This is a genomic window from Sinorhizobium fredii USDA 205, from assembly GCF_001461695.1.
GTDB classification, from domain to species: Bacteria; Pseudomonadota; Alphaproteobacteria; order Rhizobiales; family Rhizobiaceae; genus Sinorhizobium; species Sinorhizobium fredii.
The window spans coordinates 1-57671 of the sequence record NZ_AUTC01000138.1 but is presented as its reverse complement, the minus strand read 5'-3'; the positions used below and the strand labels follow the sequence as shown (position 1 = coordinate 57671).

The window sequence follows — 57671 nt, the reverse complement described above, 5'->3', positions numbered from 1 at the left end:
AGTCTTCGAGCGCGCCACGCGGCGCTATGGCAAGCCGGAATTCGGCCTGCCCGAGACGATCGTCGACGGGCAGACGGTGCCGGTCCGCGAGAAGGTCGTCTGGCGGGCGCCGTTCTGCAACGTCGTCCATTTCGAACGGTCGCTGCCGAAGGGGCGGGCGGCGGATTCGAAAGTGCTGCTCGTCGCACCGATGTCCGGCCACTATGCGACGCTGCTGCGCGGTACCGTCGAGGCGCTGCTGCCGCACTCCGACATCTACATTACCGACTGGCTGGACGCCCGCATGGTGCCGCTCAGCGAAGGTACCTTCGACCTCGACGACTATATCGACTACGTCATCCAGATCCTGCATCACCTGGGGCCCGATACCCATGTCATCGGCGTCTGCCAGCCGGCCGTGCCGGTTCTCGCCGCAGTCGCGCTGATGGAGGCGGACAACGACCCGCTCTCGCCGGCGACCATGACGCTGATGGGCGGTCCGATCGACACGCGCATCAACCCGACCGGCGTCAATCAGTTGGCCGAGCAGCGGCCGGTCGAATGGTTCCGCGACAATGTCATCATGCCGGTGCCGTGGCCGCAGCCGGGCTTCATGCGCATGGTTTATCCGGGCTTCCTGCAGCTTTCCGGCTTCATGTCGATGAATCTCGACCGCCATCTGGTCGCCCACAAGGAATTCTTCGCCCATCTCGTCAAGAATGACGGCGATGCCGCCGACAAGCACCGCGACTTCTACGACGAATATCTCGCGGTCATGGACCTGACGGCCGAATTCTACCTGCAGACGGTGCAGGTGGTGTTCATGCAACACGCCTTGCCGAAGGGCGAGATGGTGCATCGCGGCAAGCGCGTCGATCCGACGGCGATCCGCAGAACGGCACTGCTGACGGTCGAAGGCGAAAACGACGACATTTCCGGCGTCGGCCAGACCAAGGCGGCGCAGACGATCTGCACCAACATCCCGGAACACATGCGCCAGCACTACATGCAGCCGGATGTTGGACATTACGGTGTCTTCAACGGCTCTCGCTTCCGCGGTGAGATCGCGCCGCGCATCGTCGCCTTCCAGCGCCAGCATTCGCGCCACTCGAAGCCGGTGACGCAGCTGATCAAGGGCGGCAAATCGGCCTGAGAGCCGCCCCACGCGGCCGATGCGCCTCTGCGGCAGCGATTTGCTGCCGCAGAGTCAAGGGCTTGACCGATTCCCATGCGGTGCATCTTGCAGACATCCGTGGCCTTTCCCACATCGTTTTCATCGGGCCGCAACGGGCGGCCCGCTGACTGCGAGGAATACTGAAGATGAACCAATCTGCATTGATCCGTCCGGACTGGACACCTGCGACCATTGCATTGATGGTGCTCGGTTTCATTGTGTTCTGGCCGCTCGGCCTGGCGATGCTCGCTTACATCCTCTTCGGCGACAAGCTGAGGACCTTCAAGAAGGACGCCAACGACAGCGTGGACCGCATGTGCGCCGGCTTCCGCCGCAACAACCGGGCCCATTGGGCTCACCACCGGACCGGCAACGTCGCCTTCGACGACTGGCGTGAGGCGGAACTTGCCCGCCTCGACGAGGAGCGTCGCAAGCTCGACGAAATGCGCGAGGAATTCGACTCCTATGTCCGCGAGCTGCGGCGTGCCAAGGACCAGGAGGAATTCGACCGCTTCATGCGCGAGCGCAAGAATCGCCCAGGTCCGGCACCCGAGCCCGAGACGAACTGATCCGACGAAATCGACCTCCGGCGTTTCACATGAAACGCCGGACATGTCGTGTGGCTGCTGCCAGCGACCCGCGAATCGGCTAGAAAGGCCTCATGTTTCCTTCGTTCAAGCGGCGCCGCGGCAGTGAAACGCATGTCGATGTCACCCGCGACATCGAGGTGGCCGGCAAGCGTCTTCCATTGACCATCCGGCAGAACGCGCGCGCGACGCGAATGACGCTGCGCATAGAGCCCGGCGGGCGGGCCTTGAAGCTCACCGTTCCGGAGGGCCTGCCGGAGCGCGAGGTCAGCGCCTTCCTTACCCGGCATCAGGGCTGGCTGATGACCAAGCTCGCGCGCTTCTCCGGCGAGAGCGAGCTCGAGCATGGCGGAACGATCTTCATCCGCGGCGTCGCCCATCGCATCGAGAGAACCGGCCGGATCCGCGGCCTGACCGAGTCCGTGGTCGTCGATGACGAGGCGGTGCTGAGGGTCGGCGGCGCGGAGGAGCATTTGCGCCGGCGGATCGTCGATTTCCTGAAAAAGGAGGCGCGCTTCGAACTGGAGCGTCTTGTCGCCGTCTATGCCGGCCGGATCGGCCGCCGGGTGCGCTCGCTCAGCCTCAAGGACACCCGCAGTCGCTGGGGTTCCTGTTCCGCCGAGGGGGATTTGAGCTTTTCCTGGCGGATCGCCATGGCGCCGCCGAAGGTGATTGCCTATCTCGCCGCCCATGAGGTGGCCCATCTTGAGGAGATGAACCACGGCCCCGATTTCTGGGCGCTGTGTGAGAGGCTCTGCCCGGACACCAATGAGGCGAGACGCTGGCTGAAGCGCAACGGCACCATGCTGCACGCCATCGATTTCAGTTAGTCGGGGGAAAGCCCCGCCGCTGAAGAGCCGGACTGGAATTGGCCCTCGCCCCGGGAGAGACGGATTGGTGACGGGCGCATGCCCTTCGCCCCGCTGGCAGTGAGAAGGTCGCGGCAGCGGGATCGGGCGCAAACAACGCCTCGAATGTGGTAGAATACGCCGGCTGAGATGGTGACCGCCCCGCGGACTCTCCCACCTCACAATGAGCGCTACCAAGCAACGGTTTTGCTCGACTCGCGCGGCATTTCGTGCAAGGTCGCTTCCCATGAAAATGGACGTGAAAATATGCGGGCTGAAGACCGCGGAGGCCGTGGAGCACGCCGTGGCACGCGGCGCTTCGCATGCCGGATTCATCTTCTTCCCCAAGAGCCCGCGCAACATCGAGCCTGACGACGCCGGTCGCCTCGCCGAGCGCATTCGCGGCCGGGCGAAGATCGTCGCCGTCACCGTCGACGCGGATAATGACGATCTCGACGAGATCGTTTCCGCCCTGAAGCCCGACATCCTGCAGCTTCATGGCAGCGAGGATCCGGAGCGGGTGCTGACCGTCAAGGCGATCTACGGTCTGCCGGTCATGAAGGCATTGTCGATCCGCGAAGCGTCCGATCTCGACCGGATCGACTCCTATCTAGGCATCGTCGATCGTTTCCTTTTCGATGCCAAGCCGCCTGCCGGGTCCGAACTGCCCGGCGGCAACGGCGTCTCTTTCGACTGGAGACTGCTCGACGCGCTTGACGGAAGCGTCGATTACATGCTTTCCGGTGGACTGAATGCAGAAAATATCGGCGAGGCTCTTGCGCTGACCGGCGCGCGCGCCGTCGATACATCCTCCGGGGTCGAGAGCGCCCCGGGTGTCAAGGATTTAAAGCTCATGGATGCGTTTTTCGACGCGGTCCGCCGCGCCGAAGCAGCACTGCCACGATCAGGGAGCAAGACGTGAATCAGCCGCTAAAGCCGAACTCCTTCAGGGCCGGACCGGACGAGGACGGCCGTTTCGGTATTTTCGGCGGCCGTTTCGTCGCCGAGACCCTGATGCCGCTGATCCTCGATCTCCAGGACGAATGGAACAAGGCAAAGAATGATCCGGTCTTCAAGGCCGAGCTCGAAAATCTCGGTGCCCATTACATCGGCCGGCCGAGCCCGCTCTATTTCGCCGAGCGCCTGACGGCCGAGCTCGGCGGCGCGAAGATCTATTTCAAGCGCGAGGAGCTGAACCATACCGGCTCGCACAAGATCAACAATTGCATCGGCCAGATCCTGCTCGCCAAGCGCATGGGCAAGACCCGCATCATCGCCGAGACCGGTGCCGGCCAGCACGGCGTGGCTTCGGCAACCGTCGCCGCCCGCTTCGGGCTTCCCTGCGTGGTCTACATGGGCGCCACCGACGTCGAGCGCCAGGCGCCGAACGTCTTCCGCATGAAGCTTCTGGGCGCCGAGGTGAAGCCGGTGACGGCCGGTCACGGCACGCTGAAGGACGCCATGAACGAGGCGCTGCGCGACTGGGTGACGAATGTCGACAACACCTATTATCTGATCGGCACGGCCGCCGGCCCGCATCCCTATCCGGAGATGGTCCGTGACTTCCAGGCGGTCATCGGCCAGGAGGCCAAGGAACAGCTTCTCGCGGCCGAAGGCCGCTTGCCCGACCTCGTCGTTGCGGCGGTCGGCGGCGGCTCCAACGCGATCGGCATCTTCCATCCCTTCCTGGACGACGACGGCGTCAGGATCGTCGGTGTCGAAGCGGGTGGCAAGGGGCTCGATGGGGACGAGCACTGTGCCTCGATCACCGCCGGCTCGCCGGGCGTGCTGCACGGCAACCGCACCTACCTGCTCCAGGATGGCGACGGCCAGATCAAGGAAGGCCATTCCATCTCGGCCGGTCTCGATTATCCGGGTATCGGTCCGGAACATGCCTGGCTCAACGATATCGGCCGGGTCGAATATGTGCCGATCATGGACCATGAGGCGCTCGAAGCCTTCCAGACCCTGACGCGGCTTGAAGGCATCATCCCGGCGCTGGAGCCGTCGCATGCGCTGGCCGAGGTCATCAAGCGGGCGCCGAAAATGGGCAAGGACGAGATCATCCTGATGAATCTCTCCGGTCGCGGCGACAAGGACATCTTCACCGTCGGCAAAATTCTGGGAATGGGGCAGTAACGAGTATGACCGCACGCATGGAGCAAAGGTTCGCCGACGTTGCGGCAGAGGGCCGTCCGGTGCTTGTCACCTATTTCATGGGCGGCGATCCCGATTTTGACACGTCGTTTTCGATCATGCGGGCGCTGCCGAAGGCGGGCGCCGACGTGATCGAGCTCGGCGTGCCCTTTTCCGATCCGATGGCCGACGGTCCGGCGATCCAGCTTGCCGGCCAGCGCGCGCTGAGGGCCGGGCAGACGCTCGCCAAGACGCTCGAGCTCGCCCGCCGCTTCCGGGCCGAGGACCAGCGCACCCCGATCGTGCTGATGGGCTATTACAACCCGATCTATATCTACGGCGTCGAGCGGTTCTTGGACGATGCTGTCGAGGCGGGCGTCGACGGGTTGATCGTCGTCGATCTGCCGCCGGAAATGGATGACGAGCTGTGCATCCCGGCGCTCAAGAAGGGCATCAGCTTCATCCGTCTGGCAACGCCGACGACGGACGACCGCCGTCTGCCCAAGGTTCTCGAGAACACCTCCGGATTCGTCTATTACGTCTCGATGACCGGCATCACCGGCTCCGCTCTGCCGGATCCGTTGCTGATCGCCGGCGCGGTGGCGCGGATCAAGTCGCATACGAAACTGCCTGTCTGTGTCGGTTTCGGGGTCAAGACCGCCGAACATGCGCGGGCGATCGGCGCCTCGGCCGACGGTGTCGTGGTGGGGACGGCGATCGTCAACCAGATCGCCTCGAGCCTGACGGAAGAGGGCCGCGTCACCGAGGCGACGGTCCCCGGCGTCGAGGCGCTGGTTCGGGGCCTTTCGGCCGGGGTGCGGGCGGCACGTCTTGCGGCAGCCGAATAATCGCCCATATTGACGCGCAAAAGCCGAAGGACAGCCTCAGGAGTCTACTAAGTGAACTGGATCACAAACTACGTTCGGCCGAAGATCAATTCGATGCTCGGCCGCAGGGAAGTTCCGGAGAACCTCTGGATCAAGTGCCCTGAAACCGGCGAGATGGTGTTCCATCGCGATCTCGAAGAGAACAAGTGGGTCATCCCGCAGTCCGGTCATCACATGAAGATGCCGGCCAAGGCCCGTTTGAAGGATCTCTTCGACGGCGGAATCTATGAAATGCTGCCGCAGCCGAAGGTGGCGCAGGATCCGTTGAAGTTCCGCGATTCGAAGAAATATCTCGACCGCCTGCGCGACAGCCGCGCCAAGACCGAGCTCGAGGATACGATCGTCGCGGGCCTCGGCCTCGTCCAGGGCGTCAAGCTGGTCGCCGTCGTGCACGAGTTCAACTTCATCGGCGGCTCGCTCGGCATGGCGGCCGGTGAAGCGATCATCCGAGCCTTCGAGAAGGCGATTGCCGAAAAGTGCCCGCTGGTGATGTTCCCGGCCTCCGGTGGGGCCCGCATGCAGGAAGGCATCCTTTCGCTGATGCAGCTTCCGCGCACCACCGTCGCGGTAAACCTGCTGAAGGAAGCGGGGCTCCCCTATATCGTCGTCCTGACCAACCCCACCACCGGCGGCGTGACCGCGTCCTATGCGATGCTGGGCGACATCCACCTGGCCGAACCTGGTGCGGAGATCGGCTTTGCCGGCAAACGGGTGATCGAGCAGACCCTCCGCGAAAAGCTGCCTGACGGCTTCCAGACCTCCGAATATCTCCTGGAGCACGGCATGGTCGACATGGTCGTCAAACGCCACGACCTCCCGGCGACACTGGCGCGCGTGCTGAAGATCCTGATGAAGAAGCCTGCCGAGGCCGCAAGGCGCGACAGCGGTTCCCAGGTTTCGGCCTTGCCGCTCGCAGCGCGGGCCTAATGCGCGTCGCACAGCAGTGCGTAGCGGTTTTGCGGCAAAGACATGCGTAAGCTAGAGCGCTGGACGCTTTAGCTGGCAGCGCCCGACCCAATCCAATCCTGTATTCAGGCGTTGCGCGTCCATTTGGGCGCACAAACGTCGCTTAAGTGTTTTGATTTGCTTCGATTCCGATTTAAGGAATCATGCGCGGATCATCTTTTTCGAGGCAGGCACATGGCGGCGGCACAGCTCAGCGAGGCGGCGCAGGAGATCGACAAGCTTCTTGCCCTGCATCCCAAGGGGTTCGACCTGTCGCTCGACAGGATCACGCGGCTGCTGGCAGCGCTCGGAAACCCTGAGAACCGCCTGCCGCCGATCATCCATGTCGCCGGTACCAACGGAAAGGGCTCCGTCACCGCGTTTTCGCGGGCGATCCTCGAGGCGGCCGGTCTCAGCGTCCATGTGCACACATCGCCGCATCTGGTGAACTGGCACGAGCGTTATCGGCTCGGTGCCAAGGGCGGCAAGGGTGCGCTTGTCAGCGACCCGGTTCTCGCCGAGGCGGTACGGCGAGTCGCGGAAGCCAATGCCGGCCAGAAGATCACCGTCTTCGAAATCCTGACGGCGGTCACCTTCGTCCTGTTCGCCGAACATCCGGCCGATGTCGTGATCCTCGAGGTCGGCCTCGGCGGCCGATTCGATGCGACGAACGTCATCGCCCGGCCGGCGGTCTCGGTGATCATGCCGATCTCGCTCGACCACCAGGCCTATCTCGGCGACCGGGTGGAACTCATCGCCGCCGAAAAGGCCGGAATCATGAAGCGCGGCTGCCCGGTGGTGATCGGCCATCAGGAGGAAGACGGCGTGCGCGACGTGCTCGTCGATACCGCCGAACGGCTGGGCTGCCCGATGTCCGTCTACGGCCAGGATTTCATGGCCCATGAAGAATTCGGCAGGCTGATCTTCCAGGATGAGAACGGGCTTGCCGACCTGCCGTTGCCGCGCCTGCCGGGCCGCCACCAATATGCCAATGCCGCGGCGGCGATCCGCGCCGTCCGGGCGGCGGGGTTCGACGTTCCGGAGGCGGCGATCGAGAAGGGCTTGGCCGGTGTCGAATGGCCGGGGCGGCTGCAGCGTCTTGCCGGCGGCAAGCTTTCGCACTATGGGCCGCCGGCCGCCGAAATCTGGATCGACGGCGGCCACAATCCCGGTGCCGGCCAGGTCATAGCCGAAGCGATGGCCACCTTCGAGGAGCGCGATCCGCGGCCGCTCTTCCTGATCATCGGCATGATCAACACCAAGGACCCGGTCGGCTACTTCAAGGCCTTCCTCGATCTCGCCGAACAGGTCTTCACCGTGCCGATCCACGGCTCGGATGCGGGGCTTGATCCGGTTGCGCTGGCCGCCGATGCCGCCGCTGCCGGTCTCGAGGCGAATGCCACCTCCTCCGTCGCGGAAGCGCTCGGCCTTATCGCCGAACTGACCGAAGAGGACCCCGGGCCGCCACGCATCCTGATCGGCGGTTCGCTTTATCTGGTCGGCGATGTGCTTGCCGACAACGGCACGCCGCCGCGGTGAGGCGGAAAAGACTGCTTCTCTGCTGGCATCCGCCCCTCATCCGGCTGCCGCCACCTTCTCCCCGCAGGCGGGGAGAAGGGACAAGTGGCGACGTCGCAGTCCCCTCTCCCCGCGCGCGGGGAGAGGGTTAGGGTGAGGGGCAAGCCTTACCCTGGCGGATTTCTACCGGCCAAAAAAAGAGCCCGGGCAAAGCCGGGCTCTTTCAGGTTTTGCTTACGCCGCGCTTCAAGCCGACGCGTTGGAAATCCACGAGCTCAGCGCGGTCTTCGGCGCAGCGCCGACCTTGATATCGGCAACTTCGCCGGCCTTGAACAGGGCGAGCGTCGGGATCGAGCGGACGCCGTATTGGGCGGCCAGTTCAGGGTTTTCATCGATGTTGAGCTTGGCGACCTTGACCTTGCCGGCAAGCTCGGTGGCGATCTCTTCGAGGCTTGGCGCAATCATTTTACACGGGCCGCACCATTCGGCCCAGAAGTCGACGACGACCGGCTCGGCGGAATTCAGGACTTCTTTCTGAAAATTGGACGCATCGACTTTTACAGTTGCCATCGGCTGCTCCTTCGGAATGGCATTGTCCAGATATTGTGCCTCATGTGAGGCCTCGCCACTGGATTTTCAATATCGTGTATCTCACTTTGTCGCGAGCTCTTCAAGGCTCCGATCCAGCATCGTGTCGGGAAGCACCCGCACTGCCGGACCCTCGATGAAGATCAGCACTGAGCGGAACTGCTTGCCCGGATAAAGCGGCTTCAGCAGCTCGCGATAGATGGCGAGCTGCCTGCGGTAGACGGATGGAACGTCGGCGACCGAGGTTGGCACGTCGCGATTGGTCTTGTAATCGGCGATCGTCACCGTGTCGCCGGCAATCGCCAGGCGGTCGAGCCGGCCGGATACGGCGAACTCCTGGCTGCCGAGCTTGAGCGTTCCCATGACGGACACTTCGGCACGGCTCTGTTCGCCAAAAAGCGACTGCAAGTCCGGATGATCGAGCACGTCCATCACGGCCCCGGTGAGCGTCCGCCGCTCCGCGTCCGGCCAACTCGGCACAGCGCGCGCCAGATAGCGTTTCGCCGCGTCGCGGCGCACGGCACCGTCGATCGTCGGAAGCACCTGCAGCAGCCGATGCAGGATGGCGCCGCGCAGCATCGAGAATTTGGGCGTGGCCTGCGCCGCAAACAGCGCCGAGCCGACGATCGCCCCTTGATCCGGATCGTCGATGGCGACGCTCGTTCCCGAAGGGGCGAGCGGCCGCGGTAGGCGGCGCTGCGCCGGCAAGGGCGCGAAAAGCGCCCTCGGCAGGTCGGATGCCATCGCTTCCGGCTTGCTTCCCGCCTCGCCACTCCCCGGGATGGTCACCGGCACAGGCGCTTCACGCCACGCATGGCCCGTCCATTCCTCGCCGCCGGCGCGGAACACCATCGGCGTTGCCCTGCCTTTCGGGTCGTGCGACAGCGTCCCCTGAACCATGGCATGCCATGTGTCGAGGTTTTGCCGCTGGCCGCGATAGCCGCAGACGATCAACCGGTCCGCCGCGCGCGTCATGCCGACATAGAGGAGGCGGCGATATTCTTCCTCCGCCAATCGCTTCAGGCGCTCGTTGTCTTCGGAGATCAGCGAATTCGACGCCGAACCGGGCGCGCGCCAGACGGGCACGCTGACGATCGACCCGTCGGCCTGTTGCTTTTCCAGGAAGCGCAGGTCCGAGACCTGCTGGCGGACGAACGCCTCGCCGCCGCCGTCGACCAGGAGGACGACCGGCGCCTCGAGGCCCTTGGCGGCGTGCACCGTCATGACGCGCACCTCGTCGCGTTCCTTGTCCTGCTCGCGCTTGACCGTCGGCGCTTCGATTTCGAGCGTCGAGATGAAGGCCTGCAGCCCGGGCAGGCCGCTCCGCTCTTGGTCGAGCGCGAAGGTGAGGAATTCGTCGAGAATGTCGCTGACCTCACTGCCAAGCCGCGCCAGGAAGGCTCGGCGGCCGCCGTTGGCCCCGAGCACGCGGGCATAGAAGTCGTGCGGCAGCAGGTCGCGGGCGAGTTCGCCATAGCCGGCGAGAATCCGCACGACCCGGTGATATCGGCTTGCTTCCTCCGCGCCGAGCTGCTGCAGCCGCTGCCACAGGCTTTCGCCCGCGGCCCGGCGCGCCGCCAGTTCGAAGACGTCGTCCTCGCCGAGATTGACGAGCGGGCTCTTCAGCAGCGCGGCGAGCGACAGGTCGTCCTCGGGCAGGAGCACGAAGCGGCCGAGCGCCAGGAGGTCCTGAACGGCGATGTGGTTGGTCAGCACCAGCCGGTCGGCGCCGGCGACCGGAATATTGCCGCGGCGCTTCAACGCGCGCGTCAGGGCGTTGACGAAGGCATCGCGCTTGCGCACCAGCACGATCACGTCGCCGGGCCGCATCGGCCGACGGACGCCTTTGTCGATCACCGTCTCCCTGCCGATCCACGTCTCGAGCACAGCTGCGATGCGCCGGGCGAGAATGTTGACCGGGGCGCGCTCCGGCGTCGCGTCGAAGGGCGCCGTCCACTCCTCTTCGGACGTGGTCGGCTCGGGCGCGATGACGTCCCACATGTAGACCGCTCCGGGATGTCCGATTCGGTTCGAGGCGTGCACGACCGCCTCGTTCCGGGCGCTCAAGCCTTTGGCATTGCCCGGATTGGCAAAGACCGTATCGACGGCGGAAAGCACGTCGACGGTCGAACGGAAGGAGAGCTGCAGGCGGATGGGGCTGAAGTATCGGTTGCCGGCGCGCACCCGCCGCTCGGTCAGCACGCTCTCGCGCGAAAAGCGCTCGGGCCGCGCGCCCTGGAAGGAATAGATCGACTGTTTCTCGTCGCCGACCGCAAAGATCGTCCGGTCGTCGCCACGCGCCGTTTCGCCGGCAAAGAAGTCGGCAGCGAGCGCCTGGATGATCGTCCATTGCGCCGGGCTCGTGTCCTGCGCCTCGTCGACGAGAATATGGTCGATGCCCTGGTCGAGCTTGTAGTGGACCCAGGCGCCGACGTCGCTGCGGGAAAGCAGCGCCGCCGTGCGGTTGATCAGGTCCTCGAAATCGAGCTGGCTGCGTCGCTTCTTGAGCTCTTCATAGTCCCTGTTGAGTCGTTCCGCGAGGATCAGCGCCGCCCGCGTCGCCTCGTACATCCGCACAATGCTCAGCCGATCGGCAGTGGAGACGATATGCCTGCGGGCCTCGTCGATCAGCGGTGTCAGCTGCGGCGCCTGCGCCAGCATCACCTTGTTGAAAAACGCAGACTCGGCCTTCGGCTTGCCGCCGCCGTTGAAGAAGACGCTCGAGAGCTTGGCAAACCGTTCTTCCGCACCGGGCGTGTCGCGGACCGCCTTCAGGCCTTCCGCAATTTCGCACGGCTTCACACCGCCGTGGCTGAGCGCCAGCCCGATATAGTGTTCGAGCGCCGCGCCATTGAGGCCGGCCAGCGGCCAGGCCCCGGCCATGACACTGTCGGCCGATTCTCCGGCTGCAAGACCAAGTGCCGCACGCAATTGCGGCTCCCGCCCGCCTTGTCCGGAGGCGTGGTCGAGAAAGGCCTGAATCGATGCCCGGTTCGCGACGATCGCCTGAAGCAGTTTTTCAAGGCCGGTATCGTCGGCGAGGTCGAGCACTGTCGCGAAGGCCTCGGCAAGCTCGGTCTCGCCCTCGGCGGCCGTCGCGCTCAGCAGGGCGCGCCGCGCATCGGCAAGGAGCACCGCCGCGGCACGATCGTCGAGAACCGAAAAATGTCCCGCCACATTGGCCTCGAGCGGGAACTGGTGGAGCAAAGCCTCCGAGAAGGCGTGGATCGTCTGGATCTTCAGCCCGCCGGGCGTTTCTAGCGCCTTTGCAAAGAGTCGTCTGGCTTCCTGGATCTTCGCAAGCGGAGGCCGTTTGCACTCGACCGCCTCGATGCGTTTTTCGAGCGTGGCATCATCGAGCGTCGCCCATTCGGCGAGGCGCTCGAAGATGCGGTTCGACATCTCGGAAGCCGCCGCCTTGGTATAGGTCAGGCAGAGGATGGCGGAAGGCCGGCAGCCGGCGAGCAGAAGGCGGATGACGCGCTGTGTCAGCACATGGGTCTTGCCGGAGCCCGCATTGGCCGAGACCCATGCCGAGCGGGCCGGGTCGGAGGCAAGCGATTGCCGCTCCGTCGTCCAGTCGAGCCACGCCTTGGGCGTCCTCTCCTCCGGCCCGAAGGCGTCATTCCTCATCGTCGTCCTCCCCGTCAGCCGTCGCCCATTCGGCGACGCGCGCCAGGTGGTCATACTCGCCGCCGTAGTCCCGCTCCTTCTGGACGATCAGGCGCGAGGCGAAGCCGTATTTTCCGCTGGTCAGCGCGGCGAGCAGCTTCCTCAGTTCGGCAAACGATTCCTCCGCCAGCTGGTCGGCGGACTTGGTCTCCTTCGACTTGCTGTTCTCGTTGTTGACCGTATCGACGACAAAGCGGCTGCCGGGCTTCAGGCGCACATAATGCAGCGCATGCGGCCGGGCCGGGCCGATCGCGCCGAAGGCGCCCGCCTTGAGCGCCGCCGCTTCGAGCGCCAGCTGCGGGTCGAGCAGGGCCCGTGCTTCCCTGGCCGAGGGGCTGGAGCCGGTCTTGTAGTCGATGATGTCGACGGTGCCGTCCGTGAGCCGGTCGAGGCGGTCGGCAATGCCGGTCAGCCTTATGTCCGCGACGCCGATGTCCATGCCAGCGGGAACTTCGGTGAATGACCTGACAATGCCGTGGCGGCGCTCCTGCTCCCAGGAAAGAAATGTCCTCGCCACCGCCTCGAAGCGCGGCCGCCAGATCGTGTCGATGTGAGCGGGGAGCTTCTCCTCGTCGAAGGCTTCCCGGATCAGCCAAACCATCGCTTCTTCCCCATCGCGGGAGGCGGGGTCGAAACCGCCCTTGACGAAGCGGTCGACGATCCGGTGGTAGAGCAGGCCGCGTTCGGCGGCGCCTGGATCACGGTTGAAGGAATCGATCGGCTCCAGCCGTAATATGCGGCGCGCATAGATGGCATAGGGGTCGCGGCGAAGTCGTGTCACCTCGCTGAACGAGTATTTGCGTGGCTGCAATTCGGCTGGCGGTTTCGGCTGCGGTCGCTCGCTGAGCGGCTGGCGCTCGCCCTCGTCGAGGATGCGCATCCAGTGAAGATAGTCGGCGCCATTCGCCTTGAGCCGCTCGGTCAACGTCTTGCCGCCGAGCGCCTGCAGGCGTTGCAGCCAGCGCGAGGCGACCGTCGGGGCGGAGCCCTGGCGCATGGAGCGGGACAGGATGAGACGGCGCGTTCCGCAAGCCATCTGAAAGTCATGGGCGAGCTGGCCGATGCGCCGCTCCGGCGGTTCGAGGCCGATGCCCGATTTCATCGTCCGCGACAGGAACGGGTCGTTCGAGGTCTGTCCCGGCCAGGTGCCCTCGTTCATGCCGCCGAGCACGACGAGATCGACGCTTTGCAGACGTGATTCCAGCGCCCCGAAAATGAAGACGCGCGGGTGCCGCATCGATCGCGGCTTGACCGCTTCGCTGGCGGCAAGCGCCTCGACGATATCGCACCATTGCCGCCCGTCGGCCTCCATCTGCCCGTCGGTCTCAATGATACCGCGCAGCAGCGTCGCCAATGTTTCGCCGGCTTCCGACCCCCACAACCCGCCGAGGCTGCCACGCTCGTCTATGGCGACGGCTTCCAGCGCCCGACCGGTACGTTCCGCCCAATCGGCCAAGGTCAGGACCATGGAGTGATGGCGGCCGCCTTCCGAGCCGCCGGCAATCGTGCTCGTCAGCGGCTCGACGGCCGTTGAAATGCGCCGGGCGAGTGCCCGCGCGAGGCCGATACCGTCCGGATCGATGCCGCCTCGCCAGGGCCGCGGATGCCGTTCGGTGCTCTGCCTGGCGAGTGCCTTGTCGAGCACGGTTTCGAGGGCGGAGATATCGGAAAGGTCGGTGCCGCCGCGCAGCGCCAGGAGCTCCAGCACATCGGCCGCCCGCCGGGCGTCTTCCGCCGTCTGGCCGAAGCGGGCGAGCGGGTGCTTGAGCAGCGCCACCAGGGCCACCGGATCGTCGGGCCGGAGGGTCGCCTCGATCAACAGCCGCGCAAGCGCGCCTGCCGCGGTGGCCGAAAGCGGCACGCCGGCGGAATCATCGGCTTCGATGCCGAATCGGGCGAGCTCCGCCCCGACGCGACGGGCCAGGCCTCGATCGGGCGTGATCAGCGCCGCCTGGCTGTCTTCGTCGCCTTCGAGCGCCAGCCGGAGCGCGATCGCGATCGCGGTCGCTTCCTCGCGTTCGTTCGCCGCCTCGATCAACGCCACGTCGGCGAAGGCCGCAAGAAGCTTCTCCGGCTCGAAGCCGTCGCGCGCCTCAGTCCAGCCGTCGGTGGCCTCGGCCGGCAGCAGCGCCCGCGACAGCACCGCGCCGCGATAGCCGAGGTCATCGTCGAGCGACCCCAGAACCGGCACGTCGCGACGTTCGATACGCATGCGCTTCAGAAGACGGTGGAAGCCATATTGCGGATGGGTGCGGCTTGCCGGGCCTCTTGCAGCCGGGCCCGAAGCGGGGACCTCTGCGATAAGCTCCCATTCCGCCTCGCTCATCATGAGGTCGAGGCCGGGAAGCACGATCGTGCCGTTCGGCAGCGCCTTCACCGCGGCGATCAGGGCGGCGGTCGCGGGGATCGAGCCGGTCGAGCCGGCGATGATGATCGGCCCGCTCACCTTGCCGGCGGCGATGCGCTGCGTTTCGGCCTTGAGCATCGCGTTGCGATGCCGCGCCGGCGAGGAATGCTTGAGCTCGTTCAACCGCTCCGGCCAATAGGTCCGGGCGATCTTCACGAAGGCCAGCGTCAACTGCCACCAGAGCGCATGTTCGCCGGCGTCGAGCCCGTCGAGCGCGTCCCAGTCGAGCTCCTCCGTCTCGATCGCGTCGATCAGCTCGGCGAGATTGCGCGCCAGCCAGATGGCGTCGGCCGGGCTTGCCGGCGCGATCAGTGGGCTTTCGGCATGGATGTCGAGGACCACCTGCGGCAGGCGATTGCGCCAGGCAAGGATCAGCCTGCCGAGCTCGATCAGCCGTGCGGTGCCGGAGAGCGGCGGCGCCAGATCGAGGATCGCCGGCACCTCGGCATCGAAGAAGCCGCTGTCGTCGTCCGTCTCGCCAAGCGGGCGGATCACCGGCAGGATCGCCGAGCGGCCGCCGAGCAGGTCGACGAATTCCGATCGCAGGACGCGGGCCGCTCGCCGCGTCGGCACGAAGATCGTCACGCCGGCGAGTGCCAGCGGGTCGGCCGGATCGTATTGGAAATCCGGCGTCAGCACGCCGCTCACGAGTTTTTCCGCCAGCGTTTTCAGGAAGGGCAGACCGGCGGGAATCGTGAAGACGTTGGAAGCGTGGCCGGGCAACCTAGCCTCCCGGCTCGAACCGCCGGACCACAGCTTCCGCCTCGTCGATCGCCTCCGGCGTGCCGACGGTCATCCATTGGCCTTGGAGCATCAGGCCGAACAGCCGTTCCCTGGCGATCGCCCGGTCGAAATAGACGTTGAGATTGAATGCGTCACTGGGCGCATCGGCGAAAAGCCGCGAGTCCATGACGATCGCGCCGGCATAGACGACGGGATCTTCCATGCCTTCTTCATAGCGCGTCAGCCGCCCGCTTCTGGACAGCGAAAAATCCTTCTTGCCGTTGTGACCGGTCGTATCCTCCAGGCGCACGCAGAGCAAAGCCATGTCCATGCGCTCGGGATCGAAGAATTCGGCGAGCCTCTGCAGATTGCATGGTTGCCCAGCCTTCTCGCCGACCCAGAAGAGATCGGCATTCATCACCAGGACTGGGCCGTTCTCGAGCAACTTCAGCCCCTTGGCGAGTCCGCCGCCGGAATTCATCAGCGCATCCCGCTCGTCCGAAATCAGGATGCGCGGCGTTTCGCGCCGGCTGAGATGAGCCTCCATCTGGTCGGCGAAGTGATGGACGTTCACCGCCGCCCTGGTCACGCCGGCCGCCGCGAGCAGGTCCAGGACATAATCGATCATCGGCTTGCCGGCGATCCGGACGAGCGGCTTCGGCAGAGTGTTGGTGATCGGCCGCAGGCGGATGCCCAGTCCAGCTGCGAGCACCATGGCATTGGTGATAGGCATGATTTCCCGTCAGTTTGCTGATTCGCTAGCCAGGATTCCAGCCTTAATGCACCATTCGCGCAAGGGTGTCAGCACTTCATGCGTCAATGCATGCTGCAGATAGGCGAAGGTGCGCGGCATGTGCTGCATATAGCCGGGTTTGCCGTCGCGCTCTTTCAGCCGCACCCAGATGCCGGCGAGCTTGCAGTTGCGTTGCGCCGCCATGATGTGCCAGTCGCGCAGGAACGCGGTCTCGTCGAAGCCGCCGTGCAGCCTGCGTTCCGTCCTATAGGCGCCCAATAGCCTGTCGGCCAAGGCGCCGTCGATCGTCACGCGCGCGTCCTGCACCAGCGCGGCGACGTCGTAAGCCGTCGGCCCGATCATCGCGTCCTGGAAATCGATGATGCCGATGCGGTCGAGGCCAAGGCGATCGGGCCGCCAGAGGATGTTGGGCGAATGGAAATCGCGCAGCAGCAGGTTCTTTTCGGCCAAGCCGAGAATGTCGATCAATTCGTCCCAAATCGCGAAGTAGTCGCTCCGCTCCGTGTCGGAAGCAGGCAGCCCGCGCTTCCACGGCAGGTACCAGTCGATCAGGAGGCTCGTCTCGATCTTGATTGCCGTGCGGTCGAAGTCGGGAATGTGATGGACGATCTCGTCGGCGACCGCGATGTCGCGCTCGGGCAGCGCGGCATGAAGACGGCCCAGTAACCGCGCCGCCTCGAGATAGCGTTCTGCAACAGGCCGGCCTTCGGCGTCGAGAATGCCCTCCGATCCGAGGTCCTCGATGAGCAGCAGGCCCTTGTCGAGGTCACGGGCAAAGATTGCAGGTGCCGCCAAGCCGCGTTGGCGCAATAGCTCGGAAATGGCGACGAAGGGGATGACGTCCTCGGCGATATGGGCGAGCTGCTGGTAGTATTTGCCGTCCTGGAGGATCGGGCCGGGCTTGTGCCTGGCTGCATCCATCAGGATTTTCGCCGGCTCACCGTCGTGAATGCTCTCATAAGCCCGCACCGAGGCGTCGCCGCTCAGGTGCCGCCGGCTTGCGTGCGGATAACCGGCATCCGACAGGAAGGCCCGGATGGCAAGCGAACGGGCGATCCGCTCGAAGGCCGCGTCGGGCCCCGTGATCCGGACGCGGCGTCCCTCGCCCTCATGGGTGAAGCTCAGCGTGATACGCTCGGCCGGCAACGCTTCTTCGGCCTTCTCCGGCCATTCGACGAGACAGATGCCTTCCGACAGGGCCTCGTCGAAGCCGAGCTCGTCGAGCTCCGAAGCGTCGGCGAGACGGTAGAGATCGAAATGCGCGACGGGAATCCGAAGCTCGTAGCTCTGCACCAGGGTGAAGGTGGGGCTCGGCACTTCGAGCCCCTCGTCGTCGGCCATCGCCCGGAGGAACGCGCGCGCGAAGGTCGACTTCCCCGCCCCGAGGTCGCCCGAAAGTCCGGCGCAATCGCCTTTTTTCAAGGCCAGCGCCAGGTCTTCGCCGAACTCGATCGTCGCGGCCTCGTCCTTCAGCAGGCGTTCGAGAGACTTCATCGAGAAACTATTCCGCCGCGATGATCTTCGGCATGTCGGCGGAGGGTATGCGGCAGGTGACTTCGGTGCCTTCGCCTTCCTTGCTGCGGATCGAGACGGTGCCGTGATGCAGGCTGACGAAGCTTTCGACGATCGACAGGCCGAGACCGGCGCCGCCGTGCTGGCCGTAGCTCTCGAAGCGGTTGAACACGGTGTTCAGCACGTCCTGCGGAATGCCCGGTCCGGTATCGGTGACGGAGAAGGCGAAGTCGTTGCCTTCGCGCCGGCATTTGAGGTCGATGATGCTGCCGTCCGGTGCGAAATTGGCGGCATTGGTCAAGAGCTTGATGAAGACCTGCTTCAGCCTCTGCTGGTCCGCAGTGATGCGGCCGAGATTGTCAGGCGCATCGATGCGGAGCGACGCGCCGCTCTCGGTCAGCCTGTCGGCCATCTGCTGCGCCACGTCGTCGAGCAGGTCAAGCAGGGTCACCTCGGACATGTCGAGCTCGACGATGCCGGCATCCACCGTGGCGAGATCGAGAATGTCGTTGACGATCGTCAGCAACAGCGACGATGAGGTGGCGATATGGTCGACATATTCCGCCTGGCGCTCGTTGAGCGCGCCGAAAGCCGGCGTCTTCAGGAGGTCGGCGAAGCCGATGATGTTCGTCAGCGGCGAGCGCAACTCGTAGGAGACGTGATGGACGAAATCGTTCTTCAGCGCATCGGCCTTGCGCAGGGCCTCGTTCTTTTCCGTAAGCGCCCGCTCGACCCGCACGCTGTCGGTGATGTTGACGAAGGTCAGCATGGTCTGGGCGTTGGGCAGTGGAATGACGGCATAATCGAGGATCAGCCCGGTGCGCAGCTCCAGGATGCCGCGGCTCGACGGCCGCTCATCGTCGAAGCTGGTGATGATATGAGCGAAACGCTTCCAGCCGTCCGGCTGGTCGTAGGAGGCGAGACACGCCTGCTCGACGGCACGGATATGCGTGCCCGGCTTGGCTTCTGCCTCGCTGATGCCCCAGATCGCCCTGAAGGCCGGATTGGACAGCCGCATGCGGCCGTCCGGCCCGAACACGGCGACGCCCTCGGCAAGATGGTCGATCGTTTCGCCCTGAACCTGGACTAGCGTGTTGTAGCGGGTTTCGAGATCGACTTTCTCGGTCAGGTTTTCGAAGACCCAGGTCGCGCCGCCCTGCGGCCGCGCAGTCGCAAAGACGCGCAAGGTCTGCCCGTTCGGCAGGTGCCAGAGGTCGGACTGCGTGTCGAGGGCCTGGTAGACCGACAGCGCGTTCGCCTTCCACTGTTTCCAGTTCAGCTGTTCCGGCAGCTTGTTCCCGTCCCGCAGCCGATCGAGCACTTCGCCATTGCCTGGCTTGCGCTCGAGGAATCCCATGTCCAGCTCCCAAAGGCGCTGGAAGGCCTGATTGTAGAATTGCAGGCGCTGATTGCCGTCGAAGATCGCCACGGGCGTCGCCAGGTGGTCGAGCGTTTCGGCGTGGCTCTTCAAGGTGCGCGCCAGTTCCTCGCGCACCGCTTCGATGCCGGAAACGTCGATGGCGATGCCCGCCGAGCCGACGTGCGCGCGGGCGTCGACCACGTCGAAGAAGGTCCGGTTGCCCTTGACGACGGTCGAGAGCTTGTCGCGGAAGGGCGTTTCGAAGGTCGAGACGGCGCGGATCTTTTCGCGCGCCGCTGTGGCCAGCAATTCGCGCCCCTCGGAGGCCGCCGCCGCAGGGCCGCGCGCGTCGACCGCCTCGGCATAGGCCTCATTGACCCATTCGAGCTTGCCGTCGGCGCCGCGCTGCCAGACCGGCAGGTCGATCGCATCGAGAAGGGTGCGGAATGTCGAGAGCGAGGCATGCAGCTGGTCGCGTTCGAGCTTCAGCTCGGCGAGCTCAGCCCGCAGATTGTTGAGCGCGATGAAGCGCACGAAGGCCCGTCCGCCGGACACGCGACCCTGCGCCTCCAGCACCTCGTTGCGCTGCGTTTCGAGCACCAGGTCGAAACTTTGGGCCTGGGCGCGCAAGGCCTCGATCGCCTTCTCGAGCTGGCCCGCCGATTGCGGCTTGATCCACCGCCCGAAGGCAAGAAAATCGCGGTCGTCCTGCGGCGCGCCGGTCTCGAGCGGAAGCTGTCCGAGGAATTCCGGGCGCTCGGCCAGCCCGTCCCAGACGACGATCCGCCGGTTCTTGTCGGCAATCAGTGCCTGGAAGCGGGAAATCCGCTGGTTGGCGTCCGAAAGATCGGCGCGAAGCGCACGATTCTCCGCTTCGATATTGCCGCGCTGGCGGATGAGCCAGATCGCCGAAAGCATGGCTGCGGAGATCACGCCGATCAGCACGGAGAAGGTGACGACCTCGGAGGTGCCGAAGATCGATCTGGCGACGGGAGCGGAAGCCTGGGCGGCCGCATCGGTTGCCGCAAGCAGCGTCGTGCCGGCGAGCAGTCGCCGCACCAGCCGGGAAGCCCTGCGGCCGTCGCCGAAAAAGCTGGTTCGTTCTCTTTTCATGGCGCCGTCCCCGTTGATCCGCAAAGTGCTGCCGACCGCGCGTCGCCATGCCCGAAACCCTCGAGGAGGGTTTGCGTCCGTTCCGATTGCATCCCCGGTCTGTCTCCGTCTCATTGCCGCTTTCCGACAAGACATCCCCGCTCGCAACGCTTTAGGCCCCGCACCGCGTCACGAATCAATGACTTAAACCATACTTCTTTGACGATTCGCCGGAAAGTGCGCGTCCCAAAAAAGCGGCCGCGCTCTCTGTCAAGAACGCGGCCACAAGATGTTGTGGATTGCCCGGATAAGGATTAGTACCGGTAGTGTTCAGCCTTGAACGGGCCCTGCGGCTTGACGCCGATATAGCCGGCCTGCTCTTCCGAGAGCTCGGTCAGCTTGGCGCCGAGCTTGGCGAGGTGCAGGCGGGCGACCTTCTCGTCGAGCTGCTTCGGCAGAATGTAGACCTCATTATGGTAGTTGCCGCCCTTGGTGAAGAGCTCGATCTGCGCCAGCACCTGGTTGGAGAACGAGGCCGACATGACGAAGGACGGGTGCCCCGTGGCGTTGCCGAGGTTCAGGAGGCGACCTTCCGAAAGCAGGATCAGCCGGTTACCCTTCGGGAATTCGATCAGGTCGACCTGCGGCTTGACGTTCGTCCACTTGAGGTTCCGGAGCGCGGAGACCTGGATCTCGTTGTCGAAGTGGCCGATATTGCCGACGATCGCCATGTCCTTCATCTCGCGCATATGCTCGATGCGGATGACGTCCTTATTGCCGGTGGTGGTGATGAAGATGTCGGCGCTCGAGACGACGTCCTCGAGCTGCACCACCTCGTAGCCGTCCATGGCGGCCTGCAGCGCGCAGATCGGATCGATTTCGGTGACCTTGACGCGGGCGCCGGCGCCCTGCAGCGAGGCGGCCGAGCCCTTGCCGACGTCGCCATAGCCGCAGACCACGGCGACCTTGCCGGCCATCATCACGTCGGTACCGCGGCGGATGCCATCGACGAGCGATTCCTTGCAGCCGTACTTATTGTCGAACTTCGACTTGGTGACGCTGTCGTTGACGTTGATCGCCGGGAAGGGCAGCAGGCCCTTGGCCTGGAGCTGGTAGAGGCGGTTGACGCCGGTGGTCGTCTCTTCCGTGACGCCCTTGATGGCGTCGCGCTGCTTGGTGAACCAGCCCGGCGAGGCGGCGAGCCGCTTCTTGATCTGGGCGAAGAGGATTTCTTCTTCCTCCGAGCCGGGATTCTTCAGCACGTTCTCGCCGGCTTCGGCGCGGGCGCCGAGCAGGATGTACATGGTGGCATCGCCGCCATCATCGAGGATCATGTTGGAGAAGCCGCCGTCGGCCCACTGGAAGATCTTGTCGGTATAGGTCCAGTATTCCTCGAGGGTCTCGCCCTTGACGGCGAAGACCGGTACGCCGCTTGCAGCGATCGCCGCTGCGGCATGGTCCTGCGTCGAGAAGATGTTGCAGGACGCCCAGCGGACTTCCGCGCCGAGCGCAACAAGCGTCTCGATGAGGACGGCGGTCTGGATGGTCATGTGCAGCGAGCCGGTGATCCGCGCACCCTTCAGCGGCTTCGATGCGCCGAACTCCTCGCGGCAGGCCATCAGGCCCGGCATTTCCGTTTCGGCGATGGCGATTTCCTTGCGACCGAAATCGGCAAGCCCGATGTCGGCGACAATATAGTCCTGAGTTGCGGTCATGGAGTTCTCCAGGCTGGTTCCTTGGGCGCGCCGCGACGTGTTCCGGCGGCATCATATGCCTCCCGCGCGTAAGTCCGCGGGGGAGAGTGGGCCCGGTCTATCAGGAATCGCCGGTGAGGGCAACCATCATATAAAGAGGTCTTTATATGTTTATATCGGCCGAGATTGGGTCCGGCTTGGCTGCCCTCTCCTCCGGCGTGCCGGCCACCTTTTCCCCGCAAGCGGAGCGAAGGGACGGGCGGCGCGCCCTCAAGTCCCTATCCCCGCCTGCGGGGAGAGAGTTAGGGTGGGGCAGGCCTCCGATGCAAAAGTCGGAGGCCATGCACGACGCTCACATCTCTTCGCCGAACTTGTCGCGCACCAGCGCGTCGAGGGCGTTCAGAGCCTCTTCGGCCTGGTTGCCGCTGGCAGTCACGAAGACCGTGCAGCCGGTGCTGGCTGCCAGCATCATCAATCCCATGATCGATGTTCCGCCGACCGTCATTCCGTCCTTGGATACGGTGATCTCGGCGTCGTAGGCCTCGACCGTCTGGACGAATTTCGCCGAGGCCCGCGCGTGCAGGCCGCGCTTGTTGATGATCAGCAGCTCGCGCGTCAGCGCCGTGTCGGAGAGGTGGTCCATTATTTACCACTCAGGACGCGGCTGGCGACATTGATGTATTTGCGGCCCGCCTCGGAAGCCTCGACGAGGGCCTTGTCCATGTCGCTTTCGCCACGGACACCGGCGAGCTTGATCAGCATCGGCAGGTTGACGCCGGCGATCACTTCGACGATGCCGCTGCGCATCACGGAAATGGCGAGATTGGAGGGCGTGCCGCCGAACATGTCGGTCAGGATGATCACGCCGTTGCCTTCGTCGGCACCTTCGACCGCGTCGAGGATATCCTGACGCCGCTGGTCCATGTCGTCCTCGGGGCCGATGCACACCGTCTCGATAGCTCTTTGCGGACCGACGACATGCTCCAAGGCAAGCCGAAACTCATCCGCCAGCTTGCCATGGGTGACAAGCACAAGTCCGATCATGGGTATCTTTGCTCCAACTGCAGTGCAACTCGTCGATGGTCAGATATCGCAATGCAGCAATTTCGTCCACCTGTTGGGGCGGCCATCTTGGCAAGGAAAAGCCGAAGTGCAAGCCAAAAATGCCGAAAAAGCAGCCGGCCTGCCTCTCATTAAGGCTAAAGGCCTAGATTTTCCGGCAGCAATACCGCGAGTGCATCGACCGGTGAGAAGAGAGTTTCAATCGGAAGACGCAGCATCGGCAGGCTTCGCCCGATCTCCAGCTTCAGTTTCTCCTGCTCCGGGGGCAGGCGCGGATCGAATGGCGCGCGCACCGGCATGATCGCCCAGTCGAGGACACAGGCGGACACGGTTTCGATTTCCGCTATGCCGCTGCCGCGGATCTCGATCAGGCCACGGATGGACGGGGGGCAGCGTGCCACGATCCGCCCGTTTTCGAGCGTCAGGTCGACCCGGTCGTCGGCAACCAGCGCCGCGAAGCGTCCGCGGCGCTTGACTTCGGCAATGCAGGCGAGCGCCAGGGCCGATTTTCCCGATCCGGAAGGGCCGGTGACGAGGAAACCGGTCGTGCCGAGCACCATGGCGGTGCCGTGGATATTGCAGCTTGGCGCGCTCACGCGTGCGGCTCGGCAGGAAGCGAAAGGATGAAGCGGGCACCGGTCACCTCGCCGCCCTTGCCGACGATGTTTTCCGCCTTGAGCGTGCCGCCATGCGCCTCGGCGATCTGGCGCGAAATCGACAGACCGAGACCGGAGTTCTGGCCGAAATCCTCGGCCTCCGGCCGGTCCGTGTAGAAGCGCTCGAAGATCCGGTCGATGTCTTCCGCCTGGATGCCGGGTCCGTTGTCCTCGACATAGACGAGGCAGCGCGACCGCGAACGGGCCAGCCGTAGGATGATCCGGCCGTTCGGCTCCGGTACGAAGGAGCGGGCGTTCTCGATGAGATTGGTGATGATCTGCCCGATACGCAGGTCGTAGCCGCTGACGATGAAGTTCGCCTTCGGATTGTCCTTGCGATCGACGACGAAGTCGAGCAGCACGGGTTTCTTCTTGCCGCGAATCTGCCGGGAGATGTCGATCATATCGCCGAGGAGCTTTTCCATGTCGATCTTCTTGGCGTCGCTGCGCGCCAGTTCGGCATCGAGCCGCGAGGCGTCGGAAATGTCGCTGATCAGCCGGTCGAGGCGCCGGACGTCGTGCTGGATAATGTCGAGAAGCCGCTTTTTCGAGTCTTCCGTGCGTGCCAGCGGCAGGGTTTCGACGGCGCTTCTCAGCGAAGTGAGCGGATTCTTGAGCTCGTGGCTGACGTCGGCGGCAAAGTTCTCGATCGCGGCGATGCGGTCGTAAAGCGCCGTGGTCATCTCCCGGAGCGCCACCGAGAGGTTGCCGATCTCGTCCTGGCGCGACGAGAAATCGGGGATTTCCTCACGCTCCTTGGCGCCGCCGCGACGCACGCGGATGGCGGCGGCCGACAGCCTGCGCAAGGGATTGGCGATCGTCGACGACAGGAGCAGCGACAGAATGACGTTGACCAGCGCCGCCACCCCGAAGACGCGGATGATCGCCAGGCGTTCGGCATGGACGATCTTGTCGATGTCGCCCGCCTGGGTGGAGAGCAGCAGCACGCCGAGCACGGCGCGGAAGCGCTGCACCGGCACTGCCACGGATACGATCAGCTCGCCCCTCTCGGTGACGCGCACCACCGCGCCGCGCACCCCGGTCAGCGCGTTCATCACTTCCGGATAGATCGAACCGTTGCCGCCCGGCGGCTCCTTGTAGAGCGGCAGGTCGCCCGGTTGCAGCAGGCGGTTGAACCAGGTACCGATCTTCTCCGAAACGCTTGACGTCTCCGGATCGACGGGCGGGAGGTCGAAACGCAGCACCTGGCCGCCGCTATAGAGATGGCGCGAGTCGAGCAGCAGGTCGGCGTCGGCATCGAACAGGCGGGCGCGCGTCCGGGTCGGCGAGATCAGCCTTCTGAGGACCGGCGCGACCCCTCCTGGATAATCGGGAATTCCAGATCCTCGTCGCTCGGCAGCGGGGTTATGCTTTCGCCGGCCTGTAGTTCGAGCAGTTTTTGCGGGTCGATGGTGATCGAGTTGGTGTCGACCGACGCCGAAGCGGAGATGGCGCCGGCGATGATCTCCCCCTGCGTCAGCAGGCTTTCCACGCGGGCGTCGATCAGGCCTTCGCGGAACTGGTTCAGATACATGATCCCGCCGACCAGCACGACGAGCGCGACGAGGTTGAAGAAGACGATGCGCCGCGTCAGGCTGGAGAAGACGGCGTTGCCGAACAGCCTGCGGATCAGCGTAAAGGGATGCGCCCATCGGCGCCTTCCACGCAGCGCTGATGGCCGCCCGTCCGAATCTTCGATCTCGCCCTGCAAGACTTCTACCAAGTCTTCCGCTCCCACGACGAAATATTCGCCGCCCTTTCGTTTGCGCATCAGCCCCCCGGGACCGGCCTACCGCTCTTGCGCCCAAGCCATCCTTCAGCGTCGCGCCGCCGATTCCGCGATCGGAGCACCGAAGGGTCGGGCTTGAGGTCAAGCATATTGCGGCGCCTTCGCCGAAGCCCGCGTTATCTGGCGGAATCGATCGCCGCTATCATCATAGACCGCTCACCAGTCGCGAGCTGCGATCCCGTTCGGTGGCCGCGTCGGTTTTCAATGGGCCACAATCGGTGCGAAGGCAAGCCCCGCGTGGCCTCAGGCGGACTCGCGGAAGCGGTAGCCGACGCCATAGAGTGTCTCGATCATATCGAAGTCGCCGTCGACCATCTTGAACTTCTTGCGAAGCCGCTTGATGTGGCTGTCGATCGTCCGGTCGTCGACGTAGACCTGTTCGTCATAGGCCGCATCCATCAGCGCGTCGCGGCTCTTCACGACGCCGGGGCGCTGCGCCAGCGAATGCAGGATGAGGAACTCGGTGACGGTGAGGGTGACCGGTTCGCTCTTCCAGGTGCAGGTGTGACGCTCCTGGTCCATGACCAGCTGCCCGCGCTCCAGCGAACGGGACGGCGTGTCGGCGCTCTTGGCAAGGCCAGTGACGCCGGCCGCGGCCGCATCGCGGGCCGGTGCGCGGCGCAGGATCGCCTTGACGCGCTCGACCAGCAGTCGCTGCGAGAACGGCTTCGTGATGAAATCGTCCGCGCCCATCTTCAGGCCGAAGAGCTCGTCGATCTCCTCGTCCTTGGAGGTCAGGAAGATCACCGGCAGATCGGATTTCTGCCGAAGCCGCCGCAGCAATTCCATGCCGTCCATGCGCGGCATCTTGATATCGAAGATCGCAAGGTGCGGCGGGCGCGCCACCAGGCCCTCGAGCGCGGAGGCGCCATCGGTATAGGTTTCGACCTTGTAGCCCTCGGCTTCCAGCGCGATGGATACCGATGTCAGGATGTTACGGTCGTCATCGACAAGCGCGATGGTCTGCATCGTGTTTCAACTCCGTCTTTATGGGTCCGGCGCCGCGATCCGCTCTTCGAAGCGGCGGCAACCGCAAGTCACGGCTGCGTTACTTGAGTATAAAGGTGGAACAAATTGTGGCGAAGCACAAAAAGCACGTAGCGACCGATGCCGGAGAGGTGGGTCTCAGATGCTCATTTGCAAGGCTGGATTCAACCGATTAAAAAATGCATATTTTTCTTTAAATCGATTAATATACTGATATCATTAGCATTTTAGATTTAGCTCTCTTGTGTTCAGCAGACACTGTCAGTATGTTCCAAGGAAATTCAACGCCATTGGCCAGAGACGAAGGAAGCTTGACCATGGAGCAACTCGGCAACCGCAACCCCTCGAACGGATTGGAAACGATCGGTTTTTCCGACCTCTCGGTCGTTCGCTACAACTTCGAGGCAGCGGAGCTTTATGAGGAAGCCCTTCGCCGCGGCGAGGCCCAGTTGACGGCCCATGGCGCACTTTGCGCCCGCACCGGCCAGCACACCGGCCGCTCGCCCAAGGACAAATACGTCGTGCGTGATGCGGCGACCGCCGATCAGATCTGGTGGGACAACAACAGCGCCATCTCCCCGGAAAACTTCGAGCGCCTCCGCCAGGACATGCTGGCGCATGCCAGGGGCATGTCGCTCTATGTGCAAGACCTCGTCGGCGGTGCCGATCAGGAGAATGCCTTGCCGACCCGTGTCGTCACGGAATTTGCCTGGCACTCGCTGTTCATCCGCAATCTGCTGATCCGTCCGCCGCGCGAGGCGCTGGCGACGTTCCTGCCGAAGCTGACGATCATCGACCTGCCGAGCTTCAAGGCCAATCCGGAGCGCCACGGCTGCCGCAGCGAGACGATCATCGCCTGCGACCTGACCAGGGGCCTCGTCCTGATCGGCGGCACGTCCTATGCCGGCGAGATGAAGAAATCGGTCTTCACCGTGCTCAACTACCTGCTGCCGAACAAGGCCGTCATGCCGATGCACTGCTCGGCAAATGTCGGCCCGGCCGGCGACACCGCCATCTTCTTCGGCCTCTCCGGCACCGGCAAGACGACGCTTTCGGCCGACCCGAAGCGCACGCTGATCGGTGACGACGAGCATGGCTGGAGCGACAAGGGCGTCTTCAATTTCGAAGGCGGCTGCTACGCCAAGGCGATCCGCCTGTCGGAAGCGGCCGAGCCGGAGATCTTCGCGACGACGCGGCGCTTCGGCACCGTCATGGAGAACGTCGTCCTCGACGAGCGGCGCGCCCCCGACTTCGACAACGGCTCGCTCACCGAAAACACCCGTATCGCCTATCCGCTCGACTTCATTCCGAATGCCAGCGAGACCGGTACGGCGCCGCAGCCGCGCACCATCATCATGCTGACGGCCGATGCCTTCGGCGTGCTGCCGCCGATCGCCAAGCTGACGCCGGAACAGGCCATGTACCACTTCCTGTCCGGCTACACCGCCAAGGTCGCCGGCACGGAAAAGGGCGTGACGGAACCGGAAGCGACCTTCTCGACCTGCTTCGGCGCCCCGTTCATGCCGCGTCATCCGTCCGAATACGGCAACCTGCTGAAGGACCTGATCGCCAGCAACGGCGTCACCTGCTGGCTCGTCAACACCGGCTGGACCGGCGGCGCCTACGGCACGGGCAGCCGCATGCCGATCAAGGTCACCCGCGCGCTTCTTTCGGCGGCCCTCGACGGTTCGCTGAACAGCGCCGCCTTCCGCACCGACGCGAATTTCGGCTTCGCCGTGCCGGTCTCGGTGCCGGGCGTCGACGACCGCATCCTCGATCCGCGTTCGACCTGGTCGGACGGTCTTGCCTATGATGCTCAGGCACGGCGGCTGGTCGACATGTTCATCGCCAACTTCGCCAAATTCGAGAGCCATGTCGACGGCAGCGTGCGCGATGCCGCTCCGGCCACCAAACTGGCCGCCGAATAGATTACTGCATGTTTCCTTAAATCGTACCCGATTTAAGGATAAAAACATGCAGCAATTCAAAGTGCTACAGCGACCTTTGTGCGTCTGAAAAGACGCACGGCGCTGTAGGCCATGATTCACGTGAAACCCGGTCCTCGTGGCCGGGTTTTCGCGTTTTGCCTCTAGGTCGTTCTCAACCGTACAACTCTGTGCGATAGAGCGATAAGGAGCGACCATGGCAAGCGAACCGCTTTACATCAACGAAAACATCGTCATCGCCGGCTGGGAGCTGACGGAACAGTTCGTGCTGGCCGGCGGTCCGGGCGGCCAGAACGTCAACAAGGTGTCGACGGCCGTCCAGCTTTTCTTCAACATCCAGGCCTCGCCATCGCTGTCGGATCGCATCAAGGCCAATGCTCTGAAGCTTGCCGGCCGGCGGGCCTCGAAGGACGGCGTGCTGATGATCGAGGCGAGCCGCTTCCGCAGCCAGGACCGCAACCGCGAGGACGCCCGCGAGCGGCTGAAGGAGCTGATCCTCAAGGCGGCCGAACCGCCGCCCCCGCCGCGCAAGAAGACGAAGCCGACGCGCGGTTCGATCGAGCGGCGGCTGAAGGAGAAATCCGGCCGCGGCGAGATCAAGAAGCTGCGCGGCCGACCGGCCGGCGATTGAGCGGCGCTCGAATCGTTCGGTTGCGCCCTTGCCTTTTCGCCGATGCGCCCTCTTTTTCCGGAATATGCTGCGCAAGGGAGGCGACAATGGGTCTGTTCAGCTTCATCAAGAACGCCGGCAAGAAGCTCGGTATCGGCGACGACGCTAGCCCGCCGGATGCGGCGACCGTCGAGAAGGAGCTCGCATCGCATGATCTCGGCACCAAGGACGTCAAGGTCGAGGTCGTTGACGACAAGGTGGTCCTCAAGGGTGTCGTCAAGGACCAGTCGATTTTCGAGAAGGCTGTCGTCGCCGTCGGCAATACGCTCGGCATATCGGCGGTCGAAGCCTCGGATTTGAAGGTGGCCGAGGGCGCCGCAGCGCCAGTTCCGGCGAAAGCGCCGGTATTCTACACGGTGAGGAAGGGCGACAATCTCTGGAAGATCGCCGAGGCGCATTACGGCAAGGGCAAGGGCGCCAAACACACGGTGATCTTCGAGGCGAACAAGCCGATGCTGACCCATCCGGACAAGATCTATCCCGGCCAGGTGCTGCGCATTCCGGACCTCGACGCCGGCTGACCAAAGGCGATTTTCGGGTCGCATTCGGCTCCGGCGAACTCTACATGTCTGTCGCGCCCCGTCGCATTGCAGTTCCGTCTGCGCGAAGGGGCCGGTCGATATTGGCCGATAGGGGTCCGGCAATGCAGGTGCTGCCGAAAGGGATAAGGCATATTCCCGGCTTCCTCGACCGCCCACGTCAGGAGGCGCTTGTCGAGGCCATTCGCGATGTGGTCGCCGCGGCGCCGCTCTACGTTCCGGAAATGCCGAAGACCGGCAAACCCATGTCGGTGCGCATGACGAATTGCGGATCGCTCGGCTGGGTCACCGATCGCGCGCGCGGCTATCGCTATCAGCCGGATCATCCCGTCACCCGCCAGCCGTGGCCGCCGATTCCTGAAATCCTCCTGGACATCTGGCAGACCGTCTCGGCAAGCGACAAGCAGCCCGAGGCCTGCCTCGTCAACTTCTATTCCGCCGACGCCCGCATGGGCTTGCATCAGGATCGGGACGAGCGCGACCTGGAAACGGCCGTCGTGTCGATCTCGCTCGGCGATAGCTGCCTGTTCCGCGTCGGCGGACGGACGCGCGGCGGGCAGACCATGTCGTTCAAGCTCGAAAGCGGCGACGTCGTCGTGCTCGGCGGCGAGGGGCGGCTTGCCTTTCATGGCGTCGATCGCATCTATCCGAACACCTCGACGCTCTTGAAGAACGGCGGCCGCGTCAATCTGACCTTGCGGCGGGTCAATCCGTAGGAGCTTTCGTAAAGACCCCTCCCCAACCCTCCCCACAAGGGGGAGGGAGCTTCAGCGCTCACTGCGACCGCCGTTTCCGACCGTCGTATCGGCGCAAAGGCCGACTTTGGAACGCTGGCAGTGCAGCATCGTAAGTCCCTCCCCCTTGTGGGGAGGGGTTGGGGAGGGGTTCTGTTCTGAAGGGTATTTGCGACGCACCTAAGCCAGTCGCTCAGAGCTTCCTCAGCGCCACCGTCTGGGTCAGGTGGCTCGGCCCCTTCTGCAGGATCAGGTCGGCGCGCGGCCGCGTCGGCTGGATGTTCTGGTGCAAGTTTTTCAGGTTGATGTTGTGCCACAGCCCTTCGGCGATCGCCCGCGCCGCGTCCTCGCTGATCGTCGAATAGCGGTGGAAGAAGGATTGCGGATTCTGGAAGGCCGTCTCCCTCAGCCGCATGAAGCGGCTCACATACCAGTTGTGGATGAGGCTTTCCTCGGCGTCGATATAGATCGAGAAGTCGAAGAAATCCGACACCATAGGCACGATCTTGCCGTCGGCCGGCAGGTCGCGCGACTGCAGGACGTTGATCCCCTCGAAGATCAGGATGTCCGGCCGGTCGATGGTCTGGAACTGGTCGGGGATGACGTCATAGGTCAGGTGCGAATAGGTCGGCGCCTTGACGTTCGGTCGGCCGGCCTTGATCGCCGACAGGAAGCGCAGCAGCGCGCCGATGTCGTAGCTCTCCGGGAAGCCCTTGCGATCCATCATGTTGTCGCGTTGCAGGATCGCATTCGGGTAGAGGAAGCCGTCGGTGGTGATGAGATCGACCTTCGGACTCGACGGCCAGCGCGCCAGCAGTTCGGCGAGGATGCGGGCGGTGGTCGACTTTCCGACGGCGACCGAGCCGGCGATGCCGATGACGTAAGGGGTTTTCGTCTCGTCCGACATGCTGAGGAAGTGTTTGCGCTGCTGGAAGAGGATCTGCGACGCCTCCACATGAGCGGAGAGCAGCCGCGACAGCGATAGATAGATGCGGCGCACCTCGCCGAGATCGACCGGGTCGTTGAGCGAGCGCAGCCGCTTGACCTCCTCGGCCGTCAGCGTGAGCGGCGTGTCGGCGCGAAAGCGCGACCATTCCTGGGCGGAGAAGACGTGATAGGGCGAGAATTCGCCTCCCGTGAGATTTCCGGGAATGTCGGCCGGTTCTATGTCTTTCGCGGCGATGCTCATGAAGTCTGCCGGTTTGCCTTCTCCTGCAGGCCGGACTGGCTCGTCCGCCTGGCCAGTTCGCTCATCACATCTTGCAACGGGACGGCGGCGATATTCAATACGACCATAAGATGATAGAGGAGATCCGCGCTCTCATCGATCAGATTCTGGCGGTCGCCACTGACTGCCGCGATCACTGTTTCGACCGCCTCCTCGCCGAGTTTCTTGGCTGCCTTCGGCTGACCGGCACTGACCAGCTTGGCCGTCCAGGACTCGTCCGGCGCCGCCTTGGCGCGGGTCGCGACAATTTTCTCCAGTTCGGTGAGGGTAAACGCGCTCATCACGAAATCCTTCAATCGAGCCGCATGGCGATGCCGCGCTCGGCCATGTAGCGCTTCGCCTCGCCGATGCTGTAGGTGCCGAAGTGGAAGATGGAGGCTGCAAGCACCGCCGTCGCGTGGCCGTCGCGGATGCCTTCCACCATGTGGTCGAGCGTTCCGACGCCGCCGGAGGCGATGACCGGGGCGCGCACCGCATCGGCGATGGCGCGCGTCAGCGCGATGTCGTAGCCGCTCTTGGTGCCGTCGCGATCCATCGAGGTCAGAAGGATTTCGCCGGCGCCGAGGTCGACGACCTTCCTGGCGAACTCGATCGCGTCGATGCCAGTCGGCTGGCGTCCGCCATGGGTGAAGATCTCCCACCGGTCCGCCTCGCCTGTGGCCGAGACCTTCTTCGCGTCGATGGCGACGACGATGCACTGGTTGCCGAACTTGTCGGCGGCCTCGGCAACGAATTCCGGGTTCTTTACCGCCGCCGTGTTGATCGACACCTTGTCGGCGCCGGCCAACAGCAGCTTGCGTATATCCGACACCTGGCGCACACCGCCGCCGACGGTGAGCGGCATGAAGCATTGCTCCGCAGTGCGGGCGACGACGTCGAAGATCGTCTCGCGATTGTCCGACGAGGCGGTGATGTCGAGGAAGCAGAGCTCGTCGGCGCCGGCGGCGTCATAGGCCTTTGCCGCCTCGACCGGATCGCCGGCGTCGATCAGGTCGACGAAATTGACGCCCTTGACGACGCGGCCGTCCTTGACGTCGAGGCAGGGGATTACGCGGGCTTTGAGGGTCATCGATTCATCCCTTTCGCGCGGCGCGGATCAAGGCCAGCGCCTCTTTCGGATCGATCCGCCCGTCATAGAGCGCCCGGCCCGAGATCGCCCCTTCGAGCTTCGCAGCATCCGGCGCGGTCAAGTGGCGGATGTCGTCCATCGACGCAAGCCCGCCCGAGGCGATGACCGGAATGGAGACCGCATTGGCGAGTTCCAGGGTCGACTCCCAGTTGATGCCGGTCAGGATGCCATCGCGATCGATGTCGGTATAGATGATCGCCGAGACGCCGGCGCCCTCGAACTTCTTCGCAAGCTCGATGACGCCGAGCTCGGAGGCTTCCGCCCAGCCTTCGACCGCCACCTTGCCGCCCTTGGCGTCGATGCCGACCGCCACCCGGCCGGGGAACTTGCGGCAGGCCTCGATCACCAGCGTCGGATCGCGCACCGCGACGGTGCCGAGGATAACGCGCTTGAGACCGCGCGAAAGCCAGTTCTCGATATGCTCGAGCGTGCGGATGCCGCCGCCGAGCTGCACCGGGTTGCGGGTCGCCTTGAGGATGGCGTCGACCGCAGCGCCGTTCACCGTCTCACCGGCGAAGGCGCCGTTCAGGTCGACGACATGCAGCCACTCGAAGCCCTGTTCCTCGAAGGCGCGCGCCTGGGCGGCGGGATCGGGATTGTAGACGGTCGCCTGGTCCATGTCGCCGAGCTTGAGGCGGACGCACTGGCCGTCCTTGAGGTCGATTGCGGGAAAGAGAATCATGTGTTCGTCCGATCAGGTCGCGGGAGGCTCACGGCTTCCACCGCAGGAAATTCGAAAGGAGGGCTAGGCCGAGCGTCTGGCTCTTTTCGGGGTGGAACTGCGCGCCGGCCTTGTTGCCGCTTGCGACGAAGGCCGTCACCGGACCGCCATACTCCGTCTCGGCGATCACCTGCTCCGGCTTTGCGGCGGCGAGGTGATAGGAATGCACGAAATAGGCGTGCAGCCCGGACTCTCCGGTCGGAATGCCCTCGAAGAGCGCGTGCGGCCGGTTGAGCCTGAGCGTGTTCCAGCCGATCTGCGGGATCTTCAGCGACGGGTCGTCGGGCATCATTTCCACGACATCGCCCGGAATCCAGCCGAAGCCGTGCGTGGTGGTCTTTTCCAGCCCCCGCGACGACATCAGCTGCATGCCGACGCAGATGCCGAGAAAGGGACGCCCCTCTTTCTCGACGGCCTGCGCGAGCGCCTCTTCCATGCCGGCGACGGCGTCGAGGCCGCGGCGGCAGTCGGCATAGGCGCCGACGCCCGGCAGCACGATGCGGTCGGCCGAAGCCACCCGGTCCGGCTTGTCCGTCAGGTCGATTTCGGCATCGATGCCGGCTTCGAGCGCCGCCCGCTCGAAGGCTTTGGTGGCCGAGCGCAGATTGCCCGAGCCGTAGTCAATGATGGCGACCCGCATCAACGCTCTCCATAGGATTCAAAGAGGCCCAGTCCGGCGGCTTTTTCCGTCCGTCCAGTCTTGGACCATTCGATAGACTGCAACGGAGTTGCGCTTCGATGATGCGCCGTCGCTGTAGCGTTCGAGAAGTAGATCTCCTCCGCCGTCTCGATGTTGCGGGCCGGAAGGATCGTACGTAGCGTCCAGTCCTCGGCCGCGAGCTTCCGGGCGATGAAAAGCGGCCCTTCCAGCGAGACCACGAGGCTGAGCGCCAGTTGCAGGATCAGCGCGGCGGTAAATCCGCCGGGCAGCGTCGACACAAGGATTAACAAAATTTGCAGAACGGCAACGGAGATTCCAAGCAGCCAGGCCCGCTTGGCCATCAGCCAGAGCGCGGGGAAGAAGAAGGATACCCAAGAAAAACCGTCGGCGATGAACCGCGCCCTTTCGTCGTCGGCGGGTGCGCCGGGCGGAGTCATGATCAGATAGGAGGCCATGGTCTTCAGCCAGTCTTGGCCGGCTCAGGCAAGCGTGCCCTTCGTCGAGGGAACGCGTCCAGCCTGGCGCGGATCGATTTCGGTTGCCGTGCGCAGCACGCGGGCGACGGATTTGAAGCAGGTCTCGGCGATATGGTGGTTGTTGGCGCCGTAGATATTCTGCACATGCAGCGTGATGCCGGCGTGCTGGGCGAGCGCCTGGAAGAATTCGCGCACCAGCTCGGTATCGAAGGTGCCGATCTTCGGCGAGGTGAAGGTCACGTTCCAGACGAGGAAGGGCCGGCCGGAGACATCGACGGCGGCGCGCGTCATCGTCTCGTCCATGGCGAGGTCGAGCGAGGCGTAGCGGGTGATGCCGCGGCGATCGCCGAGCGCCTTGGCGATCGCCTGGCCGATGGCAATGCCGGTATCTTCGACGGTGTGATGGTCGTCGACATGCAGGTCGCCCTCCGTCTTGATCTCCATGTCGATCAGCGAATGGCGCGCCAGCTGGTCGAGCATATGATCGAAGAAGCCGACGCCGGTCGCAATCTTCGACGCGCCCGTACCGTCGATATTGACGGCGACGGACACGGCCGTTTCATTCGTTTTTCGCGAAACCTGGCCGGTGCGGCTCAGCGTCACGTCTGCCATCAGGCTCTCCTGTCTGCACGCGATAAACCGGGGGCGGGTGATGGCGACGGAACGCCTTTCGGCCCGCCTCACCCGGTTCCAGAGCCGCTCATATCAGGCGAGGCACGAAATATCCAGAACTGCGAAGGAGATTCGATCGGCCCGCGGCGACAGGCGCGATCCGCCGCAAGAAGGGGGATCGCGGTGATTTGAGCCACGCATTTGCAATCGCGTCGCGCTAACTTACATAGGCCTCAAGCAACCAGGCTTTTTCGGGCCGCAACGCCTCGGATTTCGGGGCCGACGGGTATTTTGATGAGCGAACACAATCCTTACGGACCTTACGGAACGATGCATGCCACCACCATCATCACGGTGCGCAAGGGCGGCAAGGTGGTGATGGCGGGCGACGGCCAGGTGAGCCTCGGCCAGACGGTGATGAAGGGCAATGCGCGCAAGGTCCGGCGCCTCTCCAAGGGCGACGTGATCGCCGGCTTCGCCGGCGCGACCGCGGACGCCTTTACGCTTCTGGAGCGACTCGAGGCGAAGCTCGAGCAATATCCCGACCAGCTGATGCGGGCTGCCGTCGAACTCGCCAAGGACTGGCGCACCAATAAATACCTGCGCAATCTCGAGGCGATGATGCTGGTCGCCGACAAGTCGGTGACGCTGGCGATCACCGGCAATGGCGACGTGCTCGAGCCGGAGCACGGGACGATCGCCATCGGCTCCGGCGGCAACTATGCATTTGCCGCGGCGCGCGCGCTGATGGACAGCGACAAGTCGGCCGAGGAGATCGCCCGGCGCGCCCTGCAGATCGCCGGAGACATCTGCGTCTATACCAACCACAATGTCGTCATGGAGACGCTGGATGCCGAATGACCGGGCAGATGTCAGCTTCGAGCCGGTGGCCGAGCGCCATCTGCCGATGCTGCTTGCCTGGCTTTCGGAGCCGCATGTCCGACAATGGTGGGGCGACCCGGATGTGGAACTCGGGCTGATCCGCGAGGGTTGCGCCACCGGCGAGGTCGACGGGTTCGTCTTTCACTTGGCGGGCGAACCGGCAGGCTACATCCAGTCCTGGATTCCCTCGCAATATGACGAGGAACCCTGGGCAAAGGATTTGTCATCCGACACGCCCGGCGTCGATATCTTCATCGGCCCACCTGAAATGACCGGCAAAGGCGTCGCGGCTCTCGCGCTCAGGGCCTTTGCCGGAAGGCTGTTCGAAAAGGGCGCCGCCCGCATCGTCATCGATCCGGATGCCGGCAACCGTCGGGCAGTCAGAGCCTATGCGAAGGCCGGCTTCGTGCCCTTCGCCGAATGGATAGACGAGTCCGGCCGGACCCTCCTCATGGAGCTGACGCGGACCGAGTTTGAGAGGAATTCATGACCAATTTTTCCCCCAGAGAGATCGTTTCCGAGCTCGACCGCTACATCATCGGCCAGAAAGACGCGAAACGCGCCGTGGCGATCGCGCTGCGCAACCGCTGGCGCCGCCAGCAGCTCAGCGACGAGCTGCGCGACGAGGTCATGCCGAAGAACATCCTGATGATCGGCCCGACCGGTGTCGGCAAGACGGAGATTTCCCGCCGTCTCGCCAAGCTGGCCGGTGCGCCCTTCGTCAAGGTTGAGGCCACGAAGTTCACAGAGGTCGGCTATGTTGGCCGCGATGTCGAACAGATCGTCCGCGACCTCGTCGAGGTCGGCATCACGCTGGTGCGCGAGAAGAAGCGCGCCGACGTCAAGGCGAAGGCCCATCAGAACGCCGAAGAGCGCGTACTCGAAGCGCTGGTCGGCACGACGGCATCGCCGGCAACGCGCGATTCCTTCCGCAAGAAGCTCAGGGCCAATGAGCTCGACGACAAGGAAATCGAGATCGACATCGCCGAAACTGGTGCGCCCGGCGGCTTCGAAATCCCGGGCATGCCGGGCGCCAATATCGGCGTCCTGAACCTGTCGGAAATGTTCGGCAAGGCGCTGGGCGGCAGGACCCGGAAGGTCAAGACGACGGTCAAGGATTCCTACGAGCTCTTGGTCAACGATGAATCCGACAAGCTGCTCGACAACGAGCAGATCCAGCGCGAGGCGGTGGCGGCAGCGGAAAACGACGGCATCGTCTTCCTCGACGAGATCGACAAGATCGCCGCCCGCGACGGGGGCATCGGTGCCGGCGTTTCGCGCGAGGGCGTCCAGCGCGACCTCCTGCCGCTGGTCGAGGGCACGACGGTCGCGACGAAATACGGGCCGGTGAAGACGGATCACATCCTCTTCATCGCCTCCGGCGCTTTCCATGTGTCGAAGCCGTCGGACCTGCTGCCCGAGCTGCAGGGCCGCCTGCCGATCCGGGTCGAGTTGCGTGCCCTCACCAAGGAAGACTTCCGCCGCATCCTGACGGAGACGGAGGCAAGCCTCATCCGCCAGTACAAGGCCCTTCTTGAAACGGAAGGCGTGGCGCTCGACTTCACCGAGGACGCGATCGACGCGCTCGCGGAGGTCGGCGTGCAGCTCAACGCCAATGTCGAGAACATCGGCGCCCGCCGCCTGCAGACGGTGATGGAACGCGTCCTCGACGACATCTCCTTCAACGCGCCCGATCGCGGCGGCGACACGCTGATGATCGACGCGGACTATGTCCGCAAGCATGTCGGTGACCTTGCCGCCAATACCGACCTGTCGCGCTACATTCTGTGACGTTGGCGCTGCAGTCGCCCGCCAAATAGCGTCGATCACCGCATTGTGGGGCGCCTGTCACTCGACAGGCGCCCATATTTTTTCTAGAGCGAACGGTGACCGGTCGAAAACGGGGCATTATTCCGACATGATTCTGCCCTAGGTGGCCGCGCCCGGACGAATCGGGGCCTAGCTTCACAGGAAAATTGAACGTGCGCCTTACCGCCTGCCTGCTTCTTATCGCCACGCTTTGCTTCTCCGCGGCGCAACCGGTCCTGGCCGAGATTCGCGTGGTTCCGAAAGGCAACCGGCACGCCGAGCAGCCGCGCGTTCCCGGTGCTTCCCTTCGCCGCACCAAGGCCGGCCGGACCTCCTTCGACGCGAAGTACGAGAAGGTGCGCGAGCTGCTGGCCAACGACCGCAAACTGGTGGCAAAGATCAAGTCGACCGCCGCCGCTTACGGCATCGCCCCGATCCATATGATCGGTGCCATCGTCGGCGAGCATACCTACAATGTCGACGCCTATGACCGCCTGCAGGCTTACTACGTCAAGGCGGCCGCCTATGCCGGTAACAGCTTCCACTTCGGTTATGACGGCGAGTCCGTCGACGAATTCGTCAAGCGTCAACAATTTGCCGACTGTGCCGGCGAGAAGACGTCCTATGCGCTGTGGAGCTGCCGCGAACGGGTCTGGGAGCGCGAGTTCCGCGGCCGGACGGTTGGCGGGCAAACCTTCCCGAACAACCGCTTCAGCGCCGTCTTCTTCCAGCCCTTCTTTGCCGGCCAGACTTTTGGCCTCGGCCAGATCAACCCGCTGACCGCCTTGATGCTGACGGACATGGTCTCGCGCGTCTCCGGCTATGATCGTCTCGACGAGAACAATGCCGGCGCCGTCTACGAGGCGATCATGGATCCGGACGTGTCGCTTGCCTATATGGCCGCCTCGATCCGCCATTCGATCGATGCCTACCGGTCGATCGCCGGCGTGGACATCTCCCATAATCCCGGCCTGACGGCGACGCTCTACAACGTCGGCAACCCGGATGAGCGCGCCGCGGCACTTGCGGCGAAGAACGCTGGCGGCGAAGTCCAATGGCCGGAAGAAAACTATTATGGCTGGCTGGTCAATGACAAGGTCGCCGAACTCGAGGCCCTGCTTTAGGCGGTGGCAGAGCGTCGGACCACGTCCGTATCTCTCGATCGTGCTTCACGTGAATCATCTTCTTGATTGCACCGTAAAAAACTGAAACGGTAGGCGATCAGGAAAGGCATCGACATGGACACGCGACCGGAGCCGTTCGAGCCGCCCGCGCCCATCCCGCGTACCCACATTCCTTCGCGGCTTGAGATCATCCGCACGGTGCTGCGCAATCCGCTCGAGCTTTGGGGCGAACCCTCCTATACGCTCCCCTGGATCGAGACGAAGTTCATCAATCAACGCACCTTGATCGTCAACGATCCGGGTCTTATCCGCTACATTCTCGTCGAGAATGCATCCAATTACGAAATGTCGAACGTCCGGCGGCTGATCCTCCGCCCGATCCTGCGCGACGGCCTTTTAACGGCGGAAGGCGATGTGTGGAAAAGATCGCGCAAGGCGATGGCGCCGGTCTTCACGCCCCGCCATGCCAAAGGCTTCGCTGGCCAGATGCTGCGCGTCTCGGAGCATTTCAGGGAGCGCTACGCGCGCGCCGCCTCCGAACCTTTCGTCAGCAATGTCGCCGTCGACATGACGGAACTCACCTTCGAGATTTTGGCCGAGACGCTCTTTTCCGGCGAGATCGCCGTCGAGAAGCAGGGCTTCGCCGCCAATGTCGAGGAACTGCTGCACCGGATGGGCCGCGTTGATCCGATGGATCTTCTCGTGGCGCCGCCGTGGGTGCCGCGCCTCACCCGGATCGGTGGCAGGAAGGTGCTTGACCGCTTTCGTGGCGTCGTCGCCGCAACCATGGCTGAGCGCCGGCGCCGCATCGCGGAGGAGCCGGAAAAAGCTCCGAACGATTTCCTGACGCTGCTTCTGCAACTCGAGAGACCCGAGGGGCTTTCGACCTCCGAGATCGAGGACAACATCCTGACCTTCATCGGTGCCGGCCATGAGACGACGGCCCGGGCGCTCGCCTGGACGCTCTACTGCATCGCCAATACGCCGGCCTATCGCGAAAAGATGGAGCAGGAGATCGATTCGGCGCTCACGAGCGGCGCCGAACCGGTCGAGTGGCTCGAGCGGATGCCGCATGTGCTCGCTGCCTTCGAGGAAGCGCTGAGGCTCTATCCTCCGGCGCCTTCGATCAACCGCGCCGCGATCGAGGAGGATGAATGGACATCGCCGGAAGGCGAGCGCGTGCCGATCCGCAAGGGCATTTCGGTGCTGATCATGCCCTGGACGCTGCATCGTCACGCGCTCTACTGGCAGAAGCCGCGCGCCTTCATGCCCGAGCGTTTCCTTCCCGAAAACCGCGACAAGATCAATCGCTTCCAGTATCTCCCCTTCGGAGCCGGCCCGCGCGTCTGCATCGGTGCGACCTTTGCCCTGCAGGAGGCGGTGATCGCCCTTGCTGTCCTGATGCGCCGCTTCCGTTTCGACCTGACCGAGGCGACGCATCCCTGGCCGGTGCAGAGGCTGACGACCCAGCCGAGGGGCGGGCTGCCGATGAAGGTGTCGGCGCGGGCAACTTAGGACCTATACTTCGGTTCCGGCGACACCCCCCTCTGCCCTGCCGGGCATCTCCACCACAAGGGGGGAGATCGGCCAGACGCAAAGTCCCGCCCGACGGCAAGGTCACGGGTGCTGAAATTGCTGAATACTGTAGTCGACGCTCAGCACGTTTGGTCGCACGAGGCATTGCCGCTTGCCGATCTCCCCCCTTGTGGGGGAGATGCCCGGCAGGGCAGAGGGGGGTATCCGCATGTTCCGCTGAAGCTGTCGGACCTGATCCGTCCTCAAAGGTCGTTTTCACGCAATGGTCTTTCCCTAAGATATGTCCTATCAACGGGCAATTCCTCCTCGTTTTCTCCCTATGGACTGAGCAGAAATTGACCTCGCATCTTCTTCTCGGCATCGATACCGGCGGCACCTATACGGACGCCGTCCTTTTCAGCGAAGCAGCGGGTGTCGTCGCCAAGGCGAAGGCGCTGACGACGCGGCACGATCTCTCCGAAGGCATTTCCGGAGCGGTGGAAGCCGTCCTGGAAAAGGCCAACGTTCCGGTCTCGGCCATCAGCCTCGTCTCGCTCTCGACGACGCTCGCCACCAATGCGCTCGTCGAAGGCCAGGGCGGCCGCGCCGGGCTGGTGATGATCGGCTTTGGACCGGAGGATCTGAAGCGCGACGGCCTGCAGGAGGCGCTGGGGTCGGATCCGGTGATCTTTCTGCCGGGCGGCCACAACGTCCATGGCGGCGAGACGCCGCTCGACATGAGCGCACTAGACGCGGCGCTGCCGACGCTTGCCGCGGAGGTGTCGTCCTTCGCCATCGCCGGTTACTTTGCCGTCCGCAACCCGGATCATGAGAAGCGGGTGCGCGACCGCATCCGCGAAATCTCGCACCTGCCGGTTACCTGCAGCCATGAGCTCTCTTCCAAGCTCGGCGGTCCGCGGCGCGCGCTGACGACGCTCCTCAATGCCCGGCTGGTCTCGATGATCGACCGGCTGGTCGGCTCCTGCGAAGATTTCCTGAAGGCCCGCGGCATCGACGTGCCGATGATGGTGGTGCGCGGCGATGGCGCGCTGATCTCCGCTGCCGAGGCACGGCTGCGGCCGATCGAGACGATCCTCTCCGGGCCGGCCGCGAGCCTCGTCGGCGCGCGGTATCTGACCGGGCTCGAAAATGCCGTCGTCTCCGATATCGGCGGGACGACGACGGATGTCGCCGTGCTCGATGCCGGCCGTCCGAGGCTCGATGCAGACGGGGCCGTCGTCGGCGGCTTCCGCACCATGGTCGAGGCGGTTGCCATGCGCACCTATGGTCTCGGCGGCGACTCGGAGGTGAAGATCAACGACCGCGGCCTCAAGGCGAAGATCGATCTCGGTCCGCGCCGCTTCCTGCCCTTGAGCCTTGCGGCGGCGCTGCATGGCGATGCGGTGCTGGCGGTGCTCGACAGGCAGTTGCGTGCCACCCACGCCGGCCGCCATGACGGCCGACTTGCGGTCCGCACCGGCCTGCCCGACCATCTGGCGAGCGGCCTGCAGCCGCAGGAGCAGGCCCTTTACGACAGGATCGGCACGGTGCCGCTGGCGCTCGCCGACCTCATCGTCAGCACGCCGCAGAAGGCGACGCTCGACCGGCTCGTCGCCCGCGGGCTGGTGCATATCTGCGCCCTGACGCCCTCCGACGCGATGCACGTGCTCGGCAAGCAGTCGCAATGGAATGCCGAGGCGGCGCTGCTCGGACTGAAGATCGCCGCCCGGAGCAAGGACGGTTCGGGCCAGCCGATCGCCGGCTCCCCCGAAATGCTGGCGCGGCTGATCGTCGACCGGCTGACGCGGCAATCCTCGGAAGTGATTCTCCAGGCCTGCTTGCATGAGGACGGTGCCGGCGCCATCGACCCGGCCGTCTCGCTTGCCATCGATCGGGCGCTGAAGCGCGAGCCCGGCATCGTCCGCTTTTCGCTCGGTCTCGACCGGCCGCTCGTCGGTCTTGGGGCCTCGGCGCCGGTCTATTACCCGGCGATCGCCGGGATGCTGGCGACGGAAGCGGCCATCCCGGCTGAGGCCGATGTGGCGAATGCCGTCGGCGCCGTCGTCGGCCAGGTGCGCGCCACCGTCACCGTCTTCGTGACGACACCCGAGGAGGGTATCTTCATCGTCAACGGCGCCGGCGCGAGCGAACGCTTCATCGATCAGGACGAGGCGTTTGGCGTCGCCCGCCGCCGCGCCGCGACGATGGCGCTGGAGACGGCGCGCGCCAATGGCGCGGAGGAACCCGCCGCGACGGCCTGGGAGGAGATCGATGCCCCGGAGGTCGAGGGCGGCCGCAGGCTGGTCGAGGCGCGCTTCGTCGCTTCGGCGAGTGGCAGGCCGCGCATCGCGCATAGAGCGGGATGAGGAAAAGTGTGCGCGGGTTTTCCGCCCGCATCCCGCGCCTCAACTCATCTATCTTTTCCAATTTGGAAACAATTCTTCGCATCCTTGCGGAATTGACAAGGAACGAGTTGATGGGAGACTGTCCGCGCGCGTGAGCGGGATGGGTGAAAGCGGAAAACGCTTTCCCGCATGCATCCCGCTCCTATTTATTGGAATCGGGCAAAGAGCATTTCAGGAGCTGCCGAATGGACCGCGTTGAGAAACATGATCTGAAGATCGATGCGGGCCTTCACCGCTTCCTGGTCGATGAGGCGATGCCGGGTACCGGCGTCGACCCGGACCGTTTTTTTGCGGCCCTCTCGCACCTCGTTCACGAACTCGCGCCGAAGAACCGCGCCCTTCTCGCCAGGCGCGACGAGCTCCAGGCTAAGCTCGATGCCTGGTATCGCGAGCATGGCGCCCCGGTCGACCTCGACGCCTACCAGGCTTTCCTGAAGGAAATCGACTATCTCCTGCCGGAAGGACCGGATTTTTCCGTGTCGACCGCCAATGTCGATGCCGAGATCGCCACCATTGCCGGCCCACAGCTGGTCGTGCCGGTGATGAATGCCCGCTATTCGCTGAACGCCGCCAATGCGCGCTGGGGTTCGCTCTATGATGCGCTCTACGGCACCGACGCAATTCCCGATGCGGATGGGGCGACGCGCGGCAGAAGCTACAATCCGGCGCGCGGTGCCAAGGTCATCGCCTGGGCGAGGGACTTTCTCGACGCCAGCGTTCCGCTCGCCGAGGGCCGTTGGAGCGAGGTCGGTGGGCTGGCGATCGCTGGCGGTGCTCTCTCACTGATCTTGACGAGCGGTGCCAGGACGGCACTTCGCAATCCGGCTCAGTTCGTCGGCTATTCCGGCTCGGCCGAGGCGCCTTCGGAAATCGTCCTCAGCCAGAACAACCTTCACGTCGTGATCGTCCTCGATGCAACGACGCCGATCGGTGAGGCCGATGCCGCCGGCATTTCCGACATCATCCTCGAATCGGCGATCACCACGATCATGGACTGCGAGGATTCCGTTGCTGCGGTCGATGCCGAGGACAAGATCGTCGTCTATCGCAACTGGCTGGGGCTGATGAAGGGCGACCTCGAGGAAGAGGTCGCCAAGGGCGGCAGGACGTTCACGCGAAAGCTGAACGCCGACCGCGCCTTCACCGGGCCTGATGGCGAAACGCTGAGCTTGCCCGGCCGCTCGCTGATGCTGGTGCGCAATGTCGGCCACCTGATGACCAACCCGGCGATCCTCGACCGCGACGGGCGCGAGATCCCCGAAGGCCTGTTGGACGCCATGGTGACGGCGCTGATTGCGCTGCACGACATCGGCCCGAGCGGCCGGCGGGCAAATTCGCGCAGCGGCTCGATGTATGTGGTCAAGCCGAAGATGCATGGTCCCGAGGAAGTGGCCTTCGCCTGCGAGATCTTCGCGCGGGTCGAGGCGGCGCTCGGGCTGCCGGCCAATACGATCAAGATGGGCATCATGGACGAGGAACGGCGCACCACCGTCAACCTCAAGGAATGCATCCGCGCCGCCCGTGAGCGGGTCGTCTTCATCAATACGGGCTTCCTCGACCGCACCGGCGACGAGATCCACACCTCGATGGAAGCCGGCCCGATGATCCGCAAGGGCGACATGAAGCAGGCGGCCTGGATCGGCGCCTACGAAAACTGGAACGTCGATATCGGCCTCGAATGCGGACTTTCCGGCCACGCCCAGATCGGCAAGGGCATGTGGGCCATGCCGGACCTGATGGCCGCGATGCTGGAGCAGAAGATCGCCCACCCGAAGGCCGGTGCCAACACCGCTTGGGTTCCCTCGCCGACGGCGGCGACGCTGCATGCGACGCACTACCACCGGGTCAACGTCTCCGAGATACAGGCGGGTCTCAAAAGCCGGCCGCGCGCCAAGCTCGCCGATATTCTCTCGGTGCCCGTCGCGGCCCGGCCGAACTGGACGGAAGAAGAAATCCAGCGCGAACTCGACAACAACGCCCAGGGGATCCTCGGCTATGTCGTGCGCTGGGTCGACCAGGGCGTCGGCTGCTCCAAGGTGCCCGACATCAACAATGTCGGGCTGATGGAAGACCGCGCGACGCTGCGCATCTCTGCGCAGCACATGGCCAACTGGCTGCACCACGGCATAGTCAGCGAGGCGCAGATCGTCGAGACGATGAAGCGGATGGCGGACGTCGTCGACCAACAGAATGCCGATGACCCGAGCTACGCGCCGATGGCCGGCCGTTTTGACGAATCGATCGCCTTCCAGGCGGCGCTCGATCTGGTCCTCAAGGGGCGCGAACAGCCAAACGGCTATACCGAACCGGTGCTGCATCGCCGCCGTTTGGAGTTGAAGGCGAACCAACGGGCGTCGTGAGAATACTGTCTCCGTCCTCGCATGGCTCCTCATCCGCCTGCCGGCACGTTCTCCCCGCTTGCGGGGCGAAGGGCTGTGCCGCGCCGCCCAAGTCCCCTTCCCCGCCTGCGGGGAGAGGGTTAGTCCTCGGGTCAAGCCCCATGGGCGCTAACTTAGTTTCCGATGTGCGGTGGCGCGCCGCCTTCGCGGTGGCTCGCGCAGTCGATGGAGCAGCAGGGCGCGGGAAATCGCCCGGGTTGGCCCGTGCAGGACGGCGATAGCGATATTGGTGATCGCCAGGACGACGAGACGCCAGATCGGCAAAGTGGCTTGCTTCAGGCGGCCAGGGGGAGAGAGTCCGGCGCCTCGGGATCGAGGGCCGGCAGGTCGTCCTCAGCCAGGAGCGCGGCCAGCAAGGCGGTGTTGATCCACAGGCGGGCCAGATCGGGATCCTTGGCGCGCAGGTCTTCCAATCCCACCAGCGACTTCATGCGTTTGAAGGCCAGCTCGATCTGCCAACGCAGGCGATAGGTTGAGGCGAGCCGCTCGGGGGGCCAGTCGTCCGGTGCCAGCGACGTCAACAGCACCAGATAGCCGGCCATCTCGATGCCGGCCTGGCTGGGCGCGTAGCTTGCCTTGGCGGCCAAACGGCGCGCCGCGCGCCTGGCTTTCTCGGCCGCCTCGGGCGGCAGCGGAAAGATCACCACCCGCGCTGCCACTGCGAGCTTGGATTTGCCGTCCTGAACCTGCACCGAGCGATCGAGAACACGCTTTTGGTCCGCTTCGCGGCAGAGCGCCAGGCGGTCCAGCACTTGACCTTCGCTGTCCAGCAGGCGCGGATAGTTCGAAGGGGCGCGAACCAGGAAATCGGCCCCGGCCGCGACCGCCCGGGCCAGATCGGTCGCCCTGGCGTAGGCGCGGTCGGCGATGCGAAGCTCTCCGGGCTTGGCGCCGCGCGACAGCCGCTCGGCTTCATGGCGATCGGTGACCTCCACCGAACAGAGCTGCAGCCGCGAAAGGTCGAACACCGTGTGCACCATAAAGTAGTCCCGCTTCGGCCCGGGCGGCGCGACCACGGTGGCGTCGACCGCCATCATCCGCAGGCCGCCGGGCAACCCGGCAACGGCCTCCGGGCAGCGCTCGGCGAGCAGCAGCGAAACCAAGGAGCCCACCCAATCGGCACTGGCCTTCAGACGCTTGAGCATCGCCACGTCGGACATCGACGCAAGCCCCCGCTGCTCGGCCCAGGCGGCCAAGGTGCGAAGCGAAAACCGGCCAGCACATAGGCGAAACACAATCGTAACAGGTCGACAGCGCCGGCCACCTGCCGTTTACGCAGCAACGCGCCGGCCTCCCGCGCGCTCGCCTCCAACTCTGCCGCCGAGCCCAGTCGTCCGACCAGCTCGCCCCAATCCAACGCTTGCAAAGAATCGCTCATCAGCACGGTGAATCATGCACCGCCATCTCCGTCAAGCCTAAGTTAGCGCCTATGGGGTTAAACCCGAGGAGAGGGGCAGCCGAAGGCGCACCGTGAACGGCAAACGAAAGGGCCGCCGGCTTTCGAGCGGCGGCCCCTTCGTTTAGGCTCGAGCGTCGCTCAACTTTACTGCTGCACGACGACCCGCGCATTCCGACCCGGGCGAACCCGCGAATAAAGATCGATGATATCCTGGTTCATCAGGCGGATGCAGCCGGAGGACGCTGCGGTGCCGATCGAGGACCATTCCGGCGTGCCGTGCAGGCGGAAGAGCGTGTCCCTGCCTTCCTCGTTGAAGAGGTAGAGTGCCCGTGCGCCGAGCGGATTGCTGATGCCGGGGCCCATGCCCTCTTCGACATATTTGGCGACTTCCGGCTTGCGCTCGGCCATTTCCTTCGGCGGGTGCCAGGTCGGCCACTCCTGCTTCCAGGCGACATAGGCCTCGCCTTCCCAGGCGAACCCTGCCTTGCCGACGCCGATGCCGTAGCGCACTGCCTTGCCGCCCGGCAGAACGTAATAGAGGAAGCGATTCGGCGTGTTGACGACGATGGTGCCCGGCCGCTCCTTAGTGTCGTAATCGACGATCTGGCGGTGGAAGCGCTGGTCCAGGCGGTTGATCGGAACGGCCGGCAACGGATAGCCGTGGTCCTCGACGGCGCCATAATTGCCTGTAAAGATCTGATTCGTCGCGACTTTCTGGCCCTCGGGAGCGGAGCCTGCGGTGGACGTCGTTTGCGAGCAGCCGGCGATGAAGACAGTCGCCGCCAGACTGCACAAAATGAGAGCGTTGCGGAAGCGCATGGGGGTCTCGTAAAAGGGAATCAGGAAAATCGGGGGAAGGTGCCCGGCCGTCAGCTTATTTGCGATTGCAGTGCGCTGCGCAAGAGATCGCCGTGCCGCAATTTGGCCGAAATGTGCAAATTCCGTGACGATGGTTTTTTTGCAACAAGGGGATGTGACCGGGACGGGAGTGGGCGATGACGATCCTATCGATCCATGGCGACAATCCGCTCGCCGACGGGCGCCAGTCCGAGCGGGCGTTGAAGGTGCGCCGCGGCGTGCAGCGATTGTTCATGGAATTGCGTCATGCGGTGCTGCCGGAACTGACGCTTGCCAGCGGCCGGCGTGCCGACCTGATCTCGATATCCCCGAAGGGCGAGATCTGGATCGTCGAGATCAAGACGTCGATCGAGGACTTCCGCGTCGACCGCAAGTGGCCGGACTACCGGCTTCATTGCGACCGTCTGTTTTTCGCCACCCATGCGCAGGTACCGCTCGACATCTTCCCGGAGGAATGCGGGCTCATGCTCTCGGATGGCTATGAAGCGCACATGCTGCGCGAGGCGCCGGAGCATCGGCTGGCGCCGGCGACGCGAAAGTCGGTCACGCAGGCCTTTGCCCGTACGGCGGCGCAGCGCCTGATGCTCGCCGAATGGGCGGCGGAGCACAACGGTGAACTCGGCGAATCGATCCGCGATATCGTCGGCGGGAGCCGCGATGCGGCGGCCGAGCCGGATTGATTACTTCGGTGCGCGCTTCGCCAGGATGCGCTGCAGCGTGCGGCGGTGCATGTTGAGCCGCCGCGCCGTCTCCGAGACGTTGCGTTCGCACATTTCGTAGACGCGCTGGATGTGTTCCCAGCGCACGCGATCGGCCGACATCGGGTTTTCCGGCAGTTCGACGCGCTCGCCCTGGCGGCGCACGAGGGCGGCGAAGATCTCGTCGGCATCGGCCGGCTTGGCGAGATAGTCGAGCGCCCCCAGCTTCACCGCATTCACCGCCGTGGCGATGTTGCCATAGCCGGTCAGCACGATCATCCGCGTGTCGCCGCGCCGGCCGCGGATGGCCTCGATGACGTCGAGCCCGCTGCCGTCGCCGAGCCTCAGATCGATGACCGCGTGCTTGGGCGGGTTCGTCTTGGCCTTGGCGATGCCCTCGGCCACGGATTCGGCGATTTCGACCGTGAAGCCGCGGGCCTCCATGGCGCGCGCCAGGCGACGTAGAAAGGGGCCGTCGTCATCGACGATCAAAAGCGTTTTATCCGGTCCGATCAGTTCGGCATCAGCAGGGGTGGCGTGGGCACCCGTCGATTTTTCGGTCATTCTTTCAAATCCGGAGCCCACATTTGGGCAGTTGCGCTGAAATTATGTGGGTTTTCCTATTAAGTCTTCAATAAACTGCCAAAAATCATTTCGCCAGTTTCGTATCCATCAGGGCGCGCGGCCATTCGACGCTGACCCGGGCACCGGGACCATTTTCAAAGCGGAGCCGGGCGCCGGATCGCTCCAGCAGCGTTTTGGCGATGAAAAGTCCGAGCCCCAGCCCGCCGGCGCTGTCTTCCTTTTGCCGCCGCGTAACGTATGGTTCGCCGATTCTCGCGAGGATATCCGGCGAAAAGCCGTCGCCATCGTCCTCGATCGTCACCTTGACGCGTTCCGTGGTGTGTTCGACGGTCACCGTCACGGCCTCCCGCGCATAGTCGACGGCATTTTCGAGGAGATTTCCGAGGCCGTAGAGGATACCCGCATTGCGATTGCCGACGGGCTCGCTACCGCGGTCGCCTTTCTCGACGAGCTTGATCTGGATGCCGAATTCGCGATGTGGCGCCATCACCTCCTCGATCAGCGAGGAAAGCGGCAGGAGCCGCATATGCTCCTCGCTCTCGGAGGATAGCGTCGTCAGTCGCTTCAGGATGTCGCGGCAACGCTCGCTCTGGCTGCGCAGCAGATGGACGTCCTCGCCGAAGCGAGGGTCGTCGCCAAGCTCCCGCTCCATTTCCTTGGCAACGACGGTGATCGTGGCAAGCGGCGTGCCGAGTTCGTGGGCCGCCGCCGCCGCGAGCCCGTCGAGCTGCGACAGGTGCTTTTCGCGCTGGAGCACCAGTTCGGTCGCCGTCAGGGCCTCGGAGAGCTCGCTCGCCTCGAGCGACACACGATAGGTGTAGAAGGCGGCAAAGGCCGTCATCGAGACGATCGCGAACCAGACGCCGGCCGTCAGCACGCGCGGCATCAACAGGACGGTGCCGGGATACCAGGGCAGCGGAAAGGGCGAGAACGCCAGCGCCGTGACGCCGATCACCGCGAACACGGCGAGCACGATGCTGTGCGGCTTCGGCTGCGAGGCGGACGAGATGATGACCGGCACGCAAAGCAGCGGCGCAAACGGATTGGTGAGCCCGCCGGTGATGAAGAGGAGTGCGGTCAGTTGCGCGAGATCGAGACCGAGCAGGGCGAAGGCGGCCGGCGCAGTCAGGCGATGCGTCGGCGGGAAGCGAATGGTGAGAAAGAAATTGAGCAGTGCCAGGCTGGCAATCAGCAGCGAGCAGGAGACGAGCGGCAGGGGGAACTGCAGCCACAGCGCGGTGACGATGACCGCCACGGACTGGCCGCCGACCGCCAGCCAGCGCAGCCGCACCAGTGTCTGCAGCCTCAGGCTGCGATTGCTGTTGAGTTCGTTGTGGTCGAGTGTCATCGTCGCCATGCTGCCAATCTGTTCCCCTATGCGCCCGCCTCAAAAGTCTACTGCATGTTTCCTTAAATCGTAGCCGATTTAAGGACAAAAACATGCAGCAATTCAAAGTGCTACATCGTCCTTTGTGCGTCTGAAAAGACGCACGGCGCTGTAGCGCGTTCCGCGAATGATAAACCAGCTTTATGTGCCGCGCGGCTTGGCCCGCGTCGTCGGCATGGCGTTGGCCGGATCGTCCGGCCAGGGATGCTTGGGATAGCGGCCGCGCATGTCGGCTCTGACATCCTTCCAGGAGCCCGCCCAGAAGCCCGGCAGGTCGCGCGTCGTCTGGATTGGCCGCTGGCCGGGCGAGATCAGTTCGAGCAGCAGCGGCAGCCGTCCGTCGCCGACCGTCGGATGTGTCTTGAGCCCGAAGAGTTCCTGGACGCGAATGGAAAGCAGCGGTTCGTTGCCGTCGTAGTGGATCGGGTGACGCTGCCCGGTCGGCGCTTCGAAATGCGTCGGGGCGAGCTTGGCGAGATCGCGCTGCAGATCGTCCGGCACGAGCGACAGCAGGCCCTCGGTGAGATCGCGGCCCTTGATCCCGTCAATGCCGCCGGCATCGCCCTGAAAAGGAACGAACCATTCCTCGAGGCGGGCGAGGAGCGCCGCATCCGACATGTCCGGCCAGGGCTCGCCGATCGACCGGTGCAGAAAGCCGATGCGGTCGCGCAATTGATCCACGTCCTTCGGAAAAGGCACCGCAGCGAGCCCCAACTGGCGAATGCCGTCGGCGAGCGCCCGCGCGGCCGCCTCGCCGCGCGGCCGGGGCAGCGGCGCCTCTTCGAAGACGATCGCTCCAAGCCGCGTCACCCGGCGGGCTCTCACCTGGCGGCTCGCCCGGTCGAAGAAGCTTTGCTCTTCCGTGACGATCGCCTCAGGCATGTGCGCTTCGACCTCCGCCCTGGTGATCTCCGCCGCCGCCAGCACCCGCTGTGCCCCGGCTCGTCCCGTCAGGTCGGCGATCACCAGCATCCCTGCCGCCGCCAGTCGCTCGGTTTCCGGCACTTCCGCACCACGTCCGTTGGCCATGACGAAGCGGCCGCGGCCACCGCGCTGCAGCGCGATTCGATCGGGAAAGGCGTGCATCAGCAGCACCCCCGGCAGAGCACGCTCGCCCTTGGCCTGTGACGCAGTGAGGTCCGCCGCCATCCGCCTGGCAAGCCCGCGAGCCGCCTCCGCCCGGTCGCTGCGCTCGCTCCGGAAGCGGCGCAGCCGATCCTCGATGTCGAGGCTGCTGCCGCCGAGACCCTGCTCGGTGAGCATCACCGCGATCAGGCAGGCCTCCGCTGCCTGGCCCTCTTCTGCCGCCGACACGGCCATTGCCGCCAGCCTGACAGGCAGCGCCAGGTCGCGGATGATGCGCCCTCTCGGGGTCAACGCGCCATGTGCGTCGAGCGCCCCCAATTCGACGAGCAGGTCGCGCGCCTCGCGCAGCGTCGTTTCCGGCGGCAGGTCGATGAAGCTGAGTGACGATGGGTCGGCGACCCCCCAATGGGCAAGGTCGAGCAAAAGGCCGGAAAGGTCGCTGGCAAGGATCTGCGGCGGCGTGAAGGCGGTAAGCGCCGCCGTCTGGCCGGCGTGCCACAGCCGGATGGCGACGCCCGGCTCGGTTCGCCCGGCGCGGCCGGCGCGCTGGTCGGCCGAAGCCCGCGACACGCGCACGGTCTCGAGCCGGGTGATGCCGGTCGAGGCTTCGAACACCGGCAGCCGCTGCAGCCCGCTGTCGACGATGATGCGCACTCCGTCGATGGTGATCGACGTTTCGGCGATCGAGGTCGCCAGCACGATCTTGCGCGTGCCTTTCGGCGCCGGCCGGATCGCCGCGTCCTGATCCTTCTGGCTGAGATTGCCATAGAGCGGCACGATCATCGTGTTCTGGTCGAAACGCCCGGCGAGGCGCTCAGTCGTCCGGGTAATCTCGGCCTGGCCGGGCAGGAAGGCGAGGATCGAGCCCGCGTCGGACCGATGCGCCTCGATGATCGTCCGAACCACCGCATCCTCGACTCTTTCATCGCTGTTTCTGCTCTCGTATCGGACATCGACCGGATAGCTCCGCCCCTCGCTCTGAAGGACCGGCGCATCGCCGAGCAGGCCTGCGACGCGCTCGACGTCGAGCGTCGCCGACATGACGATGATCTTCAAATCGTCGCGCAGCGCCGATTGGACGTCCAGCGCCAGCGCCAGGCCGAAATCGGCGTCGAGCGATCGCTCGTGGAACTCGTCGAAAAGCACTGCCGACACGCCGGCGAGCTCCGGATCGTCGAGGATCATCCGGGTAAAAACGCCTTCGGTCACCACCTCGATCCGCGTCTTCGCCGAGACACGGTTGTCGAGCCGCATCCGGTATCCGACCGTCTCGCCGACCTTTTCCCCGAGCAATTCGGCCATCCGTCCGGCCGCAGCGCGCGCCGCCAGCCGGCGCGGCTCCAAGAGGATGATCTTGCCGCCGTTCAACCACGGCTGGTCGAGGAGGAACAGCGGCACCAGCGTCGTCTTGCCGGCCCCGGGCGGCGCGGACAGCACGACCGACGGAGAAGTTTCAAGCGCTTCGGCAAGTGCGGGCAGGATTTCGCGGACGGGCAGGGGCGGAAGCTCGACCGTCATGGCTTCTCCTCCTCGCCAATCCGGAGCACCCTGCCGCCCGCGGCCTCGGCATCGGCGCTGTCGTGGGTGACAAGGATGGCGGGCAGGCCCGCTGCCTTGGCTCTGGAAAAGACCAGTTCGCGAACTTGTTGCCTGAGGGTCGCGTCGAGTTTCGAAAAGGGCTCGTCCAGCAACAGGAAATGGGGTGCCGAGACGAGAACCCGCTGCAGCGCCACCCGCGCCTTCTGGCCGCCGGAGAGCGTTTCCGGGTCGCGGTCGAAAAAACCGCCGAGCCCGACCTCGTCGAGCGCCCGCTCGGCAAGGGCGTGTCGTGCCTTACGTCCTTTGATCGACGGCGGTATGGCAAAGACGATATTGCCGCCAATGGAAAGGTGGGGAAAGAGCAGCGGATCCTGGAACAGGATGCCGGCGTGGCGCCGGTTGGCCGGAATGTCCGTCACGTCTTCCTCGCCGATCAGCAGCCGCCCGCCGGCGTCGAAGGCCGGATCGAGGAATCCACCCGCGAAGGCGAGCAAGGCGGACTTTCCGGAGCCGGATGGACCCATGATCGTCAGCACCTCGCCCGGCATCACCTTTGCCGAAACGGCAAGCAGGGTCCGTTCCGCCAGCCGGATCGTCACGTCCGCCAGCGTCAGGGGTCTTGTCTCGGCGATGTCCAGCATTCACGTCCTCATTGCCCGGCGGTTGCGGAATAGCAACTGGGGGGCAAGTGAGGCAACGAGAAATGCGAGGAACGGCAGAGACGCCTGGACGAGCGCATAGACGCCGATCACCCGACGATCGCCGCCCGACGAAAGCGCCACCGCCTCGGTCGCGATCGTCGTCAGCCGCCCCGCCCCGATCAGCAACGTCGGAAGATAGAGGCCGACAGAGACCGAGAAGCCGACGGCAAAGGCGATGAGGCATGCCCGGAAAAGGAGCGGCAGGCGGACGGTCAGCAGGGTTTGCAACGCGGACTTGCCGAACCCGGCGGCGATCCTTTCGAAGCGCGGATCGAGCTCGCGCCAAGGTGCTGCGAGCGACAACAGCACATAAGGCAGGACGAACAGGAAATGCACCGCCAGCACGCTCCCAAATGCCGGCTTGAGACCCGCCGCGACGATCAGGATCTGCAGGCCGAAAACGAAACTGATCTCCGGCAGCAGCAAGGGCAGATAGAGCAGTCGATGGCCGGTTCCGTTTTCGCGGCGGCGGCCATTTCGATGAAGCAGCAGAACGGCAGAGAGCAGGGCGAGCGACGCCGATGTGAGTGCGAGTGTGATCGTCGTGCGCAGCGCTGGCCAGAGTTGCGGCAGCGTGCGCAGCCAGATTTGCGACGTGAGCTTTGTCGGCCAGGCATCTGGAAACGGCCAGAGTCCCGCGACCGACCAGACGCCGAGAGTTGCAATGCCGAGGAAGATGACAGCGGCGCAGGCCGCCATTGCGACAGCCGAGACGAACCGAGGCACGCCGTCGTTTCGCAGGCGTCGCCCTGAATGGGTCAGCCGGGCGAGGACAAAGCGCCCAATCCGTTCGATCACGAGCCAGGCCGTGACCGCCGCAAGGACGATGGCAAGCTGCAACAATGCGGCTGCCGAGGCGAGAAAACGTGCGCCGAGGTCATGATCATCCGCCCATTGCGCAATCCGCACCGGCAGCGTTGCCGGCAGTTGCGGCCCAAGGATGATGGCGACATCGACGACGGAGACCGAGTAGACGAGGACCGCGAAAACGGCCAGTCGGATCTGGCGGTAGAGGGCCGGCCAGACACTGATCAGAAAGCCGCTCAGGCGCCCATAGCCAAGCGCCGCGGTCAATTGCCTCGCTTGGCGAAGCGGGAGCTGCGGCAATGCGGCGAGCGCGATCAGGAAGAGGAAGGGAACTTCCTTGGTGATGAGCCCCGCGACCATCGAGACGGCGAGCGGGTCGTTCGGAAGGAGCCATTGCGGCGGCCGCATGAAGCCCGTCAGTTCCGGCGAAACCAGCCGAACGAGAAAGCCCGATGGTGCGACGAGGAACGCCAGCGCGAAGGCGGCGGCCGCATGCGGAACTGCCAGCAACGGGGACACCAGATGCTGGATACGCGAAAAGGCCGGCATCCCGGCAAAACCCGCCAGGAAGGTGCCGACGATCGCAACGGCAGCGCAGGTCGTGGCAAGGCCTGCCGCGAGGCCGGTGAGGCTGGAGCGCAGGATGTGCGGCTGGCCGGCAAGCTCGGCAAAATGGCCGAGCGTGACGCGCAGGCCGCCGAGCGCCGGCAAATATCCGAAAGCAGGCAGGATGACCCCCGCTATGCCGGCAAGAATCGGCAGTCCCAGGATGAGGGCAAGCAGCGTGTTCGTGGTAAGACCGCGCGATCCTGTCCTAATTGGCCGCGCCATATCGCCGGATCCATTCCGCCTCGATCTTGGTCATCCAGTCCGGATGCGGTTCGTCGAGCGCCGGTCCGAGCTCGTCGGGCTTTAGTGTCGCTATGCCGAGATCCAGATTTTCGAAGGCGGATCGATCCTCGGCCGAAAGCTTTGCCAGCGAAAGAACGGTTGGGTCGCCCCAGATCTTCGAATCCTGCTTGCGCAGCTGCGCTTCGGGCGAAAGCAGGAAATCGGCAAGGAGCAATGCGCCGGCCTTGGCTGTGGCGTTATAGGGGATGGCCAGAAAATGCGTATTGCCGAGCGTGCCGCCGGAAAAGACGAAGGAGCGCACCGTCTCCGGCAGCTCGCCATTGGCGATTGCGGAGGAGGCTTCCGCCGGGTTGAAGGCGAAGATGATGTCGAGCTCGCCGTCCGCGAGCTTCTGCTTCATGTCGGGATAGTTTTGCGGATAGGCCTTGCCCTGCCGCCACAAGAGCGGCGTCAGCTTGTCCAGATAGGCGAACAGGGGCGCGGCATCCGCCGAGAAGGTCGCCTCGTCGACCGGCCTTTGCAGCCTGCTCCTGTCGTCGATCAGCTCGATCAGCACTTGTTTCAGGAAGGACGTACCGGTGAAATCCGGCGGCTGCGGATAGGAGAAGCGGCCCGGATTGGCCTCGGCCCATTTCAGGAGGCTTGCGGCCGAATCGGGCAGATCGGCATTCCGCGTTCGCGCTGAATCATGGAAGAACACGAGCTTGGCGCCGCCCCACGGGCTTTCCAGTCCTTCGGTCGGAATGGTGAAATCCTTAAGTACCGTTGGCTTGGTCTCGTGATCGACATAGCGCCAGTTTGGCAGCTTCGTCGCCCAGTCGGGGCTGAAGAGAAGCCCGGCGTGCTTCATCGCCGCAAAATTCTCGCCGTTGATCCAGATCAGATCGACGGCCCCGCCGTCGTTCTTCCCTGCCGCCTTTTCCGCGACGACCGTCGCCACCGCTTTCGCCGTATCGTCGAGCTTTACGTGCACAACGTCGACCCCATAGCGGGACTTCATTTCTCCGCCCGCCCAGCGAATATAGGCGTTGATGTTCTCGGAGCCGCCCCAGGCGTTGAAATAGACCGTCTGGCCATTGCCTTCGGCGACGACGGCACCCCAATTGCCGGCGTCGGTGGCGGACGCTTGGCCCGCAAGACCAAGCGTCAGCATCGCCGCCAGGATGAGTTTTCCTGCCCGTCCGGTCATGTGGCGTTGCTCCTCCCGCCTTGTTGTCGGCCGAGGGTACGGCAAGGGCCTGTGGCGTCAATGCAGGCCGAACCGGGCCAACGTCACGTTTCGGTGAAGCACCCCGCGCGGCAAAACGAGTGCGCGCGTCTAAGCCTTGGACCGGTGCGCCTCGAAGGCGAGCACGGCGCCGGCGAGATCCTCGAGGGCGGCGCCGACCGATTTGAACAGCGTGATTTCGTCGGGCGCCGTGCGGCCGGCATGCGCGCCGCGGGCAAGCTCGAAGAGATCGGCACGGATTGCCGCTTCCGTGATGACGCCGGCCTTGAGCGGCTGGACGATGTCGCCGCCTTCCTTAAGTGCCCCGTCGCGTGTGTCGACGAAGATGCTGGCGCGGGCGACGGCACGATCGTCCGTTTCGCGCATCGTCGGCTTGAAGGCGCCGATCAGATCGAGATGGGCGCCGGGCTTCAGCCAGTCGCCGCGGATCAGCGGCTCGGAAGAGAGCGTCGCGCAGGAGATGATATCCGCCTCGCAGGCAGCCGCCTCGAGGTCCGTCGCGACCGAAACCGCGATGCCCTTGAGGTCGAGCTCCTTCGCGGTCGCCTCTGCCTTCCTCTGATCCCGTCCCCAGATTGCCACCTCGCGGATGGGACGGACCGAGGCGTGCGCCTCGATGACATTGGCCGAAAGCCGTCCGGTTCCGACCATTAGCAGTCGACTCGCATCTTCGCGCGCCAGATAACGCGCCGCGAGCGCCGAGGCAGCGGCGGTCCGCCGGGCCGTCAGTTCGCCGCCGTCGAGGATCGCCAGCAACTCGCCGGTCGCGCCTGAAGAAAGCAGGTAGCTGCCGTGGATCGCCGGCAGCCCGCGAGTCTGGTTGCCGGGGAAAACCGAAACCATCTTGACGCCGATATAGGCGCCCGGCTGCCAGGCCGGCATGAGGAGCAGCGTCGCATCCGCCTCGCCGGGGACCTCGACATCGTGATGATGGCGCACCGGCATGACGCACCCTTTTGCGAACATCTCGCCAAGCGCTTGGACGAGCCCGTCCCAGGGTAGAGCCACGCGTGTCTGAGCCGTATCCAGTACCAGCATCCCCGAATTCTCCTCTCTAAGATACGCCGACACTAGCAGCCTTTGGCGACCGCGGAAAAGCGGCTTCGACGGCGAGGATATCGCGCTCCGACGCGAGAATGCGCAAGACGGAACGATTTTACCAACCGGTCAACATTTTCGACGCTGATTTTAGGGGCGGTTCCCAATGCTCTTCCTGCCCGTTTAAAATACGTATGTGGAATCAGTTACTTGTCGTTTTTTGAAGTTTTTTCCAAGAACCCTGTTGACGTGTTGGAGGGTGCGGGTCTATAA

47 protein-coding genes and 1 pseudogene (1 of these 48 running past the window's edge) are annotated in these 57671 nt (G+C 64.5%); 20 read left to right on the top strand and 28 right to left on the bottom strand.

The genetic code is table 11. The features are described 5' to 3' along the window. From phaZ to N181_RS16000, 8 genes are all read left to right on the top strand, one after another. Positions 1-1132 carry the 3' portion of a polyhydroxyalkanoate depolymerase gene (gene phaZ, locus N181_RS16035; protein WP_037398185.1) on the top strand. 143 nt of this gene lie to the left of the window's left edge, so 1132 of the gene's 1275 nt are visible here — the last part of the coding sequence; its start codon lies off the left edge, out of view; its stop codon occupies positions 1130-1132. Positions 1133-1299: 167 nt separating this feature from the next. Continuing rightward, complete coding sequence (locus tag N181_RS16030; protein WP_014330395.1) at positions 1300-1722, top strand: DUF2852 domain-containing protein; 423 nt, start codon at positions 1300-1302, stop codon at positions 1720-1722. A gap of 92 nt (positions 1723-1814) precedes the next feature. Then, entirely contained in the window at positions 1815-2570 is a 756-nt protein-coding gene (locus N181_RS16025; RefSeq protein WP_014330396.1) for a M48 family metallopeptidase, read from the top strand. 265 nt (positions 2571-2835) lie between these two features. Then, positions 2836-3510, top strand: coding sequence for a phosphoribosylanthranilate isomerase (locus tag N181_RS16020; RefSeq protein WP_014330397.1), 675 nt, complete (start codon positions 2836-2838; stop codon positions 3508-3510). Further along, a complete protein-coding gene (gene trpB / locus N181_RS16015) occupies positions 3507-4727 on the top strand; it encodes a tryptophan synthase subunit beta (protein ID WP_014330398.1) in 1221 nt (406 codons plus the stop codon). The genes N181_RS16020 and trpB overlap by 4 nt, the downstream gene beginning before the upstream one ends. A 5-nt stretch (positions 4728-4732) precedes the next feature. Then, on the top strand, positions 4733-5572 hold the full coding sequence (gene trpA / locus N181_RS16010) for a tryptophan synthase subunit alpha (protein ID WP_014330399.1): 840 nt from the start codon (positions 4733-4735) through the stop codon (positions 5570-5572). Between the two features lie 51 nt (positions 5573-5623). Beyond that, entirely contained in the window at positions 5624-6538 is a 915-nt protein-coding gene (accD, locus tag N181_RS16005; RefSeq protein WP_014330400.1) for an acetyl-CoA carboxylase, carboxyltransferase subunit beta, read from the top strand. Positions 6539-6751: 213 nt separating this feature from the next. After that, positions 6752-8095 carry a bifunctional folylpolyglutamate synthase/dihydrofolate synthase gene (locus N181_RS16000; RefSeq protein ID WP_014330401.1) on the top strand — a complete coding sequence of 448 codons (1344 nt, stop codon included), beginning with the start codon at positions 6752-6754 and terminating at the stop codon, positions 8093-8095. A 225-nt stretch (positions 8096-8320) separates the two neighbouring features. On the opposite strand, the gene trxA is transcribed toward N181_RS16000, so the two are convergent. The 12 genes and pseudogenes from trxA to chvI all read right to left on the bottom strand — a co-directional run bounded on the left by trxA (position 8321) and on the right by chvI (position 26352). Continuing rightward, complete coding sequence (gene trxA, locus N181_RS15995; RefSeq protein ID WP_012709859.1) at positions 8321-8644, bottom strand: thioredoxin; 324 nt, start codon at positions 8642-8644, stop codon at positions 8321-8323. 81 nt (positions 8645-8725) lie between these two features. Then, positions 8726-12295, bottom strand: coding sequence for a double-strand break repair helicase AddA (gene addA, locus N181_RS15990; RefSeq protein ID WP_060563583.1), 3570 nt, complete (start codon positions 12293-12295; stop codon positions 8726-8728). After that, positions 12285-15464, bottom strand: a complete 3180-nt coding sequence (addB, locus tag N181_RS15985; RefSeq protein WP_037398160.1) for a double-strand break repair protein AddB — start codon at positions 15462-15464, stop codon at positions 12285-12287. Before addB ends, addA begins: the two co-directional genes overlap by 11 nt. A 1-nt stretch (position 15465) precedes the next feature. Further along, a complete protein-coding gene (locus tag N181_RS15980; protein WP_037398157.1) occupies positions 15466-16197 on the bottom strand; it encodes a nucleotidyltransferase family protein in 732 nt (243 codons plus the stop codon). A 9-nt stretch (positions 16198-16206) separates the two neighbouring features. Beyond that, a complete protein-coding gene (gene tsaE, locus N181_RS15975) occupies positions 16207-17712 on the bottom strand; it encodes a tRNA (adenosine(37)-N6)-threonylcarbamoyltransferase complex ATPase subunit type 1 TsaE (protein ID WP_037398154.1) in 1506 nt (501 codons plus the stop codon). A 7-nt stretch (positions 17713-17719) separates the two neighbouring features. Next, on the bottom strand, positions 17720-20203 hold the full coding sequence (locus N181_RS15970; protein ID WP_014330406.1) for a PAS domain-containing sensor histidine kinase: 2484 nt from the start codon (positions 20201-20203) through the stop codon (positions 17720-17722). A gap of 293 nt (positions 20204-20496) precedes the next feature. Beyond that, positions 20497-21897 carry an adenosylhomocysteinase gene (gene ahcY, locus N181_RS15965; RefSeq protein ID WP_014330407.1) on the bottom strand — a complete coding sequence of 467 codons (1401 nt, stop codon included), beginning with the start codon at positions 21895-21897 and terminating at the stop codon, positions 20497-20499. Positions 21898-22228: 331 nt separating this feature from the next. Continuing rightward, on the bottom strand, positions 22229-22519 hold the full coding sequence (locus N181_RS15960) for an HPr family phosphocarrier protein (protein WP_014330408.1): 291 nt from the start codon (positions 22517-22519) through the stop codon (positions 22229-22231). Then, on the bottom strand, positions 22519-22920 hold the full coding sequence (locus N181_RS15955) for a PTS sugar transporter subunit IIA (RefSeq protein ID WP_014330409.1): 402 nt from the start codon (positions 22918-22920) through the stop codon (positions 22519-22521). The genes N181_RS15960 and N181_RS15955 overlap by 1 nt, the downstream gene beginning before the upstream one ends. A 155-nt stretch (positions 22921-23075) precedes the next feature. Further along, positions 23076-23534, bottom strand: a complete 459-nt coding sequence (locus N181_RS15950; RefSeq protein ID WP_037398150.1) for an HPr kinase/phosphorylase — start codon at positions 23532-23534, stop codon at positions 23076-23078. Continuing rightward, positions 23531-25263 (bottom strand): annotated as a pseudogene (locus N181_RS15945) (stimulus-sensing domain-containing protein). The gene N181_RS15950 and the pseudogene N181_RS15945 overlap by 4 nt, the downstream one beginning before the upstream one ends. 363 nt (positions 25264-25626) lie before the next feature. Beyond that, the gene (gene chvI / locus N181_RS15940; RefSeq protein WP_014330412.1) at positions 25627-26352 is read right to left on the bottom strand and encodes a two-component system response regulator ChvI; all 726 of its coding nucleotides are present in this window, start codon (positions 26350-26352) and stop codon (positions 25627-25629) included. Positions 26353-26687: 335 nt separating this feature from the next. Here chvI and N181_RS15935 point away from each other — a divergent pair, with 335 nt between their 5' ends. The 4 genes from N181_RS15935 to N181_RS15920 all read left to right on the top strand — a co-directional run bounded on the left by N181_RS15935 (position 26688) and on the right by N181_RS15920 (position 30241). Further along, a complete protein-coding gene (locus N181_RS15935) occupies positions 26688-28298 on the top strand; it encodes a phosphoenolpyruvate carboxykinase (protein ID WP_014330413.1) in 1611 nt (536 codons plus the stop codon). Positions 28299-28512: 214 nt separating this feature from the next. Next, positions 28513-28947: an alternative ribosome rescue aminoacyl-tRNA hydrolase ArfB gene (arfB, locus tag N181_RS15930; protein WP_014330414.1), complete on the top strand. Its 435-nt coding sequence runs from the start codon at positions 28513-28515 to the stop codon at positions 28945-28947. A gap of 86 nt (positions 28948-29033) precedes the next feature. Next, positions 29034-29507, top strand: coding sequence for a peptidoglycan-binding protein LysM (lysM, locus tag N181_RS15925; RefSeq protein WP_014330415.1), 474 nt, complete (start codon positions 29034-29036; stop codon positions 29505-29507). 122 nt (positions 29508-29629) lie between these two features. After that, complete coding sequence (locus N181_RS15920; RefSeq protein ID WP_014330416.1) at positions 29630-30241, top strand: alpha-ketoglutarate-dependent dioxygenase AlkB; 612 nt, start codon at positions 29630-29632, stop codon at positions 30239-30241. A 211-nt stretch (positions 30242-30452) separates the two neighbouring features. On the opposite strand, the gene coaA is transcribed toward N181_RS15920, so the two are convergent. From coaA to hisB, 7 genes are read right to left on the bottom strand one after another with little or no spacing between them, the layout of a single operon-like run. Beyond that, the gene (coaA, locus tag N181_RS15915; RefSeq protein WP_014330417.1) at positions 30453-31448 is read right to left on the bottom strand and encodes a type I pantothenate kinase; all 996 of its coding nucleotides are present in this window, start codon (positions 31446-31448) and stop codon (positions 30453-30455) included. Further along, positions 31445-31768, bottom strand: coding sequence for a phosphoribosyl-ATP diphosphatase (locus N181_RS15910; protein WP_014330418.1), 324 nt, complete (start codon positions 31766-31768; stop codon positions 31445-31447). The genes coaA and N181_RS15910 overlap by 4 nt, the downstream gene beginning before the upstream one ends. An 11-nt stretch (positions 31769-31779) precedes the next feature. Beyond that, the gene (hisF, locus tag N181_RS15905) at positions 31780-32556 is read right to left on the bottom strand and encodes an imidazole glycerol phosphate synthase subunit HisF (protein ID WP_014330419.1); all 777 of its coding nucleotides are present in this window, start codon (positions 32554-32556) and stop codon (positions 31780-31782) included. A 4-nt stretch (positions 32557-32560) separates the two neighbouring features. After that, positions 32561-33298 carry a 1-(5-phosphoribosyl)-5-[(5-phosphoribosylamino)methylideneamino]imidazole-4-carboxamide isomerase gene (hisA, locus tag N181_RS15900; RefSeq protein ID WP_014330420.1) on the bottom strand — a complete coding sequence of 246 codons (738 nt, stop codon included), beginning with the start codon at positions 33296-33298 and terminating at the stop codon, positions 32561-32563. A gap of 28 nt (positions 33299-33326) precedes the next feature. Next, on the bottom strand, positions 33327-33977 hold the full coding sequence (gene hisH / locus N181_RS15895) for an imidazole glycerol phosphate synthase subunit HisH (RefSeq protein ID WP_014330421.1): 651 nt from the start codon (positions 33975-33977) through the stop codon (positions 33327-33329). Continuing rightward, positions 33977-34453 carry a DUF2628 domain-containing protein gene (locus N181_RS15890; protein WP_014330422.1) on the bottom strand — a complete coding sequence of 159 codons (477 nt, stop codon included), beginning with the start codon at positions 34451-34453 and terminating at the stop codon, positions 33977-33979. The genes hisH and N181_RS15890 overlap by 1 nt, the downstream gene beginning before the upstream one ends. Before the next feature lie 24 nt (positions 34454-34477). Continuing rightward, entirely contained in the window at positions 34478-35086 is a 609-nt protein-coding gene (gene hisB / locus N181_RS15885) for an imidazoleglycerol-phosphate dehydratase HisB (protein WP_014330423.1), read from the bottom strand. Between the two features lie 294 nt (positions 35087-35380). On the opposite strand from hisB, the gene hslV reads away from it, so the two are divergent. The 7 genes from hslV to N181_RS15850 all read left to right on the top strand — a co-directional run bounded on the left by hslV (position 35381) and on the right by N181_RS15850 (position 45181). Next, positions 35381-35947 (top strand): ATP-dependent protease subunit HslV, encoded by a 567-nt coding sequence (gene hslV / locus N181_RS15880; RefSeq protein WP_050984097.1) that lies wholly within the window; start codon positions 35381-35383, stop codon positions 35945-35947. After that, positions 35937-36458 carry a GNAT family N-acetyltransferase gene (locus tag N181_RS15875; RefSeq protein ID WP_014330425.1) on the top strand — a complete coding sequence of 174 codons (522 nt, stop codon included), beginning with the start codon at positions 35937-35939 and terminating at the stop codon, positions 36456-36458. Before hslV ends, N181_RS15875 begins: the two co-directional genes overlap by 11 nt. Further along, entirely contained in the window at positions 36455-37759 is a 1305-nt protein-coding gene (gene hslU / locus N181_RS15870) for an ATP-dependent protease ATPase subunit HslU (protein WP_014330426.1), read from the top strand. The genes N181_RS15875 and hslU overlap by 4 nt, the downstream gene beginning before the upstream one ends. 191 nt (positions 37760-37950) lie before the next feature. Next, on the top strand, positions 37951-38901 hold the full coding sequence (locus N181_RS15865) for a DUF1402 family protein (RefSeq protein WP_060563582.1): 951 nt from the start codon (positions 37951-37953) through the stop codon (positions 38899-38901). 114 nt (positions 38902-39015) lie between these two features. Next, positions 39016-40416: a cytochrome P450 gene (locus N181_RS15860; protein WP_037436855.1), complete on the top strand. Its 1401-nt coding sequence runs from the start codon at positions 39016-39018 to the stop codon at positions 40414-40416. Between the two features lie 356 nt (positions 40417-40772). Next, complete coding sequence (locus tag N181_RS15855; RefSeq protein WP_037398133.1) at positions 40773-42782, top strand: hydantoinase/oxoprolinase N-terminal domain-containing protein; 2010 nt, start codon at positions 40773-40775, stop codon at positions 42780-42782. 224 nt (positions 42783-43006) lie between these two features. Continuing rightward, entirely contained in the window at positions 43007-45181 is a 2175-nt protein-coding gene (locus tag N181_RS15850) for a malate synthase G (RefSeq protein WP_037398130.1), read from the top strand. Positions 45182-45495: 314 nt separating this feature from the next. On the opposite strand, the gene N181_RS15845 is transcribed toward N181_RS15850, so the two are convergent. After that, positions 45496-46380 carry a transposase gene (locus tag N181_RS15845; protein WP_234885984.1) on the bottom strand — a complete coding sequence of 295 codons (885 nt, stop codon included), beginning with the start codon at positions 46378-46380 and terminating at the stop codon, positions 45496-45498. A gap of 383 nt (positions 46381-46763) precedes the next feature. Further along, the gene (locus N181_RS15840; RefSeq protein WP_037398127.1) at positions 46764-47438 is read right to left on the bottom strand and encodes a L,D-transpeptidase; all 675 of its coding nucleotides are present in this window, start codon (positions 47436-47438) and stop codon (positions 46764-46766) included. Positions 47439-47614: 176 nt separating this feature from the next. Here N181_RS15840 and N181_RS15835 point away from each other — a divergent pair, with 176 nt between their 5' ends. Next, on the top strand, positions 47615-48157 hold the full coding sequence (locus N181_RS15835) for an MmcB family DNA repair protein (protein ID WP_050984096.1): 543 nt from the start codon (positions 47615-47617) through the stop codon (positions 48155-48157). Here the strand turns inward: N181_RS15835 and N181_RS15830 are convergent, their stop codons facing one another. The 7 genes from N181_RS15830 to lhpI all read right to left on the bottom strand — a co-directional run bounded on the left by N181_RS15830 (position 48158) and on the right by lhpI (position 57398). Next, positions 48158-48739, bottom strand: coding sequence for an ActR/PrrA/RegA family redox response regulator transcription factor (locus tag N181_RS15830; RefSeq protein ID WP_037398124.1), 582 nt, complete (start codon positions 48737-48739; stop codon positions 48158-48160). It abuts the gene before it with no gap. Between the two features lie 85 nt (positions 48740-48824). Continuing rightward, positions 48825-50117 (bottom strand): ActS/PrrB/RegB family redox-sensitive histidine kinase, encoded by a 1293-nt coding sequence (locus N181_RS15825; RefSeq protein ID WP_037398122.1) that lies wholly within the window; start codon positions 50115-50117, stop codon positions 48825-48827. A 171-nt stretch (positions 50118-50288) separates the two neighbouring features. Continuing rightward, on the bottom strand, positions 50289-52751 hold the full coding sequence (hrpB, locus tag N181_RS15820) for an ATP-dependent helicase HrpB (protein WP_060563577.1): 2463 nt from the start codon (positions 52749-52751) through the stop codon (positions 50289-50291). After that, complete coding sequence (locus tag N181_RS15815; protein WP_037398101.1) at positions 52748-53413, bottom strand: ATP-binding cassette domain-containing protein; 666 nt, start codon at positions 53411-53413, stop codon at positions 52748-52750. Before N181_RS15815 ends, hrpB begins: the two co-directional genes overlap by 4 nt. Further along, the gene (locus tag N181_RS15810; protein ID WP_037398098.1) at positions 53414-55111 is read right to left on the bottom strand and encodes an ABC transporter permease; all 1698 of its coding nucleotides are present in this window, start codon (positions 55109-55111) and stop codon (positions 53414-53416) included. After that, positions 55095-56321 carry an ABC transporter substrate-binding protein gene (locus tag N181_RS15805; protein WP_037398095.1) on the bottom strand — a complete coding sequence of 409 codons (1227 nt, stop codon included), beginning with the start codon at positions 56319-56321 and terminating at the stop codon, positions 55095-55097. Before N181_RS15805 ends, N181_RS15810 begins: the two co-directional genes overlap by 17 nt. Positions 56322-56450: 129 nt before the next feature. Continuing rightward, positions 56451-57398: a bifunctional Delta(1)-pyrroline-2-carboxylate/Delta(1)-piperideine-2-carboxylate reductase gene (gene lhpI / locus N181_RS15800; protein WP_037434787.1), complete on the bottom strand. Its 948-nt coding sequence runs from the start codon at positions 57396-57398 to the stop codon at positions 56451-56453. Positions 57399-57671: the final 273 nt, after the last annotated feature.

Bases quoted from the DNA above. Each gene is read 5' to 3' on its own strand.
- N181_RS15815 (WP_037398101.1), bottom strand. From the start codon at position 53,413: ATGCTGGACATCGCCGAGACAAGACCCCTGACGCTGGCGGACGTGACG.
- hrpB (WP_060563577.1), bottom strand. From the start codon at position 52,751: ATGACGGTCGAGCTTCCGCCCCTGCCCGTCCGCGAAATCCTGCCCGCA.
- N181_RS15980 (WP_037398157.1), bottom strand. From the start codon at position 16,197: ATGCCTATCACCAATGCCATGGTGCTCGCAGCTGGACTGGGCATCCGC.
- hslU (WP_014330426.1), top strand. From the start codon at position 36,455: ATGACCAATTTTTCCCCCAGAGAGATCGTTTCCGAGCTCGACCGCTAC.
- N181_RS16030 (WP_014330395.1), top strand. From the start codon at position 1,300: ATGAACCAATCTGCATTGATCCGTCCGGACTGGACACCTGCGACCATT.
- trpA (WP_014330399.1), top strand. From the start codon at position 4,733: ATGACCGCACGCATGGAGCAAAGGTTCGCCGACGTTGCGGCAGAGGGC.
- N181_RS15840 (WP_037398127.1), bottom strand. From the start codon at position 47,438: ATGCGCTTCCGCAACGCTCTCATTTTGTGCAGTCTGGCGGCGACTGTC.
- N181_RS15835 (WP_050984096.1), top strand. From the start codon at position 47,615: ATGACGATCCTATCGATCCATGGCGACAATCCGCTCGCCGACGGGCGC.
- addA (WP_060563583.1), bottom strand. From the start codon at position 12,295: ATGAGGAATGACGCCTTCGGGCCGGAGGAGAGGACGCCCAAGGCGTGG.
- coaA (WP_014330417.1), bottom strand. From the start codon at position 31,448: ATGAGCATCGCCGCGAAAGACATAGAACCGGCCGACATTCCCGGAAAT.
- N181_RS16020 (WP_014330397.1), top strand. From the start codon at position 2,836: ATGAAAATGGACGTGAAAATATGCGGGCTGAAGACCGCGGAGGCCGTG.
- N181_RS15850 (WP_037398130.1), top strand. From the start codon at position 43,007: ATGGACCGCGTTGAGAAACATGATCTGAAGATCGATGCGGGCCTTCAC.
- lysM (WP_014330415.1), top strand. From the start codon at position 29,034: ATGGGTCTGTTCAGCTTCATCAAGAACGCCGGCAAGAAGCTCGGTATC.
- ahcY (WP_014330407.1), bottom strand. From the start codon at position 21,897: ATGACCGCAACTCAGGACTATATTGTCGCCGACATCGGGCTTGCCGAT.
- lhpI (WP_037434787.1), bottom strand. From the start codon at position 57,398: ATGCTGGTACTGGATACGGCTCAGACACGCGTGGCTCTACCCTGGGAC.
- N181_RS16025 (WP_014330396.1), top strand. From the start codon at position 1,815: ATGTTTCCTTCGTTCAAGCGGCGCCGCGGCAGTGAAACGCATGTCGAT.
- N181_RS16000 (WP_014330401.1), top strand. From the start codon at position 6,752: ATGGCGGCGGCACAGCTCAGCGAGGCGGCGCAGGAGATCGACAAGCTT.
- N181_RS15920 (WP_014330416.1), top strand. From the start codon at position 29,630: ATGCAGGTGCTGCCGAAAGGGATAAGGCATATTCCCGGCTTCCTCGAC.
- N181_RS15805 (WP_037398095.1), bottom strand. From the start codon at position 56,321: ATGACCGGACGGGCAGGAAAACTCATCCTGGCGGCGATGCTGACGCTT.
- hslV (WP_050984097.1), top strand. From the start codon at position 35,381: ATGAGCGAACACAATCCTTACGGACCTTACGGAACGATGCATGCCACC.
- N181_RS15935 (WP_014330413.1), top strand. From the start codon at position 26,688: ATGGAGCAACTCGGCAACCGCAACCCCTCGAACGGATTGGAAACGATC.
- N181_RS15970 (WP_014330406.1), bottom strand. From the start codon at position 20,203: ATGAAAAGAGAACGAACCAGCTTTTTCGGCGACGGCCGCAGGGCTTCC.
- N181_RS15955 (WP_014330409.1), bottom strand. From the start codon at position 22,920: ATGATCGGACTTGTGCTTGTCACCCATGGCAAGCTGGCGGATGAGTTT.
- hisB (WP_014330423.1), bottom strand. From the start codon at position 35,086: ATGGCAGACGTGACGCTGAGCCGCACCGGCCAGGTTTCGCGAAAAACG.
- hisH (WP_014330421.1), bottom strand. From the start codon at position 33,977: ATGCGGGTCGCCATCATTGACTACGGCTCGGGCAATCTGCGCTCGGCC.
- arfB (WP_014330414.1), top strand. From the start codon at position 28,513: ATGGCAAGCGAACCGCTTTACATCAACGAAAACATCGTCATCGCCGGC.
- N181_RS15845 (WP_234885984.1), bottom strand. From the start codon at position 46,380: ATGTCCGACGTGGCGATGCTCAAGCGTCTGAAGGCCAGTGCCGATTGG.
- chvI (WP_014330412.1), bottom strand. From the start codon at position 26,352: ATGCAGACCATCGCGCTTGTCGATGACGACCGTAACATCCTGACATCG.
- tsaE (WP_037398154.1), bottom strand. From the start codon at position 17,712: ATGAAGTCTCTCGAACGCCTGCTGAAGGACGAGGCCGCGACGATCGAG.
- N181_RS15810 (WP_037398098.1), bottom strand. From the start codon at position 55,111: ATGGCGCGGCCAATTAGGACAGGATCGCGCGGTCTTACCACGAACACG.
- N181_RS15910 (WP_014330418.1), bottom strand. From the start codon at position 31,768: ATGAGCGCGTTTACCCTCACCGAACTGGAGAAAATTGTCGCGACCCGC.
- N181_RS15860 (WP_037436855.1), top strand. From the start codon at position 39,016: ATGGACACGCGACCGGAGCCGTTCGAGCCGCCCGCGCCCATCCCGCGT.
- N181_RS15875 (WP_014330425.1), top strand. From the start codon at position 35,937: ATGCCGAATGACCGGGCAGATGTCAGCTTCGAGCCGGTGGCCGAGCGC.
- trxA (WP_012709859.1), bottom strand. From the start codon at position 8,644: ATGGCAACTGTAAAAGTCGATGCGTCCAATTTTCAGAAAGAAGTCCTG.
- N181_RS15825 (WP_037398122.1), bottom strand. From the start codon at position 50,117: ATGGCGACGATGACACTCGACCACAACGAACTCAACAGCAATCGCAGC.
- N181_RS15830 (WP_037398124.1), bottom strand. From the start codon at position 48,739: ATGACCGAAAAATCGACGGGTGCCCACGCCACCCCTGCTGATGCCGAA.
- N181_RS15960 (WP_014330408.1), bottom strand. From the start codon at position 22,519: ATGGACCACCTCTCCGACACGGCGCTGACGCGCGAGCTGCTGATCATC.
- hisA (WP_014330420.1), bottom strand. From the start codon at position 33,298: ATGATTCTCTTTCCCGCAATCGACCTCAAGGACGGCCAGTGCGTCCGC.
- hisF (WP_014330419.1), bottom strand. From the start codon at position 32,556: ATGACCCTCAAAGCCCGCGTAATCCCCTGCCTCGACGTCAAGGACGGC.
- N181_RS15890 (WP_014330422.1), bottom strand. From the start codon at position 34,453: ATGGCCTCCTATCTGATCATGACTCCGCCCGGCGCACCCGCCGACGAC.